General features: G+C 41.3%; 69 protein-coding genes and 2 other annotated features (1 of these 71 only partly in view). All 69 genes read right to left on the bottom strand.

Annotated elements, in window-relative coordinates:
* Positions 1-17 carry the 5' portion of an energy-coupling factor ABC transporter ATP-binding protein gene (locus GPDM_RS14570; protein WP_008432534.1) on the bottom strand. Its footprint begins 832 nt before the window's first position, so 17 of the gene's 849 nt are visible here — the first part of the coding sequence; it begins with the start codon at positions 15-17; its stop codon lies off the left edge, out of view.
* 283 nt (positions 18-300) lie between these two features.
* The gene (rplQ, locus tag GPDM_RS14565; protein ID WP_008432531.1) at positions 301-675 is read right to left on the bottom strand and encodes a 50S ribosomal protein L17; all 375 of its coding nucleotides are present in this window, start codon (positions 673-675) and stop codon (positions 301-303) included.
* A gap of 46 nt (positions 676-721) precedes the next feature.
* Positions 722-1,666: a DNA-directed RNA polymerase subunit alpha gene (locus GPDM_RS14560; protein WP_008432529.1), complete on the bottom strand. Its 945-nt coding sequence runs from the start codon at positions 1,664-1,666 to the stop codon at positions 722-724.
* 130 nt (positions 1,667-1,796) lie between these two features.
* A complete protein-coding gene (rpsK, locus tag GPDM_RS14555) occupies positions 1,797-2,186 on the bottom strand; it encodes a 30S ribosomal protein S11 (protein ID WP_006828953.1) in 390 nt (129 codons plus the stop codon).
* Positions 2,187-2,211: 25 nt separating this feature from the next.
* Complete coding sequence (gene rpsM / locus GPDM_RS14550) at positions 2,212-2,577, bottom strand: 30S ribosomal protein S13 (RefSeq protein ID WP_006828952.1); 366 nt, start codon at positions 2,575-2,577, stop codon at positions 2,212-2,214.
* 23 nt (positions 2,578-2,600) lie between these two features.
* On the bottom strand, positions 2,601-2,714 hold the full coding sequence (gene rpmJ / locus GPDM_RS14545; RefSeq protein WP_006828951.1) for a 50S ribosomal protein L36: 114 nt from the start codon (positions 2,712-2,714) through the stop codon (positions 2,601-2,603).
* Between the two features lie 37 nt (positions 2,715-2,751).
* Positions 2,752-2,970, bottom strand: coding sequence for a translation initiation factor IF-1 (infA, locus tag GPDM_RS14540; protein ID WP_006828950.1), 219 nt, complete (start codon positions 2,968-2,970; stop codon positions 2,752-2,754).
* Between the two features lie 398 nt (positions 2,971-3,368).
* The gene (locus tag GPDM_RS14535; protein ID WP_008432527.1) at positions 3,369-4,022 is read right to left on the bottom strand and encodes an adenylate kinase; all 654 of its coding nucleotides are present in this window, start codon (positions 4,020-4,022) and stop codon (positions 3,369-3,371) included.
* Between the two features lie 61 nt (positions 4,023-4,083).
* A complete protein-coding gene (secY, locus tag GPDM_RS14530) occupies positions 4,084-5,379 on the bottom strand; it encodes a preprotein translocase subunit SecY (RefSeq protein WP_008432525.1) in 1,296 nt (431 codons plus the stop codon).
* Positions 5,379-5,819 (bottom strand): 50S ribosomal protein L15, encoded by a 441-nt coding sequence (gene rplO, locus GPDM_RS14525; protein ID WP_008432523.1) that lies wholly within the window; start codon positions 5,817-5,819, stop codon positions 5,379-5,381. The genes secY and rplO overlap by 1 nt, the downstream gene beginning before the upstream one ends.
* A gap of 33 nt (positions 5,820-5,852) precedes the next feature.
* The gene (gene rpmD, locus GPDM_RS14520) at positions 5,853-6,035 is read right to left on the bottom strand and encodes a 50S ribosomal protein L30 (protein ID WP_008432521.1); all 183 of its coding nucleotides are present in this window, start codon (positions 6,033-6,035) and stop codon (positions 5,853-5,855) included.
* A 13-nt stretch (positions 6,036-6,048) separates the two neighbouring features.
* Positions 6,049-6,549, bottom strand: coding sequence for a 30S ribosomal protein S5 (gene rpsE, locus GPDM_RS14515; protein WP_008432520.1), 501 nt, complete (start codon positions 6,547-6,549; stop codon positions 6,049-6,051).
* 20 nt (positions 6,550-6,569) lie between these two features.
* Positions 6,570-6,932, bottom strand: a complete 363-nt coding sequence (rplR, locus tag GPDM_RS14510) for a 50S ribosomal protein L18 (RefSeq protein WP_008432519.1) — start codon at positions 6,930-6,932, stop codon at positions 6,570-6,572.
* Positions 6,933-6,965: 33 nt separating this feature from the next.
* Positions 6,966-7,505, bottom strand: coding sequence for a 50S ribosomal protein L6 (gene rplF, locus GPDM_RS14505; RefSeq protein WP_008432518.1), 540 nt, complete (start codon positions 7,503-7,505; stop codon positions 6,966-6,968).
* Positions 7,506-7,535: 30 nt separating this feature from the next.
* Positions 7,536-7,934 (bottom strand): 30S ribosomal protein S8, encoded by a 399-nt coding sequence (gene rpsH / locus GPDM_RS14500; protein ID WP_006828942.1) that lies wholly within the window; start codon positions 7,932-7,934, stop codon positions 7,536-7,538.
* 29 nt (positions 7,935-7,963) lie between these two features.
* Entirely contained in the window at positions 7,964-8,149 is a 186-nt protein-coding gene (rpsN, locus tag GPDM_RS14495) for a 30S ribosomal protein S14 (RefSeq protein WP_006828941.1), read from the bottom strand.
* Positions 8,150-8,168: 19 nt separating this feature from the next.
* Positions 8,169-8,708 (bottom strand): 50S ribosomal protein L5, encoded by a 540-nt coding sequence (gene rplE / locus GPDM_RS14490; RefSeq protein WP_008432516.1) that lies wholly within the window; start codon positions 8,706-8,708, stop codon positions 8,169-8,171.
* Between the two features lie 27 nt (positions 8,709-8,735).
* Positions 8,736-9,047 carry a 50S ribosomal protein L24 gene (gene rplX, locus GPDM_RS14485; protein WP_008432514.1) on the bottom strand — a complete coding sequence of 104 codons (312 nt, stop codon included), beginning with the start codon at positions 9,045-9,047 and terminating at the stop codon, positions 8,736-8,738.
* A gap of 35 nt (positions 9,048-9,082) precedes the next feature.
* Positions 9,083-9,451: a 50S ribosomal protein L14 gene (gene rplN, locus GPDM_RS14480; protein ID WP_006828938.1), complete on the bottom strand. Its 369-nt coding sequence runs from the start codon at positions 9,449-9,451 to the stop codon at positions 9,083-9,085.
* Between the two features lie 47 nt (positions 9,452-9,498).
* Positions 9,499-9,762, bottom strand: coding sequence for a 30S ribosomal protein S17 (gene rpsQ / locus GPDM_RS14475; RefSeq protein WP_008432511.1), 264 nt, complete (start codon positions 9,760-9,762; stop codon positions 9,499-9,501).
* A gap of 24 nt (positions 9,763-9,786) precedes the next feature.
* Positions 9,787-9,987: a 50S ribosomal protein L29 gene (gene rpmC / locus GPDM_RS14470; RefSeq protein WP_006828936.1), complete on the bottom strand. Its 201-nt coding sequence runs from the start codon at positions 9,985-9,987 to the stop codon at positions 9,787-9,789.
* Positions 9,977-10,411, bottom strand: coding sequence for a 50S ribosomal protein L16 (rplP, locus tag GPDM_RS14465; protein ID WP_008432510.1), 435 nt, complete (start codon positions 10,409-10,411; stop codon positions 9,977-9,979). The genes rpmC and rplP overlap by 11 nt, the downstream gene beginning before the upstream one ends.
* 1 nt (position 10,412) lies before the next feature.
* A complete protein-coding gene (gene rpsC / locus GPDM_RS14460; RefSeq protein ID WP_006828934.1) occupies positions 10,413-11,069 on the bottom strand; it encodes a 30S ribosomal protein S3 in 657 nt (218 codons plus the stop codon).
* 3 nt (positions 11,070-11,072) lie between these two features.
* Complete coding sequence (gene rplV, locus GPDM_RS14455; RefSeq protein WP_008432509.1) at positions 11,073-11,414, bottom strand: 50S ribosomal protein L22; 342 nt, start codon at positions 11,412-11,414, stop codon at positions 11,073-11,075.
* A 19-nt stretch (positions 11,415-11,433) separates the two neighbouring features.
* Entirely contained in the window at positions 11,434-11,712 is a 279-nt protein-coding gene (gene rpsS, locus GPDM_RS14450) for a 30S ribosomal protein S19 (RefSeq protein WP_006828932.1), read from the bottom strand.
* A gap of 60 nt (positions 11,713-11,772) precedes the next feature.
* On the bottom strand, positions 11,773-12,603 hold the full coding sequence (gene rplB / locus GPDM_RS14445) for a 50S ribosomal protein L2 (RefSeq protein ID WP_008432507.1): 831 nt from the start codon (positions 12,601-12,603) through the stop codon (positions 11,773-11,775).
* A gap of 46 nt (positions 12,604-12,649) precedes the next feature.
* A complete protein-coding gene (rplW, locus tag GPDM_RS14440) occupies positions 12,650-12,934 on the bottom strand; it encodes a 50S ribosomal protein L23 (RefSeq protein WP_006828930.1) in 285 nt (94 codons plus the stop codon).
* Complete coding sequence (gene rplD / locus GPDM_RS14435) at positions 12,934-13,557, bottom strand: 50S ribosomal protein L4 (RefSeq protein ID WP_008432506.1); 624 nt, start codon at positions 13,555-13,557, stop codon at positions 12,934-12,936. The genes rplW and rplD overlap by 1 nt, the downstream gene beginning before the upstream one ends.
* Positions 13,558-13,586: 29 nt before the next feature.
* Positions 13,587-14,216, bottom strand: a complete 630-nt coding sequence (gene rplC / locus GPDM_RS14430) for a 50S ribosomal protein L3 (protein ID WP_008432504.1) — start codon at positions 14,214-14,216, stop codon at positions 13,587-13,589.
* A gap of 48 nt (positions 14,217-14,264) precedes the next feature.
* Complete coding sequence (rpsJ, locus tag GPDM_RS14425) at positions 14,265-14,573, bottom strand: 30S ribosomal protein S10 (protein ID WP_006828927.1); 309 nt, start codon at positions 14,571-14,573, stop codon at positions 14,265-14,267.
* Between the two features lie 255 nt (positions 14,574-14,828).
* Positions 14,829-16,154, bottom strand: coding sequence for a Na+/H+ antiporter family protein (locus tag GPDM_RS14420; RefSeq protein ID WP_008432498.1), 1,326 nt, complete (start codon positions 16,152-16,154; stop codon positions 14,829-14,831).
* Positions 16,155-16,300: 146 nt separating this feature from the next.
* Positions 16,301-16,888 (bottom strand): 3-isopropylmalate dehydratase small subunit, encoded by a 588-nt coding sequence (gene leuD, locus GPDM_RS14415; protein ID WP_008432496.1) that lies wholly within the window; start codon positions 16,886-16,888, stop codon positions 16,301-16,303.
* Positions 16,889-16,913: 25 nt separating this feature from the next.
* The gene (leuC, locus tag GPDM_RS14410; protein ID WP_008432494.1) at positions 16,914-18,332 is read right to left on the bottom strand and encodes a 3-isopropylmalate dehydratase large subunit; all 1,419 of its coding nucleotides are present in this window, start codon (positions 18,330-18,332) and stop codon (positions 16,914-16,916) included.
* Positions 18,333-18,350: 18 nt separating this feature from the next.
* Positions 18,351-19,451, bottom strand: coding sequence for a 3-isopropylmalate dehydrogenase (leuB, locus tag GPDM_RS14405; protein ID WP_008432493.1), 1,101 nt, complete (start codon positions 19,449-19,451; stop codon positions 18,351-18,353).
* A gap of 30 nt (positions 19,452-19,481) precedes the next feature.
* Positions 19,482-21,023, bottom strand: a complete 1,542-nt coding sequence (locus GPDM_RS14400) for a 2-isopropylmalate synthase (RefSeq protein ID WP_008432491.1) — start codon at positions 21,021-21,023, stop codon at positions 19,482-19,484.
* Positions 21,010-22,044, bottom strand: a complete 1,035-nt coding sequence (ilvC, locus tag GPDM_RS14395) for a ketol-acid reductoisomerase (RefSeq protein WP_008432489.1) — start codon at positions 22,042-22,044, stop codon at positions 21,010-21,012. Before ilvC ends, GPDM_RS14400 begins: the two co-directional genes overlap by 14 nt.
* Before the next feature lie 29 nt (positions 22,045-22,073).
* Positions 22,074-22,586 carry an acetolactate synthase small subunit gene (gene ilvN, locus GPDM_RS14390; protein ID WP_008432488.1) on the bottom strand — a complete coding sequence of 171 codons (513 nt, stop codon included), beginning with the start codon at positions 22,584-22,586 and terminating at the stop codon, positions 22,074-22,076.
* Positions 22,583-24,310 (bottom strand): biosynthetic-type acetolactate synthase large subunit, encoded by a 1,728-nt coding sequence (gene ilvB / locus GPDM_RS14385; protein ID WP_008432486.1) that lies wholly within the window; start codon positions 24,308-24,310, stop codon positions 22,583-22,585. The genes ilvN and ilvB overlap by 4 nt, the downstream gene beginning before the upstream one ends.
* A 343-nt stretch (positions 24,311-24,653) precedes the next feature.
* A complete protein-coding gene (ilvE, locus tag GPDM_RS14380) occupies positions 24,654-25,553 on the bottom strand; it encodes a branched-chain-amino-acid transaminase (protein ID WP_008432485.1) in 900 nt (299 codons plus the stop codon).
* 328 nt (positions 25,554-25,881) lie between these two features.
* Entirely contained in the window at positions 25,882-27,069 is a 1,188-nt protein-coding gene (tuf, locus tag GPDM_RS14375; RefSeq protein ID WP_008432484.1) for an elongation factor Tu, read from the bottom strand.
* Between the two features lie 114 nt (positions 27,070-27,183).
* Entirely contained in the window at positions 27,184-29,262 is a 2,079-nt protein-coding gene (gene fusA, locus GPDM_RS14370) for an elongation factor G (protein WP_008432482.1), read from the bottom strand.
* Positions 29,263-29,313: 51 nt separating this feature from the next.
* Positions 29,314-29,784, bottom strand: coding sequence for a 30S ribosomal protein S7 (gene rpsG, locus GPDM_RS14365; protein WP_008432480.1), 471 nt, complete (start codon positions 29,782-29,784; stop codon positions 29,314-29,316).
* 44 nt (positions 29,785-29,828) lie between these two features.
* On the bottom strand, positions 29,829-30,248 hold the full coding sequence (gene rpsL / locus GPDM_RS14360) for a 30S ribosomal protein S12 (protein WP_008432479.1): 420 nt from the start codon (positions 30,246-30,248) through the stop codon (positions 29,829-29,831).
* A 97-nt stretch (positions 30,249-30,345) separates the two neighbouring features.
* Positions 30,346-30,594, bottom strand: a complete 249-nt coding sequence (locus tag GPDM_RS14355) for a ribosomal L7Ae/L30e/S12e/Gadd45 family protein (RefSeq protein WP_008432478.1) — start codon at positions 30,592-30,594, stop codon at positions 30,346-30,348.
* A gap of 136 nt (positions 30,595-30,730) precedes the next feature.
* A complete protein-coding gene (gene rpoC, locus GPDM_RS14350) occupies positions 30,731-34,336 on the bottom strand; it encodes a DNA-directed RNA polymerase subunit beta' (RefSeq protein ID WP_008432476.1) in 3,606 nt (1,201 codons plus the stop codon).
* 107 nt (positions 34,337-34,443) lie between these two features.
* The gene (gene rpoB, locus GPDM_RS14345) at positions 34,444-37,998 is read right to left on the bottom strand and encodes a DNA-directed RNA polymerase subunit beta (protein ID WP_008432475.1); all 3,555 of its coding nucleotides are present in this window, start codon (positions 37,996-37,998) and stop codon (positions 34,444-34,446) included.
* Between the two features lie 215 nt (positions 37,999-38,213).
* On the bottom strand, positions 38,214-38,816 hold the full coding sequence (locus GPDM_RS14340) for a class I SAM-dependent methyltransferase (RefSeq protein WP_008432474.1): 603 nt from the start codon (positions 38,814-38,816) through the stop codon (positions 38,214-38,216).
* Between the two features lie 124 nt (positions 38,817-38,940).
* Positions 38,941-39,300 (bottom strand): 50S ribosomal protein L7/L12, encoded by a 360-nt coding sequence (gene rplL / locus GPDM_RS14335; RefSeq protein WP_008432473.1) that lies wholly within the window; start codon positions 39,298-39,300, stop codon positions 38,941-38,943.
* A gap of 56 nt (positions 39,301-39,356) precedes the next feature.
* Complete coding sequence (gene rplJ, locus GPDM_RS14330; RefSeq protein ID WP_008432472.1) at positions 39,357-39,857, bottom strand: 50S ribosomal protein L10; 501 nt, start codon at positions 39,855-39,857, stop codon at positions 39,357-39,359.
* Positions 39,858-39,888: 31 nt separating this feature from the next.
* Positions 39,889-40,037, bottom strand: a sequence feature (ribosomal protein L10 leader region).
* 42 nt (positions 40,038-40,079) lie between these two features.
* Entirely contained in the window at positions 40,080-40,778 is a 699-nt protein-coding gene (gene rplA / locus GPDM_RS14325; RefSeq protein ID WP_008432471.1) for a 50S ribosomal protein L1, read from the bottom strand.
* A 105-nt stretch (positions 40,779-40,883) separates the two neighbouring features.
* Positions 40,884-41,309: a 50S ribosomal protein L11 gene (rplK, locus tag GPDM_RS14320; RefSeq protein WP_008432470.1), complete on the bottom strand. Its 426-nt coding sequence runs from the start codon at positions 41,307-41,309 to the stop codon at positions 40,884-40,886.
* A gap of 164 nt (positions 41,310-41,473) precedes the next feature.
* Positions 41,474-42,007, bottom strand: a complete 534-nt coding sequence (nusG, locus tag GPDM_RS14315; RefSeq protein ID WP_008432469.1) for a transcription termination/antitermination protein NusG — start codon at positions 42,005-42,007, stop codon at positions 41,474-41,476.
* Positions 42,008-42,107: 100 nt separating this feature from the next.
* Positions 42,108-42,293, bottom strand: coding sequence for a preprotein translocase subunit SecE (gene secE, locus GPDM_RS14310; RefSeq protein ID WP_008432468.1), 186 nt, complete (start codon positions 42,291-42,293; stop codon positions 42,108-42,110).
* Between the two features lie 59 nt (positions 42,294-42,352).
* The gene (rpmG, locus tag GPDM_RS16515) at positions 42,353-42,499 is read right to left on the bottom strand and encodes a 50S ribosomal protein L33 (protein WP_008432466.1); all 147 of its coding nucleotides are present in this window, start codon (positions 42,497-42,499) and stop codon (positions 42,353-42,355) included.
* A 69-nt stretch (positions 42,500-42,568) separates the two neighbouring features.
* A complete protein-coding gene (gene sigH / locus GPDM_RS14305; protein WP_008432464.1) occupies positions 42,569-43,219 on the bottom strand; it encodes an RNA polymerase sporulation sigma factor SigH in 651 nt (216 codons plus the stop codon).
* Between the two features lie 71 nt (positions 43,220-43,290).
* On the bottom strand, positions 43,291-43,800 hold the full coding sequence (locus GPDM_RS14300; protein ID WP_008432462.1) for an NYN domain-containing protein: 510 nt from the start codon (positions 43,798-43,800) through the stop codon (positions 43,291-43,293).
* Between the two features lie 4 nt (positions 43,801-43,804).
* Positions 43,805-44,560: a 23S rRNA (guanosine(2251)-2'-O)-methyltransferase RlmB gene (gene rlmB / locus GPDM_RS14295; protein ID WP_039863443.1), complete on the bottom strand. Its 756-nt coding sequence runs from the start codon at positions 44,558-44,560 to the stop codon at positions 43,805-43,807.
* Entirely contained in the window at positions 44,557-44,976 is a 420-nt protein-coding gene (locus GPDM_RS14290) for a Mini-ribonuclease 3 (RefSeq protein WP_008432458.1), read from the bottom strand. Before GPDM_RS14290 ends, rlmB begins: the two co-directional genes overlap by 4 nt.
* Before the next feature lies 1 nt (position 44,977).
* Complete coding sequence (gene cysS, locus GPDM_RS14285) at positions 44,978-46,381, bottom strand: cysteine--tRNA ligase (protein WP_008432456.1); 1,404 nt, start codon at positions 46,379-46,381, stop codon at positions 44,978-44,980.
* Positions 46,378-47,040, bottom strand: coding sequence for a serine O-acetyltransferase EpsC (gene epsC, locus GPDM_RS14280; RefSeq protein WP_008432454.1), 663 nt, complete (start codon positions 47,038-47,040; stop codon positions 46,378-46,380). The genes cysS and epsC overlap by 4 nt, the downstream gene beginning before the upstream one ends.
* A gap of 52 nt (positions 47,041-47,092) precedes the next feature.
* Positions 47,093-47,310 (bottom strand) — a binding site (T-box leader).
* Positions 47,311-47,352: 42 nt separating this feature from the next.
* Positions 47,353-48,816 (bottom strand): glutamate--tRNA ligase, encoded by a 1,464-nt coding sequence (gltX, locus tag GPDM_RS14275; RefSeq protein WP_008432453.1) that lies wholly within the window; start codon positions 48,814-48,816, stop codon positions 47,353-47,355.
* Positions 48,817-48,858: 42 nt separating this feature from the next.
* On the bottom strand, positions 48,859-49,359 hold the full coding sequence (ispF, locus tag GPDM_RS14270; RefSeq protein ID WP_008432451.1) for a 2-C-methyl-D-erythritol 2,4-cyclodiphosphate synthase: 501 nt from the start codon (positions 49,357-49,359) through the stop codon (positions 48,859-48,861).
* Positions 49,356-50,051, bottom strand: a complete 696-nt coding sequence (ispD, locus tag GPDM_RS14265) for a 2-C-methyl-D-erythritol 4-phosphate cytidylyltransferase (protein WP_008432449.1) — start codon at positions 50,049-50,051, stop codon at positions 49,356-49,358. The genes ispF and ispD overlap by 4 nt, the downstream gene beginning before the upstream one ends.
* Positions 50,052-50,081: 30 nt before the next feature.
* Entirely contained in the window at positions 50,082-51,161 is a 1,080-nt protein-coding gene (locus GPDM_RS14260) for a PIN/TRAM domain-containing protein (protein WP_008432447.1), read from the bottom strand.
* Positions 51,162-51,253: 92 nt separating this feature from the next.
* A complete protein-coding gene (gene radA, locus GPDM_RS14255; RefSeq protein WP_008432445.1) occupies positions 51,254-52,630 on the bottom strand; it encodes a DNA repair protein RadA in 1,377 nt (458 codons plus the stop codon).
* A 61-nt stretch (positions 52,631-52,691) separates the two neighbouring features.
* The gene (clpC, locus tag GPDM_RS14250; RefSeq protein ID WP_008432444.1) at positions 52,692-55,154 is read right to left on the bottom strand and encodes an ATP-dependent protease ATP-binding subunit ClpC; all 2,463 of its coding nucleotides are present in this window, start codon (positions 55,152-55,154) and stop codon (positions 52,692-52,694) included.
* Positions 55,151-56,242 carry a protein-arginine kinase McsB gene (locus GPDM_RS14245; protein ID WP_008432442.1) on the bottom strand — a complete coding sequence of 364 codons (1,092 nt, stop codon included), beginning with the start codon at positions 56,240-56,242 and terminating at the stop codon, positions 55,151-55,153. The genes clpC and GPDM_RS14245 overlap by 4 nt, the downstream gene beginning before the upstream one ends.
* Complete coding sequence (locus tag GPDM_RS14240; RefSeq protein ID WP_008432440.1) at positions 56,232-56,765, bottom strand: UvrB/UvrC motif-containing protein; 534 nt, start codon at positions 56,763-56,765, stop codon at positions 56,232-56,234. The genes GPDM_RS14245 and GPDM_RS14240 overlap by 11 nt, the downstream gene beginning before the upstream one ends.
* A 12-nt stretch (positions 56,766-56,777) precedes the next feature.
* A complete protein-coding gene (locus GPDM_RS14235; protein ID WP_008432439.1) occupies positions 56,778-57,248 on the bottom strand; it encodes a CtsR family transcriptional regulator in 471 nt (156 codons plus the stop codon).
* Positions 57,249-57,492 lie beyond the last annotated feature (244 nt).

Here is a 57,492-nt window from a genome sequence, read left to right as displayed (position 1 = left end):
ATAATAATCGAATTCATCTAACCTGACCTCCTCTAACACGTGCTTTGCTCTTCTCTACTCTACTGGTTTTTGTGCGCGTTTGTAAAACGGTAAATAAATAAAAAAAGCGCGCACCTCATTCAGAGAAATGCGCTTTTCTGTCTCTATGGCTTCCCCGGTTGCTTAAGCCAGGGTTGAATGAGGTGCGTAGAGCTAGACGAGACGCCGCCTTTCGGCTCGCTCATCATAACACTCAGCTTTTCATATTGTCGTATAAATCATAATGCTAAAAGAAGAGGGCTATTAACCCCCTTCGATTGATTAAACCAATTCGATAATAACGATAGGTGCGCCATCTCCGCGACGAGGCCCCATTTTCATAATGCGTGTGTAACCGCCTTGACGGTCAGCGTAACGTGGTGCAACATCATCAAACAATTTTTGCAATGCATAAGTTGTTGTTTCGTTGCCTTCAGCGTCTGCAGTTGTTACCAACTCACGGCGCATCCATGCTGCTGCTTTACGGCGAGCGTGAAGATCTCCACGTTTACCAAGTGTAATCATTTTTTCTACAGTCGAACGCACTTCTTTCGCACGAGCTTCAGTCGTTTGAATGCGTTCATGTACGATTAAGTCTGTTGTAAGGTCACGTAATAGTGCTTTACGTTGAGAACTTGTACGTTGAAGCTTTCTCATTGAAGTTTCCCTCCTTTGTTCAATAGTTCGGATCCGATCTTAACTCTCAGTCTTCTTTACGAAGGCCAAGGCCTAAATCTTCCAACTTCACTTTAACTTCTTCAAGTGATTTGCGTCCGAGGTTGCGTACTTTCATCATGTCGTCTTCCGACTTGCTTGCCAGTTCGTGTACCGTGTTGATACCCGCACGTTTTAAGCAGTTGTAAGATCGAACCGAAAGATCAAGTTCTTCGATAGTCATCTCTAATACTTTTTCTTTTTGGTCTTCTTCTTTTTCAACCATGATTTCAGCCGTTTGTGCCTCATCAGTTAATCCTACGAAGATATTTAAATGCTCAGTAAAAATCTTTGCTCCTAGTGCAATTGCCTCTTTTGGACCAATGCTTCCATCTGTCCAAACATCAAGAGATAATTTGTCAAAATGAGCTAGTTGACCCACACGAGTGTTTTCCACTTGGAAATTAACACGTGAAACTGGAGTGTAAATAGAGTCAATCGGGATAACGCCAATCGGAAGATCTTCACGTTTGTTCTGATCTGCACGAGCATATCCACGGCCTCTGTTCGCATACATACGCATACGTAAGTGACCATTTTTAGCGATTGTTGCAATATATAGATCCGGATTCAGAATTTCCACGTCACTATCGTGCGTGATATCTGCAGCCGTAACCGTTCCATCACCTTTTACGTCAATTTCAATGACTTTTTCTTCGTCAGAGTAAATTTTCAAAGCAAGCTTCTTGATATTCAAAATAATAGTTGCTACATCTTCTTCTACACCTTCAACAGTGGAGAATTCGTGTAGTACGCCATCAATTTGAATAGAAGTAACAGCTGCGCCAGGTAAAGATGAAAGTAAGATTCGACGTAAGGAGTTTCCTAAAGTGGTTCCATATCCACGCTCAAGAGGTTCAATAACAAATTTACCAAATTTGGCATTATTATCGATCTCAACCGTTTCAATCTTTGGTTTTTCTATTTCAAGCATTCATTTTACCCTCCTTCAAAACGTCGGTTTTTTTTCGTTTCATCAAGAATTCGATAGTCACAGACTTTCGCTACGATTCAGAACCCATCCAGTAAGTCGTGATGTTCAAAAATCCTATTCAGATTAACGATTATACGCGACGGCGTTTTGGCGGACGGCAACCGTTATGAGGTACTGGAGTTACATCTTTAATCGCTGTAACTTCTAGTCCAGCAGCTTGAAGCGCACGGATAGCAGCTTCACGACCTGAACCAGGACCTTTAACTGTAACTTCTAGAGTTTTAAGACCGTGTTCAATTGATGTTTTAGCAGCAGTTTCAGCAGCCATTTGCGCAGCGAAAGGAGTAGATTTACGTGAACCTCTAAATCCTAATGCACCTGCACTTGACCATGATACAGCGTTACCCTGCATATCAGTGATAGTAACAATTGTGTTATTGAATGTTGAGCGGATGTGAGCAATACCAGATTCGATATTCTTTTTCACACGACGCTTACGAGTTTGTTGTTTACGTGCCATGTTAAGAAGAAACCTCCTTTACTGATTATTTTTTCTTGTTAGCTACAGTTTTACGAGGACCTTTACGCGTACGCGCATTATTCTTCGTATTTTGACCGCGAACAGGTAGTCCACGACGATGGCGAATTCCTCGGAAGCTTGCAATTTCCATCAAGCGTTTGATGTTCATTGAAACTTCACGGCGAAGGTCACCTTCGATTTTGTATTGATCTAATTGTTCACGGATATTGTTTAACTCATCTTCTGTAAGATCACGAACTCGTGTTTCTTCAGAGATACCAGCAGCAGAAAGAACTTTCTGTGCAGTTGTTTTACCAACACCGAAAATATATGTTAATGAAATAACAACGCGTTTGTCGCGCGGAATGTCAACACCAGCAATACGTGCCATGTGTGCGATGCACCTCCTTCATATTAGCCTTGTCTTTGTTTGTGTTTCGGATTTTCACAGATTACCATTACTTTACCGTTTCTGCGAATAACTTTACATTTTTCACAGATCGGTTTTACAGATGGTCTCACTTTCATCTAACCCAACCTCCTTAGTAGTCCGGAGTGCAAAAGATTATTTAAAACGGTATGTGATACGACCGCGTGTTAAATCGTAAGGAGAAAGTTCCACTGTCACTTTATCTCCTGGCAGAATGCGGATGAAATGCATGCGAATCTTGCCAGATACGTGCGCAAGAATCGTATGACCGTTTTCCAATTCCACTTTAAACATCGCGTTAGGCAAAGTCTCAACGACAGTTCCTTCAATTTCGATTACATCGTCTTTCGCCATCGACCCAGTCTCCCTTCTGTATACAAATCAGGATCTCATCTTCAAACAGTATTTGCTGATTGAATAGTAGTAGTACATTCATTCACGAGAAATGCATGAGTGACATTTGAAAGACATTATCCGAGCTCCGCAGATTAGCGGGCCGGCGTTAATCCAGCAAAGCCAGTCTGTCTCATGTATCCTCGACTGCCCGGACTGCCTTGGATGAGTTCCAAACCCGTTACACAGATGCTTCCACGAAACCCATTATACTAGTTTCGATACATAATTGCACTAAAGTGCATTTACATCGACTTTCATATCCTGAGCCTTGTTTGCTTTTGCAGCTCTCGAAAATTCATATCTCCGGTGCTCCTTAAAGCCACATGGAGGCAACTAACTGCGCCCGGCGCCGGGGATTATCCTCGGTCGCCCTTTAGAAGAGCATCAATGTCAGCAAATACTTTTTTGATGTCCTGCTGTCCATCTATATTTTGCAGCACGTTTTTGCTTTCATAGAAATCAAGAAGCGGCTGTGTTTGTTGCATATTTACTTCTAGACGCTTAGTGACGGTTTCAGGCTTATCATCTTCGCGCTGGTAGAGTTCTCCGCCATCTTTGTCACACACGCCAGCTGTTGCTGGAGGGTTAAACACAGTATGGTAAGCAGTTCCACAAACTTTACAGATCCATCTGCCTGTTAAACGTGCAATCAATTCGTCTTGTTCGACTTGGATATTTACGACATGCTCGATTCGCTTATCAAGATCGGCCAGAAGAGATTCTAACGCTTCAGCTTGAGGGACAGTACGTGGAAAGCCATCTAATAAAAAGCCTTTCTCCGTGTCCTTTTCACTTAGTCGCTCTCGGACAATGCCGATAGTCACTTCATCAGGCACTAAAGCACCTTGATCCATGAATGATTTTGCTTTCAAGCCCAGTTCCGTTCCACCTTTTATAGCAGCGCGAAACATGTCACCTGTAGAAATATGAGGGATGTCGTACTTCTTAACAATTTCGTCTGCTTGAGTACCTTTTCCGGCACCCGGTAGACCCATTAATACGATATTCATACGTTTTCCCCCTCAAACAATTGGACAAGAGACGCTTTCACGTCCCTTTATATCCCACTGATTATTTCATAAAGCCTTTGTAATGACGTTTTACAAGTTGTGATTCTAATTGTTTCATCGTTTCTAGTGCTACACCTACAACAATCAAAAGACTTGTACCACCGATTTGCGCCGATTGCGGTAAATTAGCTACGTTAATGAAGAAAATCGGAAGAACAGCAATAATTGCCAGGAAGATAGCGCCAACGAATGTCAATCGATATAACACACTTGTTAAATAATCCTGCGTATTTTTACCCGGACGGATTCCCGGAATATATGCACCTTGCTTTTTCAAGTTATCCGACACGTTCTCAGGATTAACCTGAATGAAAGCGTAGAAATACGTAAATGCTACGATCAAAGCGACATAAATAATCATGCCGACTGGACGCGTATAATCAAACGTATTCTGAATCGCTTCTGTAAACGCGTTGGCACCAAAGAAAGAAGCAATAGTTTGTGGCGTTATAATAAACGCTACTGCAAAGATTACCGGTATAACTCCGGCCGCGTTCACTTTCAAAGGTAAATGCGTTTGTTGCCCACTTGTTGACTGACCACGGCCAGCAACTCGTTTAGCATACTGAATTGGTATTTTGCGCAACGCTTGTTGAACATAAATGACCAAAACGGTAATAGCAACAACAGCTAATGCAAGCAATGCCATGATGGCAAGATTGATCGGAAGCTGATCTCCAGCTCCTTGGATCTGCTGTGCATATAATTGGTTAATAGCACCTGGTATTGCAGCGACAATCCCTGCGAAGATGATAATCGAAATACCGTTCCCCACACCTTTTGCCGTAATCTGCTCGCCAAGCCACAGTAGAAACGCTGTACCCCCAGTCAATACAATAGCGATGACAACGTAAGTTGAAATCGTGTCATTCTGGATTAAAGAACCTCCGTACATTTGGTTAAACCCATAAGACATACCGATTGCTTGAATAAAGGCAAGAACGATTGTGAAGTAGCGAGTGAATTGAGCAAGTTTCCGTCTTCCGACTTCTCCTTGTTTCGCCCACTCTGCAAATTTCGGTACAACATCCATCTGCAATAATTGCACAATGATTGATGCTGTAATGTATGGCATAATTCCCATTGCTAAAATCGAAAAGTTAGCAAGGGCACCTCCACCGAAAGTATTTAAGAATCCAACCAGACCCATCTGGTCAGTAGCTTGCAAAACCGAAGCGTCAACATTCGGTACTGGAACAAAAGTTCCAATACGGAAAATGATGAGCATCAATAATGTAAAGAATATTTTATTTCGAATATCAGTCACGCGCATAAAATTAGAGATTGTCTGAAACATTAAACCACCTCGGTTTGTCCGCCGGCAGCTTCGATCGCTTCTTTAGCTGATCCAGAGAATTTGTGAGCTTTTACTGTCAATTTCTTTTCTAAGCTACCATTGCCGAGAATTTTGATTCCAGAACGTTCATTGCTCACAACACCTGTTTCGATCAACAATGCAGGTGTTACTTCTGTGCCTTCGTCGAAACGATTTAACACTTCAACATTCACTACTGCATAGTCTTTACGGTTAATGTTGGTAAATCCACGTTTTGGTAAACGACGGAATAATGGGTTTTGACCACCCTCAAATCCAGGACGAACACCGCCGCCTGAACGTGCGTTTTGACCTTTATGACCTTTACCTGCTGTTTTACCAGTACCTGAACCGATACCGCGTCCGATACGCTTTCTCGAGCTGCGTGAACCTTCTGCTGGTTTTAATTCATGAAGTTTCATTTGGTTGGCACCTCCTTCTATAGAAATCCGTAATTAAACTTCTTTAATAGTTACTAAGTGAGCTACTTTATCAAGCATTCCGCGAACGGCTGCATTGTCTTGGTGCTCAACAGTTTGATGCATTTTGCGCAATCCTAATGACTGAACAGTTTTACGTTGTGCCGGTTTAGCGCCGATCACAGATTTTGTGAGGGTAATTTCCAATTTAGTTGCCATGTGATTTTCCCTCCTATCCTAACAGTTCTTCTATTGATTTACCGCGAAGTTTTGCAACTTCATCAGCACTTTTCAATTGAGTTAAACCGTTAATAGTAGCACGTACCATGTTGATTGGTGTGCTTGAACCTAGAGATTTAGATAAGATATCTTGTACTCCAGCTAATTCAAGTACCGCACGAACAGGTCCGCCAGCAATTACACCAGTACCCGGAGAAGCAGGTTTGATAAGAATTTGGCCTGCACCAAAACGACCGATTACTAAGTGTGGAGTAGTACCCTTAACCATTGGTACTTCAATTAGGTTTTTCTTCGCATCTTCAATAGCTTTGCGGATAGCATCTGGAACTTCTTGAGCTTTACCAGTACCAAAACCAACATTACCATTTTTGTCGCCTACAACAACTAATGCGGAGAAACGGAAACGACGTCCACCTTTTACAACTTTCGCTACGCGGTTAATCGTAACTACGCGTTCTTCAAGTTCAAGTTTGTTTGGATCAATACGACGCATGAAATGTGTCCCTCCTTCTTTTAAAATTGTAAACCATTTTCACGTGCAGCTTCTGCTAATGCTTTTACACGTCCATGATATAAATAACCACCGCGGTCGAAAACAACCGATTTCAAGCCGTTTTCAGTAGCGCGTTTTGCGATTGTTTCGCCGACTTTAGTTGCTGCTTCCACGTTGCCAGTAGATTCTAAAGAAAAATCTTTCTCCATAGATGATGCACTTGCAAGTGTAACGCCATTCATATCGTCGATCAATTGAGCGTAAATGTATTTATTTGAACGGAATACGTTTAAACGTGGGCGTTGTGCTGTACCCGTAATTTTAGAACGTACGCGTGCATGACGTTTTTTACGAGATGCGTTTTTATCGAGTTTCGTAATCACTGAGGTCACTCCTTTCAGCCTGCCTAAGCAGCATTATTTACCTGTTTTACCTTCTTTACGACGAACTGCTTCTCCTTCGTAACGGATCCCTTTGCCTTTATATGGCTCTGGTGGACGTACTTGGCGAATGTTCGAAGCAAGAGCTCCAACACGTTCTTTATCGATACCTTTAACAACAACTTTAGTGTTAGCTGGAACTTCAACTGTAACTCCGTTTTCCGGTGTGAATTCAACCGGGTGAGAGTAACCTACGTTAAGAACCAATTTTTCACCTTGCAATTGAGCACGGTAACCTACACCTACTAATTCAAGTGTGCGTTCGAATCCTTTAGAAACTCCAGTGACCATGTTTGCAAGCAAAGCACGAGTTGTACCGTGGTTTGTGCGGTGATCTTTAGAATCTGAAGGACGTGTCAATGTTAGCACGTTATCTTCAAGAGCGATTGTAATATCTTTGTGGAATTCGCGAGTTAACTCGCCTTTAGGTCCTTTAACTGTTACAGCATTCTTGTCTCCAAGAGTGATTGTAACGTCTGCAGGAACCTCGATTGGTTTTTTACCTACACGTGACATTCTTTTGCACCTCCATTCGTTTGTTGCTTATTACCAAACGTATGCTATGATTTCTCCGCCGATTTGTTTCGCGCGGGCTTCTTTATCAGTTACTAAACCTTGTGATGTTGAGACTAAAGCGATTCCAAGACCGTTTAGTACACGTGGCACCTCGTTAGTTTTAGCGTAAACACGTAATCCTGGTTTTGAAATACGTTTCAATCCAGTAATAACGCGTTCGTTGTTAGCTCCGTATTTAAGGAAAATCCGGATCATGCCTTGTTTATCATCTTCAACATATTCTACGTCACGAACGAAACCTTCACGCTTAAGGATTTCAGCGATGTCTTTTTTCACATTAGAAGCCGGAAGCTCTAATTTTTCGTGACGAACCATGTTTGCATTACGAATGCGTGTCAGCATATCTGCAATCGGATCTGTCATTGTCATTACTTTTACCTCCTTCCCAAATTAGGGGATTACCAGCTGGCTTTTTTGACGCCAGGAATTTGTCCCACATATGCAAGTTCACGGAAACAAATACGGCAAAGTTTAAATTTGCGTAATACTGAATGCGGACGTCCGCATCGTTCACAGCGTGTGTACTCTTGTACTTTAAACTTTGGCGTGCGTTTTTGTTTTGCGATCATAGATTTTTTAGCCACGTTTACGCCTCCCTCACGTTTACTTTTGGAACGGCATTCCGAATTGTGTTAATAACTCACGAGCTTCTTCATCAGAGTTCGCAGTTGTTACAATCACGATGTCCATACCGCGTACTTTTGTAACTTTATCATAATCGATTTCAGGGAAGATCAATTGTTCTTTCACGCCAAGTGTGTAGTTACCGCGTCCGTCGAACGATTTGTTCGATACGCCACGGAAGTCACGAACACGTGGAAGTGAGATAGCAATTAATTTATCCAGGAAGTCGTACATACGCTCTCCGCGTAGTGTAACTTTACATCCGATTGGCATACCTTCACGAAGACGGAAGCCAGCGATAGATTTCTTAGCTTTAGTAATAACTGGTTTTTGACCAGTGATAGTTTGTAATTCTTCAACAGCTGAGTCAAGTGACTTAGTGTTTTGAACAGCTTCGCCCACACCCATGTTGATGACGATTTTGTTTACTGCAGGTGCCTGCATTACCGATTTATATTCAAACTTGCTCACTAGAGCAGGAGTGATTTCATTGACATATTTTTCTTTTAGGCGGTTCATGTGTGTACCTCCCTTCATTCAGGAATTTTATTTATCTAATTTTTCGCCGGATTTTTTTGCAACACGAACTTTTTTACCATCTTCAACCTTATAACCTACACGAGTCGGCTCGCCTGATTTAGGGTCAAGTAACATTACGTTAGAAACGTGAATTGCTGCTTCTTGGCTGACAATTCCACCTTGTGGATTTGCCTGGTTCGGTTTTGTATGCTTTTTCACGATGTTTACACCTTCAACAAGCACACGGTCTTTCTTAGGTAAAGCTGTCAAAACAACACCTGTTTTGCCTTTATCTTTACCTGAGATTACCTTAACTGTATCGCCTTTTTTAACATGCATTCTGTCGCACCTCCTTGGTATGGCACATTGATTTATTAAAGAACTTCAGGAGCAAGTGATACGATTTTCATGAAGCTGTTATCGCGAAGTTCGCGCGCAACAGGTCCGAAAATACGAGTTCCGCGTGGACCTTTGTCGTCACGGATAATGACACATGCATTTTCATCAAATTTGATATAAGTACCGTCTTTACGGCGAGCTCCGCTTTTCGTGCGAACGATGACAGCCTTAACGACTTCACCTTTCTTAACAACGCCACCTGGTGTTGCTTTTTTCACGGTACAAACGATTACGTCACCGATGTTTGCAGTCTTGCGACCAGAACCACCAAGCACTTTAATCGTTAGTACTTCACGAGCACCCGAGTTGTCTGCAACTTTTAAACGACTTTCCTGTTGGATCACTTAGGTAACCTCCCTTCGGAATTTCTTAGGTTCCGAAATTATTTAAATTAAATGATAACCGCTTTTTCTACAATTTCCAATACGCGGAAACGTTTAGTAGCTGATAGCGGACGAGTTTCCATGATGCGAACTACGTCGCCCATTTTCGCTTCGTTTAGCTCATCATGAGCTTTATATTTCTTAGAGTATTTTACACGTTTGCCATAGAATGCGTGCTTCTTTTGAGTTTCAACCATTACTGTAACGGTTTTGTCCATTTTGTCAGACACAACACGGCCTGTGTATACTTTGCGTTGGTTACGCTCAGTCATACTTGCAAACCTCCTCTCGATTTATCAGTTATTGCCACTGAGTACTCTTTCGTGAATCACAGTTTTCATACGGGCAATCGCTTTACGTACTTCGCGGATGCGAGCCGTATTTTCTAATTGACCAGTAGCCAATTGGAAGCGAAGGTTGAAAAGCTCTTCTTTCAGTGATTTCACTTTTTGTTCTATCTCAGCAGTGGTTAAGTCACGGATTTCATTAGCTTTCATTCGATTCACCACCAATTTCTTCTCGTTTTACGAACTTCGTTTTAACCGGAAGTTTGTGAGATGCAAGGCGTAATGCTTCGCGTGCCACTTCTTCAGATACTCCACCAAGTTCGAACATGATTTTACCAGTTTTGACAACGGCTACCCAGCCTTCAGGTGAACCTTTACCAGATCCCATACGAACCTCTAGAGGCTTTTTCGTATATGGTTTATGTGGGAAAATTTTAATCCAGACTTTACCGCCACGTTTCATGTAACGAGTCATGGAAATACGTGCTGCTTCGATTTGACGGTTAGTGATCCAAGATGATTCTAATGCTTGGAGACCAAATTCGCCGAATGCGATTTCTTTACCGCCTTTAGCTTCTCCGCGCATCTTGCCACGGTGCTCTCTACGATATTTAACGCGTTTAGGCATTAACATATTATTTGCCTCCTTCCTCAGATTTCTTCTTAGTTGGAAGGACTTCACCGCGGTAGATCCATACTTTTACGCCAAGCTTACCATAAGTTGTGTCTGCTTCAGCATGCGCATAATCGATATCAGCGCGGAGCGTATGGAGCGGAACAGTACCTTCACTGTAGTGTTCAGCACGCGCAATGTCAGCGCCGCCTAGACGTCCAGATACTTGAGTTTTGATTCCTTTAGCGCCAGAACGCATAGTGCGTTGGATCGCTTGTTTTTGTGCACGACGGAAAGACACTCGGTTTTCCAATTGACGTGCAACACTTTCAGCTACTAATCTTGCATCAAGATCAGCTCTTTTAATTTCAATAATGTTGATGTGTACACGCTTGCCAGTCATAGAGTTAAGCTGTTTGCGAAGTACTTCTACTTCAGATCCACCTTTACCAATTACCATACCTGGTTTCGCAGTATGAATAGTTACGTTAACACGGTTTGCAGCGCGCTCAATTTCAATTTTAGAAACTGATGCTTCTTTCAAACGTGCTTCAACATATTCACGGATTTTAATATCTTCGTGAAGAAGCGTAGCATAATCTTTCTCAGCGTACCATTTAGATTCCCAATCACGAATGATTCCGATACGCATCCCAATTGGATGTATTTTTTGTCCCACGAATTATCCCTCCTTCTGGTCAGATACCACTAGTGTGATGTGGCTTGTGCGTTTATTAATTGCGCTTGCGCGTCCCATTGCACGTGGACGGAAACGTTTAAGTGTTGGTCCTTCGTCAACGAATACTTCGCTGATGACTAAGTCATTCAGGTCCATTTCGTAGTTGTGTTCAGCGTTAGCAGCTGCAGATTTCAATAACTTCTCAACAACAACAGATGCTGCTTTTGGAGTATGGTTCAAAATCGCAACAGCTTCGCCAATTTGCTTGCCTCGAATTAAATCTACTACTAAACGGACTTTACGAGGAGCAATACGTACTGTTCTAGCGACAGCTTTTGCTTGCATAGGGAAATCCTCCTCTCAATTAACGTCTTGTTTTCTTATCGTCTGCACCATGACTAGCGTATTTACGCGTTGGAGCGAATTCGCCTAGTTTATGGCCCACCATGTCTTCAGTCACGTATACAGGAATGTGCTTGCGACCATCATATACTGCGATTGTTTGTCCGATGAATGTCGGGAAAATTGTAGAACGGCGAGACCAAGTTTTGATCACTTGTTTTTTCTCAGAGTCCTTTTGTGCTTCAACTTTTTTCATAAGATGATCATCAACAAAAGGTCCTTTTTTCAAGCTGCGGCCCATGTGGGATCCTCCCTTCGTGATTGCACCACGGTTCTTTTGGCGAACCGTAGCGGAATCAAATTATTTTTTACGACGACGCACGATAAATTTATCGGATTTATTCGTTTTCTTACGTGTCTTGTATCCAAGAGTTGGTTTGCCCCATGGAGACATTGGTGATTTACGTCCGATTGGCGAACGTCCTTCACCACCACCGTGTGGGTGATCGTTAGGGTTCATTACAGACCCACGTACAGTTGGGCGATTGCCCTTCCAACGGTTACGACCTGCTTTACCAATGTTGATTAATTCGTGTTGCTCATTTCCTACTGCGCCGATAGTTGCGCGGCAAGTAGCAAGGATCATGCGAACTTCGCCTGATTGCAAACGAACTGTTACGTATTTACCTTCTTTACCCAATACTTGAGCTGAAGTTCCTGCAGAACGAACTAGTTGTCCGCCGCCACCTGGCTTCAATTCAATGTTGTGGATTGTAGAACCCATTGGGATGTTTGATAACGGCAAAGCGTTACCTGCTTTAATGTCTGCTTCAATACCTGACATGATTTGAGTTCCAACTTCTACTCCTTTAGGAGCTAAGATGTAACGTTTTTCACCATCAGCATAATGAATCAATGCGATGTTCGCAGAACGGTTAGGATCGTACTCGATTGTAGCAACGCGTCCTGGAATGCCATCTTTGTTACGTTTGAAATCGATCACGCGGTATTGACGTTTATGTCCACCACCGTGATGGCGTACAGTAATTTTACCTTGGTTATTACGGCCGCCTTTGCGTTTTACAGGTTGTAAAAGCGATTTTTCAGGCTTGTTCGTAGTGATTTCAACGAAATCCGAACTCGTCATGTTACGACGACCGTTAGTGGTAGGTTTGTATTTTCTGATCCCCACGTTAGTTCCCTCCTTCTTTAATAGTCCTATAAGAACTTATAGAAAATTAAATTTCGAATAACTCGATGTCTTTAGATTCAGCAGTCAATTTAACAATCGCTTTACGGCGTTTGTTTGTGTATCCTGCGTGTTTGCCCATACGTTTAAATTTGCCTTTGTAGTTCATGATGTTGACTTTCTCAACCTTCACGCCAAAGATTTCTTGTACGGCTTGTTTTACTTGTGTTTTATTTGCGCGAGTGTCCACTTCGAAAGTGTACTTTTTCTCCGCCATTACTTCAGATGATTGCTCAGTAATGACCGGACGTTTAATTACATCACGTGCTTCCATTAACTAAGCACCTCCTCAATTTTCTCGACAGCTGCTTTAGTCATAACAATTTTGTCATGTCCAAGCAAGTCTAATACGTTAATTCCATCTGCTGCTACTACTGTCATACCTTTAAGGTTACGTGCAGATTTTGCAACGTTCTCATCAAGGTCAGCAGTTACGAACAAAGCTTTTTTGCCAATTGAAAGATCAGCGATCAACTGGTTGAAAGATTTTGTTTTTGGTGCATCAAATGTTAATCCTTCAAGTACCATCAAGTTTTCTCCAACTACTGCAGATGAAAGTGCAGAACGTAGAGCTAAACGACGTACTTTCTTAGGAAGTTTGTAGCTGTAGCTACGTGGAGTTGGTCCGAATACGATACCGCCTCCGCGCCATTGTGGTGAACGGATCGACCCTTGACGAGCACGTCCAGTTCCTTTTTGACGCCATGGCTTTTTACCACCACCAGCAACTTCAGAACGATTTTTTACTTTATGGTTACCTTGACGAAGTGAAGCGCGTTGAGACACTACTGCGTCGAATAACACTGATTCGTTTGGTTGGATACCGAATACATGATCGTTCAATTCGATTTCGCCAACTTGTGAACCTGTTTGATTTAATAAAGCTACTTTAGTCATTCTTGTTTCCTCCTTTCTCAAAAAATATATTATTTCGCTTTAGTTGCCGATTTAACACGGATCAACGCTTTGCGAGAACCAGGAACATTACCTTTAACAAGTAGTAAGTTACGCTCAAGATCCACTTTCACGATTGAAAGGTTTTGAATCGTAATTGTTGTTCCACCCATTTGACCAGGTAATTTCTTCTGTTTGAATACGCGGTTAGGAGCAACCGGACCCATTGAACCAGGACGACGGTGGTAACGTGAACCGTGTGTCATTGGTCCGCGAGATTGTCCGTGGCGTTTAATAACACCTTGGAAACCTTTACCTTTTGTTGTTCCTGTGACATCTACTACATCGCCTTCTGCGAATACATCTACTTTGACTTCTTGACCAATCTCGTAATCAGCTAAGTTTACATTGCGAAGTTCGCGAATGAAGCGCTTAGGAGCAGTGTTAGCTTTTGCTACGTGTCCTTTAGAAGGTTTGTTAGAAAGCTTATCGCGCTTGTCTTCAAAACCTAATTGGATAGCTTCGTAGCCGTCAACCTCAACTGTTTTCTTTTGAAGAACTACGTTTGGAGAAGCTTCAATAACAGTTACAGGGATTAAATCACCGTTCTCAGCAAAAACTTGCGTCATACCGATTTTTCTACCTAAGATTCCTTTGGTCATGTTGTCACACCTCCTGTGGTTATTTGTGTTTTTCTATTTCGTTGCCGATTAAAGTTTAATTTCAATGTCAACGCCTGACGGTAAATCAAGTTTCATTAACGCGTCAACAGTTTGTGGTGTTGGGTTAACGATATCGATTAGACGTTTGTGTGTGCGCATTTCAAATTGCTCACGAGCATCTTTGTATTTATGAACAGCACGCAAGATTGTGTAAACCGATCTTTCAGTTGGTAACGGTATCGGACCCGATACGCTTGCACCTGAACGTTTAGCAGTTTCAACAATTTTCTCAGCAGACTGATCAAGAATTCTATGATCATATGCTTTTAAACGGATACGAATTTTTTGTTTTGCCATTATTTTCCCTCCTTTTCGCCTATTTTTGATAGACATTCTCCACGAAAATTTTCCAATCACTCGCCATGGCAAAGCGGCCGGGTGTATCGGTAACCTCTCGCTTCATCGCAGTCAAAAGACCAACATTAGATATTATACACAATAAAAAAGAATTCCGCAAGTGGTTCCACGAAATTCTTTTTAATTCGCTTTTATTAGTATAACAGGATATTTTAGAACTTCAAGCCAGATGATAATAGTCGGAACACTTCAAGCTTATCCTAAGAACATAACAGCAACCCAACCGAAAATCACCAACGGAATATTGTAGTGAAGGAAGGTCGGAACACATGTATCCCAGATGTGATTGTGTTGTCCATCGACGTTCAGTCCAGCTGTTGGTCCGAGTGTTGAGTCTGATGCTGGTGAACCAGCATCACCTAATGCACCCGCAGTTCCTATCAAAGCAATGATCGCCATCGTCGAGAAGCCGAACTCAAGACTTAATGGAACAAAGATCGCAGCAATGATCGGAATCGTTGCAAATGATGATCCGATGCCCATCGTTACAAACAAACCGACAATTAACATTGCTAACGCAGCAATACCTTTATTGCCTGCAAATAAATCCGATACGCTGTCGACTAGTGGCGCAATTGCTCCTGTCGCTTGTATGACCGAAGCAAAACCATTCGCCGTGATCATAACAAAGCCGATGAACGCCATCATGCGCATTCCTTCTGTTAGGACCTCGTCAGCTTCACGCCATTTCATTGCACCAAAGATATACAGCACCAAGATACCAGCAAGTGCACCGATGATCATTGAATCTGTTTGTACTTGAGCAAACAGTGCCGCAACTAACGCAGCAATCGTCACGAGTACGTCTTTCGCGGAAGCTGTCTTTTTCAACGTTCCTTCTATAGAAGAAGAATGAATTGTTTTGTAGTCTCTTGGCTTACGGTAAGAAAAGAATACCGCAATGATTAGGCCCACTAATAAGCCCAATACTGGAATCGCCATTGCTTTTGGAATATCCGCCATGTCAATCGTCAATCCCGCTAGTTCCATTTGTATAAATACAATTTCGTGGAAAATCAATCCAAAGCCATATGGTAACAAAATATATGGCGCTGTCAAACCAAATGTTAAGACAGCAGCGGTCAAACGACGATCGATTCTTAGTTCATTTAGAATATGCAAAATCGGTGGAACTAATAAAGGAATAAACGCAATGTGAATCGGAATTAAGTTTTGCGAGAAGATAGCCATCGCTAACAAAGCTAAAACAATTAGAGCCTTCGCTAAATTTTGTCGCGTTGCTTTGCCATCTTTATTTACTAACTTCAGTACACCTGAGACAAGCAGCTCAGGAATTCCTGTACGTGATATGGCTACGGCAAATCCACCTAGCATGGCATAACTCAATGCGATGGTCGCCCCTGCTCCTAAACCATCTGTAAATGATGTAATAGTATCTGTAAACGATAACCCGCCACTTAGTCCACCTGCTAGCGCGCCAATCAATAAAGCAAAGACGACGTTCACACGCAACAAGCTCAATACGAGCATGACTAAGACAGCAATAATAACTGCATTCATAAATAAACTCTCCTTTAGTTTGCTAAAGCGTTAAAGTACCTTTTTTAAATTAACAAAATAAAAAATAGTTGTCAACAGCTGATGATTAATTTACTTAAAATGAAAAAAAGACCTTTTACGGTTAAGTAAAAGGTCTTTCTAAAATATTAAGCGCGTTGCTTTTCTTCATAAGCCGCAATGTATGAATCATACTGGAAGGTCAGCGCAATTTCATCCCAGCCTTTCAGCAGCATTTCTTTCCAATAAGGATCAATTTCAAATTCATAACGTGTACCATCTTGCCCGGTAACTGACTGGTCTTCCAAGTTAATCTCTAACTTAAAGTTTTGTTGTTGACCTTTGCTAATCAATTCATCTACTTCTTGGTCTTTTAAACGAATTGGCAAAATGCCGTTTTTAACACAGTTATTATAGAAGATGTCTGCATAGCTAGGCGCAATCACTACACGGAACCCATAATCTAAAATTGCCCACGGAGCATGTTCACGAGAAGAACCGCAACCGAAATTTTCTTGTGCGACTAGAATTTCGGAGTTTTCGAATCGAGGGTTATTCAAAACAAAGTCTTCTATTGGTGTACCATCTGCATGAAAGCGCCAATGATAAAATAAATATTTGCCGAATCCCGTTCGTTCAATACGCTTTAGAAATTCTTTCGAAATGATTTGGTCCGTATCTACGTTTTTTCGCTCTAGAGGCGTTAGAACGCTTGAAATTTTATTAATCGGTTTCATCGAAGGGTCTCCTCACTTTCGTTTGTCATACAGATGCTACAGGTTCTTCCATGTAGTTACGGACATCTGTTAAATGACCTTCAATCGCAGCTGCAGCTGCCATTACAGGGCTTACTAGGTGCGTCATAGAACCCGCTCCTTGTCGACCTTCGAAATTCCGGTTAGAAGTGGATGCACAACGTTCACCAGCCGGCACCGAGTCTTCGTTCATCGCTAGGCACATACTGCAACCCGTTTCGCGCCATTCAAAGCCCGCTTCAAGAAATACTTGATCTAGCCCTTCTTGTTCAGCAGCACGTTTTACCGTTTCAGATCCAGGAACAACAATTGCCGTTACAGACGGATGCACTTTCTTCCCTTTAATAATTTCACTCGCTGCACGCAAATCACTAAGACGCGCATTTGTGCAAGAACCGATAAAGACGTGTTGAATCGCAATCGATGAAAGCGGCATTCCTTCTTCTAAATGCATATAAGCCAATGCTTGTTTTAATGCGTCTTTATCTGACTGCTTATCATAATCCGCAGCAGACGGCACACGTTCAGCTATACCTGAGCCCATCGATGGGTTTGTACCCCATGTAACGAATGGAGAAATTTCATCTGCATGAATTGAAACGGTCGCATCATACTGCGCGCCTTCGTCTGTGGCAAGAGCTAGCCAACGATCAGCTTCCTGTTCAAACGCGTCGCCTTCTGGAACATGTCGACGTCCTCTCAAATACTCGATTGTTGTTTGATCCGGGCTAATCAAGCCTGCACGTGCACCAGCTTCAATGGACATATTGCAAATTGTCATACGTTCTTCCATTGTTAAGTTACGAACTGCTTCGCCCGTATACTCCATAACATATCCAGTTCCCATATCGATACCAAACTTCGAAATAATCGCAAGAATAACATCTTTAGCAGTTACGCCAAAGCCTAACTTGCCATCAATTCGAACTTCCATCGTTTTAGGCTTTGATTGCCACAGCGTTTGTGTTGAAAGAACGTGTTCGACTTCACTTGTCCCGATACCAAATGCTAAAGCACCAAATGCACCGTGCGTCGAAGTATGGCTATCGCCACAAACAATCGTTTTACCTGGTTGAGTTAACCCAAGTTCCGGTCCAATAACATGCACAATTCCTTGGTCCGGGTGGTTGATGCCCGCAAGCGGAACACCAAACTCATCGCAATTGTCTTGCAATGTTTTGATTTGCTTACGTGAAATCGGATCTGTAATCGTATTTCGGTTTCGTGTTGGCACGTTATGATCCATTGTCGCAAAACAAAGATCTGGTCGACGAACTTTGCGCCCGTTTAACCGCAGCCCTTCAAACGCTTGTGGAGATGTCACCTCATGCAATAAGTGGAGGTCAATATATAGCAGGTCCGGCTTCCCTTGCTCTTCGAAGACGACATGTTGTTCCCAAATTTTCTCTATGATTGTTTTTGCCATTCGAACCGCTCCTTTTACTTACACATAAGAATACATAATGTGTTCCGATACAAATTCTCTTTCAAGTTCTTCGATCACTTTTGTTACGTATTGCTCTGTTGAAACTACACGTTTCCCGCTACCAGCCAAATCTCCTGTACAATAACCATCTTCTAGAACACCCATTACGGCTTGTTCAATCGCAGCCGCTTCTGAATGCAGGCCAAATGAATGCTTCAACATCATCGCAGCTGACAAAATAGCAGCTGATGGATTCGCTTTGTTTTGTCCAGCGATGTCAGGAGCTGAACCATGTACCGGTTCATAAAGACCAAAGCCGTCTGAACGGACGCTAGCAGATGGCAGCATACCTAGTGAGCCGGTGATAACAGAAGCTTCATCACTCAAGATATCTCCAAACATATTCTCTGTTACGACAACATCGAAAGTGCGTGGGTCTGTGATCAACTTCATCGCAGCTGAATCAACCAACATATGCTCTACTTCGATATCTGGATATGCAGCTTTACGCTCTTCTACCACTTCACGCCATAGCTTACTCGTTTCCAATACATTGGCTTTATCAACCGAAGTTACTTTGCCTCTTCGAGTACGAGCGATTTCAAACGCTTGATTTACAATGCGTTCAATTTCTTCTCTTGTGTAAACTAACGTATCGACAGCTGATTTTTCAGAGCGACGTTTTGGTTCACCGAAATACAAACCACTTGTCAATTCGCGCACGATGACCATATCAACATCTTTCGCCACTTCTTCTTTTAACGGCGAAGATGCTAGCAATGCTGGGATTGCTTTTACTGGACGAATATTTGCAAACAAATCGAAATGCTTCCGGATGTTCAAAAGCCCTTTTTCAGGACGCAAATGAGCTGGGTTGTTATCCCATTTTGTTCCCCCGACCGCACCAAGGAGAATCGCGTCACTCGCTTCACAAACTTCAATGGTTTGCTGAGGAAGCGGATTCTCAAATTGATCCACCGCTTCTCCCCCGATTACCGCGTGCTTTAAATGAAAAGTATGTCCATAACGCATTGCAATGGATTGCAGCACTTTTACCGCTGCATCTGTTACTTCCGGTCCGATTCCGTCTCCTGGCAATACCGCTATTGTTTTTTTCATTTTAAATTCCTCCTCTTTCGATCTGTTCTCTTATATGGCTGGGATTCTAACCTTCTTACCTACTTGGACAATTTGGCGGTTGACTGCATTTAAGTACGCTTTTGCCGTGGCTTCTAATACATCTTGAGCAACGTCTCGACCTGTAACGGTTTCTCCGTTATAGCTCATATTGATAACCGCTTCGCCTAGTGCATCGCGACCTTTACCAATAGACGTTACACGATAATCCAATATATGAACTTCGCCTTCCACAATTCGTTCTAGCGTATTGAAAATCGCTTCAACTGAACCTGCTCCTGTTGCCGCTTCATTGATTAACTCACCATTTGGATGATAAGCAGAAGCTGTCGCCGTCGGAATATTCGCTGTCCCATATTGCACTTGAACACTTTCCAGTTTATAAATCGGTGTATCGTTATCATGAATTTGTTGATCTGTTAGCAATACATACAAATCAGCTTCTACAATTTCTTTTTTGCTGTCGGCTAGTTTCTTAAATTCAACAAATGCTTTATTCAACTTTTCTTCTGTCAAATCAAAGCCCATTTTCACAGCACGATCTTTAAAAGCATGACGCCCTGAATGTTTACCTAGTACCAATTCAGTGGCTGCGTCGCCAATCAAATCTGGTGTAATGATTTCGTATGTTAACGGATTTTTTAACATACCGTCTTGGTGAATACCCGATTCATGAGCAAAAGCATTTTTACCAACTACAGCTTTGTTCGGCTGAATCAAGCTACCTGTCAATTGACTCACCAATTGGCTAGTGCGTTTAATTTCGTTCAGTTTAATGCCCGTTTCAACATTAAATATTTGTTTTCGGATATGCAAGGCAACTGCAATTTCTTCAAGTGCTACGTTACCGGCACGTTCTCCGATTCCATTTATCGTTCCTTCAATTTGCGTTGCGCCATTTTCGATAGCTGCTAATGTATTAGCTGTCGCCATTCCCAAATCATTGTGGCAATGCGCAGATAGTTTTACTTTTTCAATTCCAGCTACGTTATCCGTCATGTATTTGAACATCGCACCGTATTCATGAGGTGTCGCATAACCAACCGTATCTGGAAGATTGATTGTCGTCGCGCCTGCTTCAATTACTTTGCGAATAATATGCGCAAGAAATTCAGGATCCGAACGAGAAGCATCTTCTGCTGACCATTGGACGAGCGGGAAAAACTTACGTGCATATTTTACCGATTCCACAGCCAGTTCAACCACTTGCTCGGGTGTTTTAAATAATTTTGTTTCCATATGAATAGGAGATGTTGCTAAAAAGATATGAATATGCGGTTGTTCGGCTCCTTTTAACGCTTCCCATGTTCTGTCAATGTCACTTTGGATCGAACGAGCAAGGCCCGTTACAATTGAATTTTTCACTGTACCTGCAATTCGTTGCACAGCGTCAAAATCTCCTGGAGATGAAGCAGGAAATCCTGATTCGATAATCGTCACTCCCAAACGTTCAAGCTGGCGGGCGATTTCGATTTTCTCTGCTGTATTCAAGTTGATCCCGGCCGACTGTTCTCCGTCTCGCAATGTCGTATCGAAAATATCAATTTGTGACATTAGCAGCCACCTCTTTTTGTTTTGTTTTTTTGCCTTCGTTAACGAATGGCATCATCGCACGCAATTCGCGTCCAACTTGTTCGATTTGATGTGATTCTTCTGCTTTTTCGATTGCTGTGAATTCTGGACGATTTAATTGGTTTTCAAGCAACCAACCTTTAGCGAATTTCCCTGTTTGGATATCCGTAAGAACATCTTTCATGCGTGCTTTTGTATCTGCATCGACAATGCGTGGTCCTGAGACAAAATCTCCCCACTGAGCTGTGTCTGAAATTGAGTAACGCATTCCTGACAAGCCACCTTCATACATTAGGTCAACGATTAGTTTTAATTCGTGCATACATTCGAAATAGGCAAGTTCAGGCTGATATCCAGCTTCTACAAGTGTTTCAAATCCAGCTTTTACTAGAGATGTTACGCCCCCGCAAAGAACCGCTTGTTCTCCGAATAGGTCGGTTTCAGTTTCTTCTTTAAATGTTGTCTCTAAAACGCCTGCACGTGTCGCGCCAATTCCTTTTGCATATGCAAGTGCTACTTCTTTCGCTTGACCTGACACATTTTGGTGGATAGCAATTAACCCAGGTACGCCAGCACCAGCTTCGTATGTGCGACGCACAAGGTGTCCCGGTCCTTTAGGAGCTACTAAGAATACATCTACATCTGCCGGTGCAACAATTTGATTAAAGTGAACATTAAAGCCGTGTGCAAAAACAAGTGACTTGCCTGCTTTTAATGAAGGTTTGATATCTGCATTATAGATTTGTGTTTGTTTTTCATCCGGTACTAAAAGCATGATTACGTCTGCCGCTTCTGCCGCTTCTTTAGCCGTCATTACTTTCATACCGTCATTTTCTGCTTGCTCGAATGATTTACCTGGACGTACGCCAACTACTACATCAAAGCCAGATTCCTTTAAATTTTGAGCATGTGCATGACCTTGTGAACCATATCCGATTACCGCGATTGTCTTTCCTTTAAGTACCTGTTCGTTTACGTCTTGGTTATAATACATTTTTGCCATTTTTAATTTCCTCCTCGAGTTTGGGTTTTTTATAGGATGTTTAATTGTGGTACTTGAGTTTTTTGTGTTTCTCTGACAAAAGCGGATACACCGGTTCGGGTCAGTTCTTTGACACCATAAGGTCTCATTAAATCAATGAATGCTTCAATTTTTTCTGGGTCGCCCGTAACTTGGAATGTTGTTACATTTTTGCTCATATCAACGACCGTTGCTCGGAACGGTTCAACAATGCTGAGAATTTCACTTCTGACTGCTGGTGGAACAACCACTTTGACCAACGCCAACTCTCTCATCACCATTGCTTTATCTGTAATATCATTTACTTTAATTACATCAATTTGCTTTTGCAGTTGCTTTAATAATTGTTCCAATTTGCCTTTATCTTCTACATTAACGACAAAAGTCATTTTCGACATGCCAGGCTGTTCTGTATGACCAACCGAGATGCTTTCGATGTTGAACTGTCGTTTCATCAGCAATCCGGTAACGCGGTTCAACACCCCGCTTTGGTTGATCACCGTTGTGGTAATAACTCGTTTCATTCGCCTTTCACTCCGATCATTTCATTCAAGCCTTTACCAGGTGCCACCATTGGATACACACACTCCAATTGCACTACGCGACAATCGATCAAAACCGGCTCGTTTGAATTAAATGCTTCTGTAAAAACAGCTTCTGCTTCTTCCATCGTTTCCACTTTATAACCTTTAACGTTATAAGCTTCTGCCAATTTAACAAAATCAGGTTGAACAGGCATTAACGACTGAGAATAACGCGACTCATAAAACGTCTCTTGCCATTGTCTTACCATTCCCAAACTTTGATTGTTCAAGATAACAATTTTTACCGGAAGGCGTAGCTCTTGAAGCAGTGACAATTCCTGCAACGTCATTTGGAAACCAGCGTCTCCTACGATGGAAATAACTTTTTCATCCGGTTTTGCCAATTGTGCACCGATTGCTGCTGGGAAACCAAATCCCATTGTGCCTAAGCCCCCTGAAGTTACCCAGTTATGTGGATTGTTAAATCGGTAATATTGCGCCGCCCACATTTGGTGCTGCCCGACATCCGTCGTTACAACAGCGTCTCCATTAGTCAATCGGTGAATCAATTCAACCGCTTGTTGAGGAAGAATGCCTTCTCGGCCCTTCACATGATACTGAAGTGGATATTCCGCTTTATTGCCGGATAATTTTGCTATCCACTCTGTTGTATTAGGGCTTTCAAATGGTTGTTTCAACAATTGAATCAATGCTTCTTTCGCATCTGCAACAATCGGAATTGCTGTTGGTACATTTTTGCCAATTTCTGCTGGATCGATATCGATATGAATTACTTGAGCATTTGGTGCAAAGTGAGCTAAATTTCCAGTTAACCGGTCATCAAACCGAGCACCGATATTTAGCAGCACATCGCAATCACAAATTGCGGTGTTTGCTGTGTAAGTTCCATGCATGCCGGCCATTCCTAGGAATAGTTCATGTTCGCCAGCGATGCTGCCCAATCCGAGTAGTGTATTGGTAATTGGAATTTGATGACGTTCAGAAAAGGCTTTAAGCTCTTCAGTTGCTTTGGCTGCTAGCACACCTGCACCTGCTAAAATTAACGGCTTTTTCGATTGTGATAATAGCTGTGCTGCTTTTTGGATTTGCAGGAAGTTCGGGCTAGTAGTTGGTTGATAACCCGGCAAGTTAACTCCCTCTTCTTCTTTAGTAGATAAGAATAGTTCTGTCGCAATATTTTTAGGAATATCTACTAGAACTGGTCCGGGACGCCCGGTAGAAGCGATGTAAAATGCCTCCTTCACAATTCTTGGCAGATCCGAAACTTTTTTCACTTGGTAATTATGCTTTGTAATCGGCTGAGTAATTCCGACAATATCCGCTTCTTGAAAAGCATCGGTTCCAATTACTGAAGTTGCAACTTGTCCGGTAAAGATTACTAATGGCAAGGAATCCAACATGGCATCCGCTATACCTGTTACCAAATTCGTTGCTCCTGGACCTGATGTAGCAAGTACAACACCGGTTTTCCCGGACACTCTTGCATAGCCTTCAGCTGCATGAATTGCACCTTGTTCATGTCGCGCCAATATGTGTCGTATCGGATTTTGGTGCAAGGCATCGTAAATTGGTAGCACCGCGCCTCCAGGATATCCGAAAATGATTTCTACTCCTTGATTTTTCAAAGATTGAATTAGCACATCCGCCCCATTGCCTGTTAATTCCTGTTTAACTTCTTCTCTAACTTTTACGTCTACTCCCAATCTTTCCGCCTCCTTTTCTAAAGCTCTTATGAAACAAAAAAACTTTTTCATCCCTACACAAAGAAACTTGTTCTTTGCATAGGGATGAAAAAGTTTCATGGTACCACCCTACTTTACTGCGCAACCGCAGCCTTATAGATAAGCATTGCTTATCTGCTGATAACGATAACTTTTAACTTACAAGTCACCGGGACTACCTAAACGGCCAAAGCCTTTCAGCAATCCACTCAGAGGGGATGTCGTAAATGGTTGTATTACCGGCTTCCACCTATACCGGTTCTCTGTGAATACAGCTTCCATTTACTTTAACCTCGTCATTGAGTTGAACTAATATTCGGTTTTTTTAAACTACATTTAACTGATCTGAATAAACTTTTACACCATCGTTTTGAACAAGCTCTCTAAATGATACAAGTAAATCATTCGTAACTGGTCCCGGCTTTCCTTCGCCTATCACTCGACCATCTACTTTCACTACCGAAATGACTTCAGCAGCAGTTCCTGTTAAGAAAACTTCATCAGCTACGTATACATCATGTCTAGTGAAAACACCTTCTTGAATGTCATAACCTTTTTTAGTTGCTATATCTATAATGGCATTACGCGTAATTCCTTCGAGAGCTCCTACATACCCTGGAGGTGTTAATATTTTATTTTTACGAACAATAAAAATGTTGTCTGCTGAACCTTCAGCCACGTAGCCTTGATCGTTAAGCATAAGCGCTTCAGAAACACCTGCTAGATTAGCTTCAAGCTTTACTAGAATGTTGTTCATATAATTCAAAGATTTAACTTTCGGGCTTAATACATCCGATCTGCTTCGTCGTGTAGCTACAGAAACAATCTCTAACCCTGTTTCATACATAGACTTCGGAAACAATGATAAAGGTTCGGCTATTACAATAACACTTGGATGTGAACAACTATAAGGATCTAACCCAAGGTTCCCTACTCCTCTTGAAACGATAAGACGGATATAAGCATCTTTAAACTTGTTTTCTCTAAGTGTGCGGACAACAATCTCAATCATTTCATCAAAAGAATGTGGAATCTCGAGCATCACAGATTTTGCTGAATCGTAAAGTCGCTCAAGGTGTTCTTCCAGTCGAAAGACATTACCGTTATAAGAACGTATCCCTTCAAACACTCCATCACCGTATAAAAAACCGTGATCATAAACTGAAATCTTAGCGTCTTCCTTTTTCACGAATTCACCATTCATATAAATTACTTGTTCACTCATGATGTCCACTTCTTTCTCGAAAGTTTTATAATATGCAATATATCGAATTCTGTATTTGTTTTGTAAATTGTTGCTATCATATCGCCTATTGCGACCCGTGTCAATCGGCTTTCACTAAGTTTTTTGTTAATTTTGAACATTCAAGAATCATGTATCCGTTTTCATTGTTGCTATTGCTAGGTTTAAAACAATTTTAAAAAAGTTTGAATATTTTATGAACAAGTTCCTTTTTCGGTCTAACTTCCTCTTTATCACTAAAAATCACGCAAAAAAAGACCCTGTCTCATTGTTTAATGAGACAGGGTCTTTAATTAACACTTAGCAATTCTTACTTCGTGATTGAAGCAACAACGCCAGCGCCTACAGTACGTCCACCCTCACGGATAGAGAACTTAGTTCCTTCTTCAAGTGCGATAGGAGAGATTAGAGAAACGATCATTTCGATGTTATCTCCAGGCATAACCATTTCTACACCTTCAGGAAGGTTACAAACACCAGTTACGTCAGTTGTACGGAAGTAGAACTGCGGACGGTAGTTTGTGAAGAATGGAGTGTGACGTCCACCCTCTTCTTTTGAAAGAACATAAACTTCAGCTTTGAACTCAGTGTGTGGAGTAATTGTGCCTGGTTTAGCCAATACTTGTCCACGTTGTACGTCATCACGAGAAACTCCGCGTAGAAGTGCGCCAATATTGTCGCCAGCTTCAGCATAGTCAAGTAATTTACGGAACATTTCTACACCAGTTACAGTTGTAGATTTTGGTTCTTCAGTAAGACCAATGATATCAACGTTATCACCGATTTTGATTTGTCCACGCTCAACACGACCAGTAGCAACTGTTCCACGGCCAGTGATTGAGAATACATCCTCAACAGGCATCATGAATGGCTTGTCAGTGTCACGTGGTGGAGTAGGGATATACTCATCAACAGCGTTCATTAATTCAACGATTTTCTCTTCCCACTCAGCTTCTCCTTCAAGAGCTTTAAGAGCAGAACCTTTGATAACAGGAATGTCATCGCCAGGGAAATCGTATTCAGAAAGAAGGTCGCGAACTTCCATTTCAACTAGTTCAAGAAGTTCTTCGTCATCTACCATATCGCATTTGTTCATGAATACAACTAGGTAAGGAACACCAACTTGACGTGAAAGAAGGATGTGCTCACGAGTTTGTGGCATTGGGCCATCAGCAGCAGATACTACTAAGATCCCGCCGTCCATTTGAGCAGCACCAGTGATCATGTTTTTAACATAATCGGCGTGTCCAGGGCAATCTACGTGTGCGTAGTGACGAGTTGCAGTTTCATATTCAACGTGTGAAGTGTTGATAGTGATTCCGCGTTCTTTTTCTTCAGGAGCGTTGTCGATTTGTGCATACGAACGAGCTTCCCCACCTGATTGTTTTGCAAGAACTGTAGCGATTGCTGCAGTTAAAGTTGTTTTACCGTGATCGACGTGACCAATTGTACCAATGTTTGCGTGTGTTTTAGAGCGATCAAATTTAGCTTTACCCATTAGAAAAATCCTCCTCGAAATATAAGTGATTGTTCATTTGAAGCGCCGGAATAATAGGGCCCTATTATTCCAGGCATACAAACTATTTATACTTGATTAAAGATCAAAATTCAATTATTGACCTTTATTTTTTTTGATAATTTCTTCAGAAATTGATTTCGGTACTTCTTCATAGTGATCAAAGTGCATTGAGAACACACCACGACCTTGCGTATTAGAACGCAATGAAGTTGCATAACCGAACATTTGTGCAAGTGGTACCATAGCACGGACAACTTGCGCGTTTCCACGAGCTTCCATACCTTCTACACGGCCGCGGCGTGACGTAATGTCACCCATGATATCTCCAAGGTATTCCTCAGGGATAACAACCTCAACACGCATAAGCGGCTCAAGAAGAACCGGATTTACTTTAGAGATTGCATTTTTAAGAGCCATAGAAGCAGCTACTTTAAATGCCATTTCATTCGAGTCAACATCATGGTAAGATCCGTCGAATAAACGAGCTTTGATATCAATTAAAGGATATCCGGCGATAACACCGTTGTCTAGAGAGTCGCGTAGACCCGCTTCAACTGCTGGAATGTATTCACGCGGAACAACACCACCAACGATACCATTTTCAAATTCAAAACCTGCTCCTTCTTCGTTTGGAGAGAATTCAATCCAAACGTGTCCGAATTGTCCACGTCCACCAGATTGACGTACGAATTTACCTTCAACTTTAGCAGACTGACGGAATGTCTCACGGTAAGATACCTGAGGTTCACCCACATTAGCTTCTACGTTGAATTCACGACGCATACGGTCAACTAGGATATCAAGGTGAAGTTCACCCATACCTGCGATGATTGTTTGGCCAGTTTCCTGGTCAGTATGCGCACGGAAAGTTGGATCTTCTTCTTGTAATTTACCAAGTGCTTGACCCATTTTATCTTGGTCAGCTTTAGACTTAGGTTCTACAGAAAGAGAAATAACTGGCTCTGGGAATACCATACGCTCTAGAATAACCTGATGTTTCTCGTCACTTAAAGTATCACCTGTTGATGTATCTTTAAGACCGATAGCAGCAGCGATATCACCGCAGTATACTTCAGCAATTTCTTCACGAGAGTTTGCGTGCATTTGTAGGATACGTCCAACGCGCTCACGCTTACCTTTAGAAGAGTTCTGAACATATGATCCAGATTTAAGTGATCCAGAATATACACGGAAGAAAGTTAATTTCCCTACGTATGGATCTGTCATTACTTTAAACGCTAACGCAGAGAATGGTTCGCTTTCGTCAGGCTTACGTAATACTTCTTCGTCCGAGTCTGGAAGAACACCAGTCATCGGTGGTACATCCAATGGAGATGGTAGGTAATCAATTACTGCATCAAGCATTAATTGAACCCCTTTGTTTTTAAATGCAGTTCCACAAACTACTGGATAAAACTCAACATCTAGTGTTCCTTTACGGATACCAGCTTTAAGTTCTTCAACAGTAATTTCTTCACCGCTAAGGTATTTCTCCATTAGCTCTTCATCAAGCTCAGCAACAGCTTCCACTAATTTAGTGTGCCATTCCTCAGCAAGTTCTTTATATTCTTCAGGAATTTCACCTTCAGTAATTTCAGTTCCCAAATCGTTTGCATAGAAACGTGCGTTCATTTCAACTAAATCGATAATAGCTGAGAACTCATCTTCTGCACCGATTGGCAATTGGATCGGGTGAGCATTTGCTTGTAGACGTTCGTGCAATGTGCCTACAGAGTAAAGGAAATCAGCACCGATTTTATCCATTTTGTTTATAAATACGATACGTGGAACACCGTAAGTTGTAGCTTGACGCCAAACTGTTTCAGTCTGAGGTTCAACACCTGATTGAGCATCAAGAACTGTTACTGCACCATCAAGTACGCGTAGTGAACGTTCAACTTCTACCGTGAAATCTACGTGTCCTGGCGTATCGATAATGTTAACGCGATGTTCTCTCCATGAAGCGGTAGTTGCAGCAGAAGTGATCGTGATTCCACGCTCTTGCTCTTGCTCCATCCAGTCCATTTGAGAAGCACCTTCATGTGTTTCCCCAATTTTGTGGATTCTACCTGTGTAGTATAAAATACGCTCCGTAGTAGTCGTTTTACCAGCATCAATGTGTGCCATGATCCCGATATTACGTGTTTTGTCTAAGGAGAACTCTCTAGCCATGTTGTTTTTCTCCTTCCATTTCGGATTAAGATGTAAACATCTCGAAAGAAATTACCAGCGGTAATGTGCAAACGCTTTGTTTGCTTCCGCCATTTTATGAATATCTTCACGTTTCTTAACAGCTGCACCAGTGTTGTTAGCAGCATCTAAAATTTCATTAGCCAAACGCTCTTCCATTGTTTTCTCTCCACGAAGACGTGAATAGTTTACAAGGTAGCGAAGACCTAAAGTTGTACGGCGTTCAGGACGAACTTCAACCGGTACTTGGTAGTTAGCTCCACCAACACGGCGAGCGCGTACTTCAAGAACTGGCATAACGTTAGTCAATGCTTGTTCGTATACTTCAATTGGATCTTTACCGCTGCGTTCTTTAACTAACTCAAACGCTCCGTATAGGATCTTTTGTGAAGTACCTCTTTTTCCGTCAACCATCATTTTATTAATTAAGCGTGTCACCAATTTTGAATTATAAATTGGATCTGGCAACACGTCACGTTTAGCTACAGGACCTTTACGAGGCATGTATGTTCCTCCTTTCAACGAAGTCACTTCGTTAATTTAAAATATTATTTTTTAACTTTAGGGCGTTTAGTTCCGTATTTAGAACGGCTTTGCATACGACCAGTAACTCCAGCTGTATCAAGTGCTCCACGTACGATATGGTAACGTACACCCGGTAAATCTTTTACGCGTCCGCCGCGAAGAAGAACTACACTGTGCTCTTGAAGGTTGTGACCTTCGCCGCCGATGTAAGCATTAACCTCAATTTGGTTAGTCAAACGTACACGCGCATATTTACGCAATGCCGAGTTTGGCTTTTTAGGTGTCATTGTACCAACACGAGTACATACTCCACGTTTTTGTGGTGATGTCACGTTAGTTTGAGACTTTTTAAAGCTGTTGTACCCTTTGTTTAGGGCTGGTGAATCAGATTTAGTGCTCTTTGGTTTACGAGGCTTGTTAACTAATTGGTTAATTGTAGGCATCGATTTTTCCTCCTCTCAAAAGGTGTTCTAATACCACATATCCAGGTGGTTCATTTTTGGGTAAAAAACAAAGTCTTTGTGATTTACACAAAAACTGTTATCCAGTAATAGCTACTGCAGCTGCACCGACATTAATGCCATATGCTTTGCCAAGCTTTAATCGTGAATCTGCAAATTCGATCCGAATACCTTTTTCTAAAGCTAGATGGACGATCTGTTCGGTCATTCGATCGTTCGCGTCTTTTGCCACTATTACTTCTTGGACAATACCGCTTTTTAATGCTTTTACTGTCTGCTTTGTACCGATGATTATTTCACTTGTCTGTTTTACTTTTTCATTAGACATTTGCATATCCTCCAAAGCATCAAACCGTTAACCATCAACCCTTAACATGTTATCATCCTATGTTAGTGCTGTCAACAAAGTTCTTGAAAAATCCCGAGGAGATTTTTCAACCTCCCCGGAATCCAAGAAATCTATTTTATGATTCTGTACCGACAATTTCTTGCTGCGCTGCTTTTTCGCTTTGAGCAATTTTGATTTGACGGTAACGTTGCATTCCTGTTCCAGCTGGAACAAGTTTGCCGATAATAACGTTCTCTTTCAATCCTAGTAGCTCATCACGTTTTCCTTTGATCGCTGCATCTGTTAAGACACGAGTCGTTTCTTGGAAGGATGCGGCTGATAAGAATGATTCTGTTTCAAGAGAAGCTTTTGTAATCCCTAGAATTACAGGACGGCTTGTCGCTGGTAAGTTACCTTCTAGAACCGCTTTTACGTTCGCTTCAGTGAATTGGTGAATATCCAATAGTGAACCTGGTAGCAATTCAGTATCTCCGGCTTCAATTACGCGAACTTTACGGAACATTTGACGAACCATAACTTCTACGTGCTTATCGCCGATTTCTACACCCTGCATACGGTATACTTTTTGAACTTCTTTCAATAGATACACTTGAACAGCTTGAACGTCTTTTACTTGAAGCAATTGTTTCGGATCAATTGAACCATCCGTTAATACTTCGCCTCGTACAATAGCGTCATCTACTTGAACTTTGATGCGCGCATTATAAGGAGCTAAATACTTACGAGTTTCAACGTCACCTTGAATCGTTACTTCCTTCTGACCTTCACGAATTTCTTCAACTTCAGTAACTGTACCTGTAATTTCAGAAATAACTGCTTGACCTTTAGGATTACGCGACTCAAATATTTCTTGGATACGCGGAAGACCTTGAGTAATATCGTCTCCTGCAACCCCACCTGTATGGAATGTACGCATTGTAAGCTGAGTTCCTGGCTCACCGATTGACTGAGCTGCAATAATACCTACTGCTTCGCCCACTTCAACTTCGTCTCCAGTTGCTAAGTTCGTGCCGTAACATTTCTTACAAATACCGTGTTTTGTATTACATGTAAATGCAGAACGGATTGTAACTTCTTTAATGCCCGCTTCTACAATAAGACGAGTTAAATCTTGAGTAATCAATTCGTCTTTTGCTACAATAATTTCTTTTGTTTCAGGATGGCGAATTGTTTTCTTAGCATGACGACCAACGATACGCTCATCAAGCTCTTCAATTACTTCTGTACCTTCCATCAACGCTCCAACCAACAATCCTCTATCTGTTCCACAGTCATTTTCGCGAACGATTGCATCTTGGGCAACGTCTACTAAACGACGAGTTAAGTAACCAGAATCGGCTGTTTTCAGTGCTGTATCGGCAAGACCTTTACGAGCACCGTGGGTAGAGATGAAGTACTCAAGTACTGTCAATCCTTCACGGAAAGAAGATTTAATCGGAAGTTCGATAATACGTCCAGCCGGGTTGGCCATCAATCCGCGCATACCAGCAAGCTGTGTAAAGTTGGAAGCATTACCACGAGCTCCGGAATCACTCATCATAAAGATCGGGTTTAAGTTATCAAGAGATGCCATCAATTTACCTTGAATGATATCTTTTGCATTACTCCAATATGAAATGACACGTGCATATCGTTCTTCTTCTGTAATCAATCCGCGACGGAATTGTTTCATTACTTTATCTACATTTTCTTGTGCACTGATTAAAATTTCTCCCTTATCTGGAAGAACTACGATATCTGACACACCAACAGTGATGCCGGCTTGTGTCGAATATTTAAATCCAAGGCTCTTCATGCGATCAAGCATTTTCGAAGTTTCCGTAATATGGAAACGTTTGAATACTTCTGCAATGATTTCACCAAGAATTTTCTTTTTAAACGGTGTTACAAGTTCCGCTTCTTCAATATGCTTACGAATATCAGTCGTTGTTGGAACGAAATATTTCGCTGGTGTCTCTACCTGCAAGTTGAAATCAGTCGGTTCGTTAATATACGGGAATGACTTCGGCAGAATTTCATTGAAAATAATTTTACCAACTGTAGTTAGTAAAAGCATTTTGTTTTGTTCTTCTGTGAACGTCGGGTTGTTTACAGCTCCAGCTTGAATCGCAATACGTGTATGCAAATGCACATGGCCTGTTTGATAAGCGATCATAACTTCTTCAGGTCCTGAGAAAGTAGCGCCTTCTCCTGTAGCACCTTTGCGCTCAAGTGTTAAGTAATAGTTTCCTAAAACCATATCCTGAGATGGTGTTACAACAGGTTTTCCGTCTTTTGGATTCAAAATGTTTTGAGCTGCAAGCATTAATAATCTCGCTTCAGCTTGTGCTTCAGAAGATAAAGGTACGTGAACAGCCATTTGGTCACCATCAAAATCGGCATTGTATGCAGTACATACAAGTGGATGTAGACGGATTGCTTTACCTTCAACTAGTGTCGGTTCAAATGCCTGGATACCTAATCTGTGAAGAGTTGGTGCTCGGTTCAATAGAACCGGATGCTCCTTGATTACATCTTCTAATACATCCCAAACTTCAGAATGAAGACGTTCAATTTTGCGTTTTGCACTCTTAATGTTATGAGCCAATCCGCGTTCAACCAATTCCTTCATAACGAAAGGTTTGAACAATTCGATTGCCATTCCTTTCGGCAAACCACACTGATACATTTTCAGGTTAGGTCCAACTACAATTACTGAACGGCCTGAGTAATCAACTCGTTTACCAAGAAGGTTTTGACGGAAACGTCCTTGTTTACCTTTTAACATATGAGAAAGAGATTTCAATGGACGGTTCCCTGGTCCCGTAACCGGACGACCACGACGACCGTTATCGATCAAAGCATCAACAGCTTCTTGAAGCATGCGTTTTTCGTTTTGAACGATAATGCTTGGCGCACCAAGATCCAAAAGACGTTTCAAACGATTATTCCGGTTGATTACACGACGATACAAGTCATTTAAATCAGAAGTCGCAAAGCGACCGCCATCTAATTGAACCATCGGACGTAGTTCAGGTGGAATAACAGGTAAAACATCTAAAATCATCCAATCAGGGTTGTTCCCTGAGTTACGGAATGATTCTACGACTTCAAGGCGTTTAATCGCACGAGTGCGGCGTTGGCCTTGAGCTGTTTTCAACTCTTCTTTTAAAGAATCCGTTTCGCGCTCAAGGTCAATTTCTTGTAATAGACGTTTGATTGCTTCCGCTCCCATAGCAGCTTGGAATTTCTTGCCAAACTTATCACGGTAAGCGCGGTATTCTTTTTCAGATAGAAGCTGTTTCTTTTCAAGTGGTGTATCCGCAGGATCGATTACTACATAAGAAGCAAAGTAAATAACTTCTTCAAGTGAACGTGGAGACATGTCTAAGATAAGTCCCATGCGGCTCGGAATTCCTTTGAAATACCAAATGTGTGAAACAGGAGCTGCTAATTCAATGTGTCCCATGCGCTCACGGCGAACTTTTGAACGTGTAACTTCAACGCCACAACGATCACAGACAACACCTTTATAACGAACGCGTTTGTATTTACCACAATGACATTCCCAATCCTTTGTAGGACCGAAAATACGTTCGCAGAACAAACCATCTTTTTCAGGTTTTAATGTACGGTAATTGATTGTTTCTGGCTTTTTGACTTCTCCATAAGACCATGAGCGAATTTTATCGGGTGACGCTAATCCGATTTTCATATACTCAAAATTATTAACATCTATCAAGGAGCCTACCTCCCTTTTGTCTCGAGTTTCTGTACGGCTCTTCCTCGGTAATGGCTGAATGAATAACTGGAGAACGGCCGGTTAAAGCCGCTCGATTCCAGTAATTATTAATCAATTGTTCCAACCGGTGCTTCTGCATCTGCAATTGGTAAGATATTTAATGAGTCAGCTGGTTGAAGATCTTCTTCTTCATCCAAATCACGCAACTCAATTTCTTCATCATCAATAGTTAACATTTTAACGTCCATACCTAAACTTTGAAGCTCTTTAATTAATACTTTAAATGATTCCGGCACACTTGGTTCCGGTACACTTTCACCTTTAACAATTGCTTCATAAGTTTTCACACGACCTACAACATCATCCGATTTAACCGTTAAGATTTCTTGTAATGTATGAGCTGCACCATATGCTTCAAGTGCCCATACTTCCATCTCACCAAAACGCTGTCCGCCGAATTGTGCTTTACCACCCAATGGTTGTTGTGTAACCAATGAGTAAGGTCCAGTTGAACGTGCGTGCAATTTGTCGTCGACCATGTGGGCAAGTTTAATCATATACATAATCCCTACAGACACACGGTTATCGAACGCTTCACCAGAACGGCCATCATAAAGAATCGTTTTGCCATCGCGCGGCATACCTGACTCTTCCATTGTCTCCAACACATCTTCTTCATTTGCTCCATCAAATACAGACGAAGCCATATGAATTCCAAGTGAACGAGAAGCCATTCCAAGGTGTAATTCAAGTACCTGACCGATATTCATACGAGAAGGTACACCAAGTGGGTTCAACATAATGTCAACTGGCGTGCCATCAGGCATAAACGGCATATCTTCTTCAGGTAAAATTCTTGAAATAACACCTTTGTTTCCGTGACGTCCGGCCATTTTATCACCAACAGAAATTTTACGTTTCTGAACGATGTATGCACGGACTAACTGATTAACACCCGGTGGTAGTTCGTCTCCATCTTCACGATTGAAGATTTTAACATCCAATACAATACCGCCAGCACCGTGAGGCACTCGCAATGAAGTATCGCGAACTTCGCGTGCTTTTTCGCCAAATATAGCATGTAAAAGACGTTCTTCAGCAGTTAGTTCCGTAACCCCTTTAGGTGTTACTTTACCAACAAGAATATCTCCATCTTTTACTTCAGCTCCGACACGGATAATTCCACGGTCATCCAAGTTACGTAATGCGTCTTCCCCAACGTTCGGAATATCGCGCGTAATTTCTTCCGGCCCTAGTTTTGTATCACGTGAATCAGATTCGTACTCTTCAATATGAACAGATGTATAAACATCGTCTTTAACTAAACGTTCACTCATGATAATCGCATCTTCGTAGTTAAAACCATCCCATGTCATGAAGGCAACCAATACGTTTCTTCCTAATGCCATCTCTCCGCGTTCCATTGAAGGTCCATCGGCTAGAATATCGCGTTTAGAAACTCGGTCTCCAACTTTAACAATTGGGCGTTGGTTATAACTTGTTCCTTGGTTAGAACGAACGAATTTCTGCAATTTGTAAGTATCAAGGTCGCCTCTAACTTCATTACCATCCACAACTTCAATGCGGCGGACTGCAATTTCTTTAGCTTCCACAAACTCTACAATACCATCATTTTTTGCTACAACAGCTGCACCAGAATCACGCGCTGCCAAATGTTCCATTCCAGTTCCTACAAAAGGAGCTTCCGGATTTAATAACGGAACTGCTTGACGTTGCATGTTCGCTCCCATTAATGCTCGGTTGGAGTCATCGTTTTCAAGGAACGGAATACACGCTGTTGCTACAGAAACAACCTGTTTTGGAGAAACATCCATGTAGTCAATGCTGCCGCGTTTGTAAATCGTGTTTTCTCCGCGGAAACGTGCCACAATGCCTTCTTCAACGAATGAACCATCGTCATTCAATTTAGAATTGGCTTGAGCCACTACATAGTTATCTTCTTCATCAGCAGTTAAGTAATCGATATGTTTTGTAACAACACCTGTTTCAGCATCTACACGGCGATAAGGGGTTTCAATGAAACCAAACTTGTTCACTTTCGCAAATGTTGACAATGTGTTAATCAATCCAATGTTCGGGCCCTCAGGCGTTTCAATTGGACACATGCGACCATAATGAGAATAGTGAACATCACGTACTTCAAAGCCCGCACGTTCACGTGTTAAACCACCGGGTCCAAGCGCCGATAGACGACGTTTGTGTGTCAATTCAGCAAGTGGATTGGTTTGATCCATAAACTGAGAAAGCTGAGAACTACCGAAGAACTCTTTAATCGATGCAATAACCGGACGGATATTAATCAATTGCTGAGGCACGATTGCTTGTGTATCGTTGATCGACATACGCTCACGCACTACGCGCTCCATACGTGATAAACCGATACGGAATTGGTTTTGTAAAAGCTCACCTACTGAACGTAGACGGCGGTTACCAAGATGATCAATATCATCTGTGTTTCCGACACCATAAAGAAGGTTAAAGAAGTAACTAATAGAAGAAATAATATCAGCCGGTGTTACATGCTTAATCTTATCTTCTATATAAGCATTACTAATAACAGTAATTTCTTTTTGGTCTTCGTTGTTTGGCGCATAAATTTTGATTGACTGTAAAGTAACTTCGCCTTCTAGAACGCCACCTACTTGAGAAACAGTATGGAAACCAACACCATTTTCTAAGTTCGGAATTAAGCGATCCAATACACGACGATCAATCAATGTACCAGCTTCAACTAAAATTTCGCCTGTTTCAGGATCTGCCAATGTTTCTGCAATTGTCTGATTGAAAAGACGGTTTTTAATATGAAGCTTTTTGTTCATTTTATAACGACCAACATTTGCTAAATCATAGCGTTTTGGGTCAAAGAAGCGTGAATATAGTAAGCTCTTCGCACTTTCAACTGTTGGTGGCTCACCAGGGCGCAGGCGTTCATAAATTTCAAGAAGCGCTTTGTCTGTGCTCTCTGTGTTATCTTTTTCAAGTGTATTTTGAAGATATTCGTTATCTCCAAGTAAATCGATGATTTCTTGATCAGATCCGAAACCAAGCGCTCTTAAAAGAACCGTTACCGGTAATTTACGCGTGCGATCAATTCTGACATACACAACATCTTTTGCATCTGTTTCGTATTCTAACCATGCTCCACGGTTCGGAATAACAGTTGCCCCAAAGCCTTTTTTACCATTTTTATCTGTCTTGTCATGGAAATAAACACTCGGCGAACGAACCAACTGAGAAACGATAACGCGTTCTGCGCCGTTGATTACAAAAGTACCTGTTTCTGTCATTAACGGGAAATCACCCATGAAGACATCTTGCTCTTTTACTTCATCTGTTTCTTTGTTGTGCAGACGTACTTTCACACGCAAAGGTGCCGCATAAGTTACGTCGCGCTCTTTCGATTCATCGACTGGATACTTCGGTTCCGCGAGACTGTAATCAACAAACTCGAGCGATAGATTTCCTGTGAAATCTTCAATCGGCGAGATATCTCGGAACATTTCACGAAGTCCTTCTTCGAGAAACCATTCATAAGATGATGATTGAATTTCAATCAAGTTCGGAAGATCCAGCACTTCACTGATTCTCGAAAAACTTCTGCGTTGACGATGTTGACCGTACTGAACTAGTTGACCTACCAACTTATTCACCCCTCAATAAAACGATTATAGGTCTTTGCGATTTATACAAAATAGTGTATGATATCGAAAAGACAAAAAGAAAACGAGACTAAAATCAGCTCATTTTCGGTTTACACTTGATTAGCTATGTCGTCATGCGTAGCCCGAAAAAGGGCAAACGACCTCAAAATAATAAATTTTGCATTTTATTATAATAACACAGCCGTTTTGTCAAGTCAAACTTTTCGAGCTTCAAAAATAAAGTAACCTTTTTTCTTATCGACCACTTTTACTTCACCGAAAAGTTCTTCTAATTTCACCTGTGTAGAAGGAGCACCCTGCTTTTTCTGGATGACTACCCACAACGATCCACCATCCGCTAATTTCTCAGCAGCTTCTTCGTAAAAACGAAATATTGTTTCTTTACCTGCCCGAATCGGCGGGTTTGTTAAAATTGCAGAAAAACCACTAGCTTCCACCGTACTCAATCCATCACTTTCATAGATTCGAACGTTGGAAATATCATTTTTCTCTGCGTTTGTTTTGGCTAATTCAATAGCCCGTGTATTAACATCTACCATATGAACTTGTTTTTGAGGAGATATTTTTGCGACCGTCATTCCAATCGGTCCATAACCGCAGCCGACATCCAGCACCGGTCCATCTATAGCGGAATTTTGGAATGTCTCGATTAATAACCGCGACCCAAAATCGACTTCACTTTTGCTAAAAACTCCTGCATCAGTCTGGAATCGGAATTTCTCGCCTCGTAGTATGTCTGTCCATTCTCGAGGATTGCTTTTTGTTTGAGGATTTTTGGAATAATAATGTTGAGACATAGTTAGTCCTCCTTGCATTCACCTTATTATAGACCGTTGCTCGTCTTCTTAATAAATTAAAAAGAAGAAAAGCCCGCCGGTATACACTGACGAACTTTCCTCCTTTTTTTATAAAGTCATGAAATTACTTAACTTCTACTGACGCGCCAACTTCTTCAAGTTTGCCTTTGATTTCTTCAGCGTCTTCTTTAGAAACGCCTTCTTTGATTGCTTTAGGAGCTTCGTCTACAAGAGCTTTCGCTTCTTTAAGACCAAGACCAGTTACTTCGCGTACTGCTTTGATTACTTTGATTTTTGAATCGCCTGCAGAAGCAAGAACTACGTCAAATTCAGTTTGCTCTGCTTCAGCAGCGCCACCAGCTGCAGCTGCAGCAACAGGAGCAGCAGCAGTTACGCCGAACTCTTCTTCGATTGCTTTTACTAGGTCGTTAAGTTGAAGAACTGTCATTTCTTTGATTGATTCTAAGATTTGTTCTTGTGTCATTATAGTTTCCTCCTATTGATAGGTAATTTTTTTGTCGTGCTTAGCCGGCTAACTTATTAAGCGCCTTGTTCTTCTTTTTGATCTGCAACTGCTTTTGTTGTAGCTGCAAAGTTGCGCATTGGAGCTTGTAGAACGCTGAGTAGCATAGATAGCAAGCCTTCGCGTGATGGAAGTTCTGCCAATGCTTTCATGTCTTCAGCAGATGCGACTGCACCTTCGATAACACCCGCTTTAATTTCAAGCGCTTCGTTCGCTTTCGCGAAGTTGTTGATGATACGTGCTGGTGCTACTACATCTTCGTTAGAAAATGCAATTGCGTTTGGTCCTGTAAAGTGTTCGTTGATCGCTTCAAGTCCGTGCATTTCAGTCGCACGACGAGTCATTGAGTTTTTGTAAACTTTAAACTCAACGCCTGCTTCACGAAGCTGTTTACGAAGTTCTGTTAATTGTGCAACGTTCAATCCACGGTAATCAACAACTACAACTGACGCTGCAGCATTGAATTTATCAGCGATTGTTTGCACGACAACTTTTTTCGTTTCAACTGCTTTGCTCATTTTGGCACCTCCTATAGATTTTTCATTTATACCGTCCATAAGAAAAGCCTCTGGTCCATTACAGACACAGAGGCATAAAATCAGCATCAAAAAGATGTTTACTGAATTCATCATGTCCTCGGCAGGGATAAATTAAGCGACTAGCGCCCCTACTGTCTGCGGTACAAATGGGTATTTCACAACTCCGCTAGTATAGCAGAGCGGAAATACGATGTCAATATTTTATTTAGCAACTACTTTAGATGGATCTACTTTAACAGCAGGTCCCATTGTAGTTGTAACGTTCAATGATTTGATGTAAGTACCTTTAGCAGAAGATGGCTTCGCTTTTAATACTACGTCATAGATTGCTTCTAAGTTTTCAGCAAGTTTGCTGTCATCAAAAGAAACTTTCCCGATTGGCGCATGGATGATACCTGTTTTGTCTGCACGGTATTCCACTTTACCAGCTTTGATTTCTTGAACAGCTTTTGTTACATCAAATGTAACTGTGCCTGTTTTAGGGTTTGGCATTAAGCCTTTTGGTCCTAAAACGCGTCCAAGTTTACCAACTTCACCCATCATATCAGGAGTTGCAACGATCACGTCGAAGTCAAACCATCCTTGTTGGATTTTTTGGATATATTCAGCGTCGCCTACGAAATCTGCGCCTGCCGCTTCAGCTTCTTTTAGTTTTTCGCCTTTAGCGAAAACTAAAACGCTTTGAGTTTTACCAGTTCCGTTTGGAAGTACTACTGCTCCACGGATTTGCTGGTCGTTCTTACGCGTGTCAATTCCTAGACGGAAAGCCACTTCTACTGTAGCGTCGAAGTTTACTGTGCTTGCTTTTTTAGCAAGTTCGATAGCTTCTTTCGCTTCGTATAGTTTAGAACGGTCGATTAATTTTGCTGCGTCTTGCAATTTTTTGCCTGTTTTAGCCATTTTAAACGTCCTCCTTGTTGTGGTATAACGGAATGAACCTCCCACGATTAAAGGCTGCGCGGCTCATGATGAACTGCGCAACCCATCCAAAAACAACTGCTCGAATTAGTCTTCGATTACGATTCCCATACTGCGAGCAGTACCTTCAACCATCAACATTGCAGCTTCAACTGAAGCAGCATTTAGATCTGGCATTTTAGTTTCTGCGATTTCGCGAACTTTGTCGCGTTTCACAGTCGCTACTTTATTGCGGTTCGGTTCGCCTGAACCTGATTCAATACCGGCTGCTACTTTTAATAGAACAGCTGCGGGTGGAGTTTTCGTAATGAATGTAAATGAACGATCTTCAAATACTGAAATCTCAACTGGAATGATCAGTCCTGCTTGATCTGCCGTACGCGCGTTGAACTCTTTACAGAAGCCCATGATGTTAACACCTGCTTGACCCAATGCTGGACCAACTGGTGGCGCTGGATTAGCTTTTGCTGCAGGAATCTGCAACTTTACAACTTTAACAACTTTTTTAGCCACGAAACACACCTCCTTAAGTCCGTGATGTGGTAATAGGGTTTCCCCTCCCACTCAATATCTGTCTGTCAACGATGTTGATAGAATTAGCTAAATTGTACAGAGTGTCCTATGACAGTCTGACCTATGAAATAATACCATTAATAATTTAGAATAGCAAGTGGCTTTTATACTTTTTGAACTTGCTCGAAATCCAGTTCCATTTTGGTTTCGCGTCCGAAGATGTCAATCGACACTTTAACTTTGCCTTTTGTATCATCAATTTCTTCTACTTTCCCTTGGAAGTTAGCGAACGGCCCTTCCATAACTTCAACTGTATCCGCAACAGCAAAGTCGATATCTACTTTGCGTTCCGTCATTCCCATTTGTTTCAAGATGAATTCAACTTCTTCATCTAACAATGGTGTTGGTTTTGCGCCTCCACCTGATGAACCGATAAATCCGGTAACACCTGGTGTATTTCGAACAACATACCAAGATTCATCTGTCATGATTAATTCAACCAAGACATATCCAGGGAAAGTTTTACGCATTACTGTACGTTTCTTGCCGTCTTTAAAATCTGTTTCTTGTTCTTCAGGAATGATGACACGGAAGATCAAATCTTCCATCCCCATAGTTTCCACTCGCTTTTCCAAGTTTGCTTTAACTTTGTTTTCATATCCTGAATAGGTGTGGACTACATACCAATTTTTCTCCATAATCGTGCGGACTAAACGTCCATCCCTCCTTTTTTACCAAATGAAAAAACCCGTTCTCATAGAATGACGGGCTATTTTTTATGCATTATTCTTATCGATCTTATAGTGCGATGAACCAACGGAATAATTTAGAAATACCTGCATCGACTACTGTGAAAAAGAGAGCCATGAAAATACAAGTAGCAAGAACAACGATTGTATAACGTGTAAGTTCTTTTCGTTTTGGCCAGCTAACTTTCCGCATTTCCGAAACGACGTTTTTAAAGAAACTGCCAATGTTACCCATTATTTAAAAAACCTCCGAATTTCAAAATCACTCTATATCGTCCGGCATTCAGTTAAAATTCATATCGTTTGTTTATGCACGGTATGCTCATTACAATGAGCACAGAATTTTTTGAGTTCCAAACGTGTGCTAGATTCTGCTTTCGCAGGAACCGTATAATTACGAGTTGCACATTTTGAGCAGCTTAATGCAATTTTTTTAGCCATTTTATCACCTTATTCAAGTTTACAGCTTTTTCAAGGTTATCACCTTAAAACAGACATGTCAACCGCGCATCAAGAGCTAGGCATCTCATTAATCTGCAAGTGGCGTTCTAATTTTCGCTTGACTCGTTGCAAGGCGTTATCAATCGATTTCACGTGACGCTCAAGCTTTTCTGAGATTTCTTGATAAGATTGACCATCAAGATAAAGTGCTAGCACTTCTCGTTCTAATTCGCTAAGTACTTCGCCCATTTTCTCTTCCATATACTGAAATTCTTCATTATGAATAATCAAATCTTCCGGATCGTCTACACCGTTTCCGGTTAATACATCCATTAACGTGCGGTCAGACTCTTCATCGTAAATCGGTTTGTCCAAGGAAATATATGAATTCAGCGGAATATGTTTTTGACGCGTTGCCGTTTTAATGGCGGTAATGATTTGACGGATAATGCATAGTTCTGCAAATGCACGGAAAGAAGATAATTTATCGCTCTTAAAATCCCGAATCGCCTTGTATAAACCAATCATACCTTCTTGAATAATGTCTTCTTTATCAGCACCAATCAGGAAATACGACCGCGCTTTCATTCGAACAAAAGGCCGGAACTTCGTTATTAAAAAATCCAATGCCTCCGTGTTTCCACTGTGGACTAAACTGACAAGTTCTTCATCTGTCATGTCGGTGAATCGTTGAAGCTGAACTTGCTCATGATTTTCCACGGGTGATCCCTCCGATTGCGTGAGCCTCGATATCCTCAGTATACATGAAGGAAAAAATGAGCGTCAACCGTTCATTTCAAGCCTCTTCGCCATTTTTCGAAAATTTCCGCTACTTCTCCAGACAGTGGTATTTTAGAAATTCCGCGCTGCTCTTGGATTTCTTTTACTTTTTTAGTGATGTTCTCCTGGATTTCAACCATTTCAATTTCCAATTCGCGTGCTGAAATTCGCAACGCGCCTTTGCCAAAAATGACCCATTGTTCGGTTAAATCCGATGTTGCCACATAAATTTGGTCGCGGCGCGTATGTAGACTTGCTACTAACTTTTCAATCCGCTCATCCGCTGTTTCACTTTCTTTTGTGTAAATGACTTCCACATCATGATGAAGATTTTTGGCTTCAATGCCCGGAACCAGATGGGCGTCAAACACAATAATTACGCGCCATCCTTTGTAGCTCCGGTATTCTGCCATTCGCTCAATCAAACGATCTCTGGCATTTGCCAATTTATCTTTTTTTAGTTCTTGCAGTTCTACCCAGTCTCCAATGATGTTATATCCATCAACTAGCAGAATATTCATCGCATCAACCTAATGGATTGCGCTTTCTGTAAACTTCGTACATCAATAAGCTTGCTGCTACTGAAGCATTGAGCGATGTCACATGTCCAATCATCGGCAATTGATACAAGAAATCACATTTCTCACGCAAAATTCGACTCATGCCTTTGCCTTCGCTGCCAATAATAACGGCAAGTGGTAAAGCTGCATCCATTCTTCGGTAATCCACCGATTCTTTGGCATCAGTACCTGCAATCCATACCCCACGCTTTTTTAATTCATCTACAGTTTGCGACAAGTTATTAATGCGCACGACTGGCACATGTTCAATCGCGCCTGTTGAAGCTTTTGCAACAACACCCGTTAAGCCAACTGCTCGGCGCTTTGGAATGATCAATCCGTGAACGCCAATTGCATCGGCCGTTCTCATAATAGATCCTAAATTATGCGGATCTTCTAACTCATCTAAGATCAAGAAAAACGGATCTTCATTTTTCGCTGTTGCTGCGTCAAACAAATCGTCCAAGCTTGCGTAGTTATAAGCAGCTACAGCTGCTGCAATGCCTTGGTGATTGGTATCTGTTAAGCCATCGATTTTTTTCTTCGGAACAGATTGAACAATAACACCTTTGTCTTTCGCTAATTGCAACAATTCGGTGATACCTTTTTTCTGTACGCCTTCAGCAATCCAGATTTTATTGATATCACGGTCTGCTCTTAATGCTTCGAGTACTGGGTTTTTCCCACCAATAATCTCTGGTGCCAACTCTTCTTCCGTCATTTCAATACGCCTCCCAGCTCTTCAATTATTTCAATCGCATAGGAAATGATTTCGTCCACACGCGCTTGCTCTTCCTTTAAATACAACCATCCCAGTACCGCTTCAAAAGCTGTACTGAAATTATAAGTTTGTACGTCGGTATTTTTAGGAACCGATCCGGACTTAGCGTTGCGTCCGCGTCTCATGACCGCTAGTTCCGCTTCTGTTAAAAAATCTTCTTCTGTTAGCCGCTTCAGCACCACTGCTTGCGCTTTAGCCGAAACAAACGTCGTGGATTGACGATGCAAAATATTCGGTTTCGAGCGACCCGAACGCAATAAATGCTCACGTACCGCTTGTTCGTAAACCGCATCTCCCATATAAGCAAGAGCCAGTGCATTTAATTGATCTACATCATTTTTACGTAAAACATTCACTTTATTGCCCTCGCTTCCAGCGTGTCCCTTGTGCTGTATCTTCTAGTATGATGTTTTTTTCTTTGAATAAATCACGAATCTCATCTGCACGAGCAAAGTCACGGTTTTTCCGCGCTTCAATACGTTCTGCCATTAAGGCCTCAACTTCTTCGTCCAGTAATTCTTCTTGTTGGTTGAATGGCAATCCTAAGATACCCGCCAACTCATCAAACACCGCAATAAATGTTTCTAAAACGGATGTTGCTGTTTGTTTTTCGAGTAAATACGTATTTGACAAACGAGACAAATCGAACAAGCTTGAAATCGCATTTGCTGTATTAAAGTCATCGTCCATAGTTTCAATAAACGCAGTTTTAATCTCTTCAATTTTATGAACCCACGTATCCGAATGATCGCCTAAGTCAGCAGATGCACTCAAACGGTGTTTCAAGTTTGCATAAGCTGTACGTAAACGCTCGAGCCCTGCCACTGCATCTTCCACCAATTGCTGTGAGTAATTGATTGGGTGCCGATAATGAACCGATAGCATGAAGAAGCGCAGCACTTGTGGGTCTAGTTCTTTCAATATGTCATTCACTAATACAAAGTTATTTAATGACTTCGACATTTTCTCGTTATCAATATTAATATACCCGTTATGCATCCAATAATGCGCAAATGGTTTTCCTGTGAATGCTTCGGATTGGGCAATTTCATTTTCGTGATGCGGGAACGTTAAATCTTGTCCGCCTGCGTGAATATCAATCGTATCACCTAAATGCTCACGTGCCATCACCGAGCATTCAATGTGCCAGCCTGGACGTCCTTTGCCCCATGGGCTATCCCATGAAATTTCTTTCGGTTTGGCAGCTTTCCATAAAACGAAATCTAGCTCATCTTCTTTTTTATCGCCTGTTTCAACTCGGGCGCCTATTTTTAATTCGTCGACAGATTGATGAGATAATTTGCCGTACCCATCAAATTTACGCGTTCTGTAATACACATCACCTTGCGACTCATATGCATAGCCTTTTTCAATCAATGCCACGATAAATTCAATAATTTGCGCCATATGATCGGTTACTAACGGATGAACGTCCGCTTCTGCGCAGCCAAGCGCTTTTGTATTTTCAAAATAAGCAGCGATAAAACGTTCTGCAATTTCAGGAACTTCTTGACCAAGTTCATTCGCTGCTTTAATTAATTTATCGTCAACATCTGTGAAGTTTGATACATATTTCACATCGTAACCGCGGTATTGTAAATGGCGACGCACCGTATCATACACGATAACCGGGCGAGCATTGCCAATATGAATGTAATTGTAAACCGTTGGACCGCAGACATACATTTTTACTTTGCCTTCTTCTAAAGGAATAAACTCTTCTTTTTGTCGTGACAACGAATTAAAAATTTGGATACTCATAAACCTCGCCCTTCTCTCTGCGTTGATGTTTTTAGCTGTTCTATTTCATGTTGTAATTGAGCAATTTTCGCTTCCATGCCATCACATTTATCCATGACAGGATCGGGCATATTTTGGTGATTTAAATCTTGCTTTACTTTCACACCATTTTGCATAACCACTTTCCCCGGAATTCCTACTACTGTGGAATTCACTGGGACATTTTTTAAAACAACCGAACCCGCTCCAACTTTAGAATTCGCGCCGATGACGATAGACCCTAAAACTTTAGCGCCAGTCGCAACCAATACATTGTCTTCTAATGTGGGATGGCGTTTGCCACGTTCTTTCCCCGTACCGCCTAATGTCACGCCTTGGTATAGCGTCACATTATCGCCGATTTCACATGTTTCGCCAATCACAACACCCATGCCGTGGTCAATAAAGAATCGACTGCCAATTACAGCGCCTGGATGAATTTCGATTCCGGTAAAAAACCGACTTATCTGGGAAATAACACGAGCAATAAAGAATAATTTATTCTTAAAGAAAAAATGTGCCAGCCGGTGCGACCAAATGGCATGAAGACCGGAATACGTAAGAATAACTTCCCAATAATTACGCGCTGCTGGATCTTGTTCAAAAATGACATCGACATCGTCTTTTAATAACTTAAACATTCTTCTCGCTTCCTTTCTGTTCCAAAATAAAAAGCGCCCCTGTCATATAAATGACAGAGACGCATAATTGCGCGGTTCCACTCTGATTAAAAGAACAAAACGTCCTTTTCTCTCGAAAGCCTATAACGCAGGCAAAACGTCTGGTCTACTTGTTTCGACTCAGCACTCGGAGAGGCATTTCCATGCAGCAGTGGCACAGATCCTTTTCAGCCGGTGAGGATCTTCTCTAGAGAGCTTGCTACATGTACTTCTTCTCGTCAACGTTTTAATGATAGTAAATTCATTTTACACCGTCAGCCGAATAAGTCAACGTTACGCACTTGCATATTGTGCTACGCGCGCGATTGCTTTGTCTTTTCCTAATAAAGAAATCGCATCTGGCAATTCAGGACCGTGCATTTGGCCAGTAATAACCACACGAATTGGCATAAACAAGTTTTTGCCTTTATGACCTGTTGCTTTTTGAACAGCTTTTATTGCCGCTTTAATTTCAGCGGGTTCAAAGTTTTCTAAGCTAGCCAATTGCTCTTTAAATGCTGCCATTACTTCCGGCACTTGTTCTCCAGCCAACACTTCTTTTTCAGCTTCGCCATATGTTAAATCGTCAGTGAAAAATTGTTCTGATAGCTCAGTAATTTCAGCACCATAGCTCATTTGATCGTGATACAAAGCAACAAGCTTGTTAGCCCAATCTGTTTGTTCTGGTGTCATTTCTTCTGGTAATTTCCCTGCTTTTTGCAAATGCGGAAGTGCTAATTTCACAACTTCTTCAAGCGGCAATTGTTTAATATATTGGTTGTTCATCCACATCAACTTTTGCTTATCGAACATCGATGGCGATTTAGACAAACGTTCTACATCAAAAATGCGAATAAATTCTTCTTTCGAGAAGATTTCTTCTTCTCCTTCTGGAGACCAGCCTAGAAGTGCAAAGAAGTTAAATAACGCTTCAGGAATATAGCCTAATTCTTTATATTGTGAAATAAACTGTAAGATCGACTCGTCGCGTTTCGATAATTTCTTACGATCTTCGTTAATGATTAACGTCATGTGACCATAGCTCGGATAATCCCAACCAAATGCATCGTATATCATCATTTGTCTTGGTGTGTTCGACAAATGCTCTTCTCCGCGGAAAACATGAGAAATCTTCATCAAATAATCATCAATAACAACGGCAAAGTTATACGTCGGAATCCCTGTCGTTTTAACCATCACCCAGTCGCCAATATCTTTTGATTCAAATGAAATCGGACCGCGTACTAAATCGTTAAATTCATAAGTTACGTTTGTAGGAACTTTTGCACGAATGCTAAACGTCTTACCTGACTCTTCTCTTTCAGCCACTTCTTCCGCCGTTAAGTTACGGCAAGTTCCGCTGTATTGAGGAGCTGCAATACCCGCTGCTTTTTGTGCATCGCGTTCTACTTCTAACTCTTCAGGAGTACAGAAACATTTAAAAGCCAATCCTTTTTCGAGCATTTGATCTGAATGATTTTTGTACGTATCCAAACGTTCCATTTGACGATAAGGACCGTATTCTCCGCCAACATCAATAGACTCGTCGTGTTCAATGCCTAACCATTTTAAGTTATCCAACTGAGACATAATCCCTGTTTCGATATTACGAGCCGTATCTGTATCTTCAATGCGAACAATGAATTTTCCGTTGTTATGACGTGCAAATAAATAATTAAATAAAGCTGTACGAGCGCCCCCGATATGCAAATGGCCTGTCGGGCTTGGTGCGTAACGTACGCGAACTTCTTGTGTCATTTTATTTCCTCCTAAAATATCGTTTATTCTTTTACTATTCTATCACTCTGGCACATCAAGAGAAACTGGGTGTTTTGTTAGTAGGATCACTGCAAGCGCAGCAATTCCTTCTTCACGTCCAACAAACCCAAGGTGTTCTGAAGTTGTAGCTTTGACACTAACTTGCGAAATATCTGCTTCAAGTAAGTTAGCAATTGATTCGCGCATTTGTTCAATATAAGGCGCCAATTTCGGTTTTTGCGCAATTACAGTGCAATCCACATTGCCAAGCTCATAGCCTTGTTCTTTTACATATTGCCAAATGTGCGTCAATAATTTACGAGAATCCGCGTTTTTAAATTCCGGATCTGTGTCTGGAAAATGTTTACCGATATCGCCTCCACCAATTGCGCCAAGTGCCGCATCTGTGATGGTATGCAATAATACGTCTGCATCTGAATGACCAAGAAGTCCTCGGTCGTGTTCGATTTCAACGCCACCTAAAATAAATGGGCGTCCTTCTGCTAATTGATGCACATCATAACCTTGTCCAATTCGAATCATTTCTGTTCCTCCTGTAAGCGACTTTCCAGAATAGCTCTTCCATAAATCAAATCATCTGGCGTCGTCATTTTTATATTTTCGTATGTACTCTCAACAATCGCGACAGGGTAATTTAACCGTTCAACAAGCATCGCTTCATCTGTTCCCATAAAGCCATCGTTGTGAGCTTTTTGAGCTGCTTCTAACATTAATGAATAACGAAATGCTTGTGGCGTTTGAATCATCCATAATTGATTGCGGTCTACTGTTTCTGAAATAATGCCATTTTCTGCTTTTTTAATGGTATCTTTTACCGGAACAGCGGCTATTGCTGCACCAGACGTGTGAGCTGTTTCCACTAAATTCGCAATGACTTCTTTGTCGATAAATGGCCTTGCTGCATCATGAACCAAAACAACGCCACAAGGTGGAATTGCTTCGAGGCAAGCTCTCACACTATCTTGCCGTTCTGTTCCCCCTGTAGCGTAACCTTGTACTTTTGTTAAGTTATAGCGTTTTACATAGTTTTCAATTAGTTCCCGCTCTTGCTCTTTTACCGCCAACCAAATCGCATCACAGTTTGGGTCTTGTTGAAAAACTTCTAATGTATATAGAAAAATAGGCTTACCGAAAAGTTCAAGTAATAATTTATTTTTGTCAGCTTTCATTCGTTTCCCACTGCCAGCAGCAGGCAAGACGACTGTATAATTCATAATAAACATCCTTTATCCATATGTTGCACGTTATTTGCCTTCACGCGGTTTCGCAAAAATCATTCGGCCTGCAGAAGTCTGCAACACACTCGTAACGGTAACATTGATCGCTTGGCCAATAAACCCTTTACCGCCTTCAATGACAATCATCGTCCCATCGTCTAAATAAGCGACACCTTGATTTTGCTCTTTGCCGTCTTTAATGACTACGACATGCATATCTTCTCCTGGAATAACCACAGGTTTTACAGCATTCGCCAAATCATTAATATTCAATACCGGAACATTGTGCAGTTCACACACTTTATTGAGGTTAAAATCGTTGGTCACGACTTTGCCGCCCATTTTTTTCGCAGCGCGCATTAGTTTCAAATCGACTTCGCTTACTTCATCGAAACTTTCTTCCGTAATCATGATAGCATCTACACGCTCGCTTTGAAGACGTTTTAAAATGTCCAATCCTCGCCTACCGCGAGTTCGTTTCAATGTATCTGACGAATCCGCAATATGTTGCAGTTCAGACAAAACAAATTGCGGCACGACAAATGTCCCTTCCATAAACCCAGTTGCAGAAATATCCGCAATTCGGCCATCAATAATCACGCTCGTATCGAGCAATTTATAAGATGTTTTTTCAATCGGCTCTTCGATTTCTTGCTTTTTCACCGGTACAAATTTAGCAGGCGTTAACATCGTTAACATTTCCTCGCGCTTTTGGAATCCGACTTGAAACCCTAAATAACCTAGCACTACTGAAAGTACTAGCGGCGCTACTGTCGCCACAAGTGGAATATCAACCGTGCTTAACGCAAATCCTACTAAAAACGCCACTACAAGTCCAATAACCATCCCGACCGTTCCGAATAAAAGGTCCGGGGTTGGGGCACGCAATAACTTCTCTTCCATCCATTTCATAAAATGAATCAATGAATCGACAAATAATAAAGATAAGATGAAAAAGATAAGAGCACCAACAATTGCTGCTACATATGGATTACTGATCCACGGACTGTCGAGAAGGGGAATAAGTTCAAATGCAGATGGTAATAATAAAATTCCGATCGTCGCACCAATAAGTAAAAACATTATTTGAATAATAGGTCTTAACACGAGCTCCACCTCCTTTTTTAATTATACACATTATAAAACAAGAACGCCCCAAAGATACATACCTAGAAATAAAAGGAGGCAATATTGCCTCCTTACTGTGGAAAAATCTCTTTTAATGCATCGTTAACACTTTCTACACCTACTACGCGAATTCCTTCCGGAAAATCCCAGCCACCTAAATTAGATGCGGGAATAATCGCACGTTTAAAGCCTAGTTTTGCCGCTTCTTGAACACGCTGCTCAATACGCGATACGCGTCTAACTTCACCGGTCAACCCGACTTCGCCGATTATACAATCATAAACATTTGGTGCTTTATCACGGAAACTCGAAACAATACTGGCTAACACAGCCAAATCAATCGCTGGTTCGTCAAGCTTTACGCCACCCGCAACTTTAATGTACGCGTCTTGCGCTTGCAAAAGCATACCTACACGCTTTTCTAGCACCGCCATCAACAAGGTCACGCGATTGACATCAATTCCCGTCGCCATCCGTTTTGGATAATTAAAACTCGAAGGCGTCACCAATGCTTGGATTTCAACCAAGATGGGCCTTGTTCCTTCCATTGAAGCTACAACAGTTGAGCCTGCCGAACCACTCGACCGCTCTTGTAAAAATAACTCTGATGGATTTAGCACTTCTTTTAATCCACTTTGAAGCATTTCAAAAATCGCGATTTCATTCGTAGAACCAAAACGGTTTTTAACACTGCGTAAAATGCGATATGTGTGATGGCGTTCGCCTTCAAAATATAACACCGTATCAACCATATGCTCTAAAATACGCGGTCCTGCAATTTGACCTTCTTTTGTTACGTGTCCAACGAGGAAAATCGCAATATTCTTTGTTTTAGCGATTCGCATCAACTCTGCCGTACTTTCTCTTACTTGTGTCACACTACCTGGTGCAGATGTGACTTCCGGATGATGAACAGTTTGAATTGAATCGACAATAACAAAGTCAGGTGCCACCTCTTCAATGGTATGGTGAATCAGTTCAAGATTCGTTTCAGCATAGATAAACAACTCTGAAGACGTTGCATCTAAACGCTCTGCACGCAATTTAGTTTGGCGAATTGATTCTTCTCCGGAAATATATAATACCCGGTTTCCACCGTTTGCAAGCATCGCTGAAACTTGTAATAGCAATGTTGATTTCCCTATACCCGGGTCTCCCCCAATAAGTACTAATGACCCTGGCACAATGCCTCCACCAAGTACACGGTTTAATTCGCTTAGTTCTGTTTCTACCCGTGGTTCGTCTTGTGTTTCAATCGCATTGATAGGCGTCGCTTTTTGCGGAACTGACGCACTATGTTGAAAAGAACCGCGTGTTCCTTTAGGAGCTTGGACTTCTACTTCTTCTGTCATCGTATTCCATGATGCGCACCCTGGACATTTCCCCATCCATCTGGCCGATTCATAGCCACACGACTGACAAATGAATTTCGTCTTTTTCTTAGCCATGTGTACCTCCTTAAATAGAAAAACCGCTCGCCGGAAAGTAACTCCGGAGAGCGGAAGATTCTTATTGTTTTTCTATTGCTATTTCTTTTGTTTTTTCTGGTTTGTTTGTTCGAACGACAAATTCATCGCCTTCAACATCAAAGATCATTTTTTGTCCTGACAGAGCTGTACCTTTTAATAACTCTTCTGACAAACGGTCTTCTACGTGTTTTTGAAGTGAACGACGTAATGGACGCGCCCCGTATTCCGGATCATATCCTTCATTCGCTACTTTTTCAAGCGCTGCATCTGTTAACTCCAAATCGATATCCTGCTCTTTCAAGCGATCTACCAATTGTTTTGTCATCAAGTTCACAATTTCTCTTAAGTTTTCTTTTTCAAGAGAATGGAAGACGATCATGTCATCGACACGGTTCAAGAACTCTGGGCGGAATGCTTTTTTCAACTCAGCAAGCATTTTCCCTTTCATGTCTTTATAATCCGTTTTTGCATCTTCCAAATTAAAGCCAACATATTTATTGTATTTCAACTCTTCTGCCCCTACGTTCGAAGTCATGATAATAACCGTATTACGGAAATCGACTCTGCGACCTTTTGAATCCGTTAAACGACCATCTTCAAGAACTTGCAACAGAATGTTGAAAACATCCGGGTGAGCTTTCTCAATTTCATCAAGAAGTACTACAGAATAAGGTTTTCTACGAACTTTTTCTGTTAACTGTCCGCCTTCTTCATATCCAACATAACCTGGAGGTGATCCAACCAAACGCGAAGTTGAATGTCTTTCCATATACTCGGACATGTCGATGCGAATCATCGCTTCTTCATCGCCAAACATAGACTCTGCTAAGGCACGTGCTAATTCCGTTTTACCAACACCTGTTGGACCAAGGAAAATAAACGATCCAATTGGACGTTTTGGATCTTTCAACCCTGCACGCGCACGTCGAATAGCTTTAGAAATTGAAGTTACTGCTTCATTTTGCCCAATAACACGGTTATGCAAGATAGACTCCAAATTCAACAACTTATCTGATTCTGTTTGTGCCAGTTTCGAAACTGGAATACCCGTCCACATAGAAACGACTTTCGCAATATCTTCTACTGTCACTTCAGACTCTTCTTTGCCTTGTTTTTCTTTCCATTCTTTCTTCGTTTTATCTAATTGGTTTTGCAGTTTTTGTTCAGCATCACGAAGCGAAGCGGCTTTTTCAAACTCTTGGCTTTGAACAGCTTCATTTTTCTCAGAACGTGCCGCTTCTAAACGAGATTCCAACTCTTTTAAATCTGGTGGAGTTGTATAAGAACGAAGTCTTACTTTCGATCCGGCCTCATCAATCAAATCAATTGCTTTATCTGGTAAGAATCGATCCGAAATATAGCGGTCTGACATTTTAGCCGCTGCTTCAATTGCTTCATCCGTAATTTTCACACGGTGATGCGCCTCATAACGATCGCGCAAGCCACGAATAATTTGAATCGATTCTTCAACTGAAGGCTCATCTACTTGAATTGGTTGGAAACGACGCTCAAGAGCTGCATCTTTTTCAATATACTTACGGTACTCATCTAACGTTGTCGCACCAATACATTGAAGTTCTCCACGTGATAGTGATGGTTTCAAAATATTAGAAGCATCAATCGCCCCTTCTGCACCGCCAGCACCAATTAATGTATGAAGCTCATCGATAAACAGAATAACGTTACCTGCTTGACGAATTTCATCCATCACTTTTTTCAAGCGATCTTCAAATTCTCCGCGGTATTTTGTTCCAGCCACCACTGTACCCATATCTAAAACCATAACGCGTTTATCACGTAATGTTTCAGGAATTTCATTGTTAACGATTTGCTGAGCCAATCCTTCAGCAATCGCTGTTTTACCAACACCAGGTTCACCAATTAAAACCGGGTTATTTTTTGTTCTACGGCTCAACACTTCAATCACACGTGTAATTTCATCGCTTCTGCCGATTACAGGATCTAATCCCCCTTCACGAGCGACTTGTGTTAAATCACGAGCTAACCCATCTAATGTTGGTGTATTCGCCGACGCATTCGGGCTCGTCCCTGTAGACGTCTGCTCATTGCTGCCTAGAAGCTGTAACACTTGCTGGCGCGCTTTATTCAAGCTAACACCGGCATTTCCTAACACACGAGCTGCAACGCCTTCTCCTTCACGAATAAGTGCTAATAGTAAATGTTCTGTTCCTATATAAGAGTGACCCAATTTACGGGACTCATCAACTGACAATTCAATAACTTTTTTAGCTCTCGGTGTGTAATGCACAATTGGACCAACTTCTTTTTCGCCGACTCCAACCAATTCTTTAACACCTTCTTCGATCAACTGAGTATTCACTTCAATCGCTTCAAGAGCTTTAGCAGCAATTCCGCCACCTTCACGAATTAAACCGAGAAGAATATGCTCTGTACCGATTGATTCATGTTTCATACGAATTGCCTCTTCTTGAGCTAACTGAAGAACTTTTTGTGCGCGTTGTGTAAATCGATTAAACATCATGCAAGATCCTCTCCTTCACTATTTATACCGTTTTTATTCAACCTTTCTCGGAACAACTTCGCCCGAGCAAAATCGCGTTCTTTCGGTTGCAGTGGCTTGTCTGCATATTGCTGCAGAAATGCCGGCTGCATAAAAATCATTAATTCATTTAAAATCGACATATCTACATCTTGAATCATTTTTAAATCTATACCCAAACGAACATCTGACAGACACGTTGCAGCTTCTTCTGTCGTCAGCAGTCTCGAATGGGTAAGGGTGCCAAGTGAACGGTATATCCTGTCTTCCAATACTATCGGTGAATTTAACGCAATCGCTTCACGCGCCTTACGTTCTTGTTGAATAATTTGCTCTGTCATGTTTTCTAGGTCTTGAAGAATCTCGTATTCTGATTTTCCAAGAGTCAATTGGTTAGATATTTGATAAACATTTCCTAAAGCCTCACTACCTTCACCATATATGCCTCGAACCACCATTCCAAGTCTTGAAATAGCTGGAATGATTCGTTGGATTTGATGCGACATAGTTAAAGCAGGTAAATGAAGCATAACGGATGCCCGCATCCCAGTTCCTACGTTTGTTGGACAACTAGTTAAATACCCATGTTTTTCATGAAAAGCATAAGATAAGTTTTTTTCTAAAAGAGAATCTAGTTCATTTGCTATTTTATAAGCTTGTTGAAGTTGAAATCCTGATTGAAGACTTTGAATTCGCAAATGATCTTCTTCATTCACCATAATACTCAGCTCTTCGTTATCAGACAACAAAACAGAACCTGAGTGATGACTATTTATAAGATAAGGACTAATTAAATGTTTTTCTACCAGTATCTCTTTTTGCAACTCAGCTAGCTCTTCAATACTGATATGGCTAAAAGTATAGTCTAATTCATTTCCTTTATCTAATAATACAGCCGAGATTTCTTTGTCTACTTTGAGTGCTTCGTCTTCTGTAAAAGCATACGGGAATTTAAAGTTGTTCAAATTTCTGGCCAATCTAATTCTTGTACTCATTGCAATATCTACATTTTCACCATCGTTAGCCATCCAGCTACTTGCATGGGGTTGAAGAAAACGCTCAACTGCCATCCTGGATACCTCCTTCAAGCTTTGCACTTAAAACTTTTACTTCATCTCTTAATCTAGCAGCTTCTTCAAAATGCTCTCCTTGAATGGATATTTGCATTTGTTTTCGAAGTTCTTCAATTTCTTTTTTTATTTTCAAAGTTGTGCCGTAAGAAGCAGGTATTTTACCCGTATGCTCTATATTTCCGTTATGGAAACGTTTAAAGATCTCGTTAAGCTGAGGTGAAAACGCATCATAACAAGAAGCACATCCAAATTTCCCGATTCGTAAAAATTTAGAGAAAGTAAAACCACAGGAAGGACATGTTGCTATTTCCTTTCTGACTGGGTTAATGGATGCTTGCGCATTAGGGAACCAATTTGATAATAACTGATGAATAGCTAAAGGATCCTGTTCAAAAGCAATATTAATACTATGGTTTTCAGCAGCACAGATATGACATAAATTCCTTTCAACTATCTGTCCTTGTTGCTGTTGTTTAACTATAACTGATGCAGAACGTTCTCCGCATTGATCGCAAATCATCTTTTCACCTCTTTATGTGTTCGTTTGATATTTAATTGTGAAGAGCATTGCTATAAGAATACGCGCGCGAATTTCATCACGTGTCGGAAGAGGGAGAAGCAAAGTACCTCGATCAATGGCACTAAGAATTAGTTTAGCTTCTCGCTTAGAAATAATTTCTTCATCAAGTAATCTAAATACGATGTCTTCTGCCATTATCTGCGTAGCCCCATGTTCCAATCGCTCAATAACTTCTGCTATAACATCTGACTTTTGATGTAGCCTGATTCTTTTAATGCGAATATACCCACCACCACCGCGTTTACTTTCTACCAAGTATCCACGATCAACCGTAAATCGAGTATTTATAACATAATTTATTTGAGAAGGGACACACTGAAATTTTTCAGCCACTTCACTGCGTTTAATTTCAATATGGTCTCTCTCGCTTAATTCGATAACTTGTCTCAAATAACCTTCAATTACATCCGAAATGTTCCGCATTGCTTTCACCTCTTCGTACATAATATGAAAAAGTTGACTTTGACTATATTTGACTTAATTATACAACAAGCTTTTTACACATATCAAATAGTAAGTATCAAAATTATAAATCAAACAAAAAAGCCTTTGATTTTAAGCGTTTAAAGGTTCGACTATTATATTAGTAATTTAGTTCAATTGCTTTTTTGACCTCACCAAATTCTAATTTGTCGTTATTTTAGAATTTATTTTAAAACTGTTTCAT

The sequence above is a fragment of the Planococcus donghaensis MPA1U2 genome, assembly GCF_000189395.1.
Taxonomy (GTDB): Bacteria; Bacillota; Bacilli; order Bacillales_A; family Planococcaceae; genus Planococcus; species Planococcus donghaensis_B.
The sequence above is the reverse complement of the archived record's forward strand: the minus strand, read 5'-3'. Positions and strand labels throughout refer to the sequence as shown.

Excerpts from the sequence above, each read along its gene's own strand:
- rplQ (WP_008432531.1), bottom strand. The coding sequence starts at position 675 with ATGAGAAAGCTTCAACGTACAAGTTCTCAACGTAAAGCACTATTACGT.
- GPDM_RS14560 (WP_008432529.1), bottom strand. The coding sequence starts at position 1,666 with ATGCTTGAAATAGAAAAACCAAAGATTGAAACGGTTGAGATCGATAAT.
- rpsK (WP_006828953.1), bottom strand. The coding sequence starts at position 2,186 with ATGGCACGTAAACAACAAACTCGTAAGCGTCGTGTGAAAAAGAATATC.
- rpsM (WP_006828952.1), bottom strand. The coding sequence starts at position 2,577 with ATGGCACGTATTGCTGGTGTTGACATTCCGCGCGACAAACGCGTTGTT.
- rpmJ (WP_006828951.1), bottom strand. The coding sequence starts at position 2,714 with ATGAAAGTGAGACCATCTGTAAAACCGATCTGTGAAAAATGTAAAGTT.
- infA (WP_006828950.1), bottom strand. The coding sequence starts at position 2,970 with ATGGCGAAAGACGATGTAATCGAAATTGAAGGAACTGTCGTTGAGACT.
- GPDM_RS14535 (WP_008432527.1), bottom strand. The coding sequence starts at position 4,022 with ATGAATATCGTATTAATGGGTCTACCGGGTGCCGGAAAAGGTACTCAA.
- secY (WP_008432525.1), bottom strand. The coding sequence starts at position 5,379 with ATGTTTCAGACAATCTCTAATTTTATGCGCGTGACTGATATTCGAAAT.
- rplO (WP_008432523.1), bottom strand. The coding sequence starts at position 5,819 with ATGAAACTTCATGAATTAAAACCAGCAGAAGGTTCACGCAGCTCGAGA.
- rpmD (WP_008432521.1), bottom strand. The coding sequence starts at position 6,035 with ATGGCAACTAAATTGGAAATTACCCTCACAAAATCTGTGATCGGCGCT.
- rpsE (WP_008432520.1), bottom strand. The coding sequence starts at position 6,549 with ATGCGTCGTATTGATCCAAACAAACTTGAACTTGAAGAACGCGTAGTT.
- rplF (WP_008432518.1), bottom strand. The coding sequence starts at position 7,505 with ATGTCACGTGTAGGTAAAAAACCAATCGAGGTTCCTGCAGACGTTACA.
- rpsH (WP_006828942.1), bottom strand. The coding sequence starts at position 7,934 with ATGACAATGACAGATCCGATTGCAGATATGCTGACACGCATTCGTAAT.
- rplE (WP_008432516.1), bottom strand. The coding sequence starts at position 8,708 with ATGAACCGCCTAAAAGAAAAATATGTCAATGAAATCACTCCTGCTCTA.
- rplX (WP_008432514.1), bottom strand. The coding sequence starts at position 9,047 with ATGCATGTTAAAAAAGGCGATACAGTTAAGGTAATCTCAGGTAAAGAT.
- rpsQ (WP_008432511.1), bottom strand. The coding sequence starts at position 9,762 with ATGACTGAGCGTAACCAACGCAAAGTATACACAGGCCGTGTTGTGTCT.
- rpmC (WP_006828936.1), bottom strand. The coding sequence starts at position 9,987 with ATGAAAGCTAATGAAATCCGTGACTTAACCACTGCTGAGATAGAACAA.
- rplP (WP_008432510.1), bottom strand. The coding sequence starts at position 10,411 with ATGTTAATGCCTAAACGCGTTAAATATCGTAGAGAGCACCGTGGCAAG.
- rplV (WP_008432509.1), bottom strand. The coding sequence starts at position 11,414 with ATGCAAGCAAAAGCTGTCGCTAGAACAGTACGTATTGCTCCTCGTAAA.
- rpsS (WP_006828932.1), bottom strand. The coding sequence starts at position 11,712 with ATGGGCCGCAGCTTGAAAAAAGGACCTTTTGTTGATGATCATCTTATG.
- rplW (WP_006828930.1), bottom strand. The coding sequence starts at position 12,934 with ATGGAAGCACGTGATGTAATTAAACGTCCGGTCATTACTGAGCAATCA.
- rplD (WP_008432506.1), bottom strand. The coding sequence starts at position 13,557 with ATGACTAAAGTAGCTTTATTAAATCAAACAGGTTCACAAGTTGGCGAA.
- rplC (WP_008432504.1), bottom strand. The coding sequence starts at position 14,216 with ATGACCAAAGGAATCTTAGGTAGAAAAATCGGTATGACGCAAGTTTTT.
- rpsJ (WP_006828927.1), bottom strand. The coding sequence starts at position 14,573 with ATGGCAAAACAAAAAATTCGTATCCGTTTAAAAGCATATGATCATAGA.
- GPDM_RS14420 (WP_008432498.1), bottom strand. The coding sequence starts at position 16,154 with ATGAATGCAGTTATTATTGCTGTCTTAGTCATGCTCGTATTGAGCTTG.
- leuD (WP_008432496.1), bottom strand. The coding sequence starts at position 16,888 with ATGAAACCGATTAATAAAATTTCAAGCGTTCTAACGCCTCTAGAGCGA.
- leuC (WP_008432494.1), bottom strand. The coding sequence starts at position 18,332 with ATGGCAAAAACAATCATAGAGAAAATTTGGGAACAACATGTCGTCTTC.
- leuB (WP_008432493.1), bottom strand. The coding sequence starts at position 19,451 with ATGAAAAAAACAATAGCGGTATTGCCAGGAGACGGAATCGGACCGGAA.
- GPDM_RS14400 (WP_008432491.1), bottom strand. The coding sequence starts at position 21,023 with ATGTCACAAATTGATATTTTCGATACGACATTGCGAGACGGAGAACAG.
- ilvC (WP_008432489.1), bottom strand. The coding sequence starts at position 22,044 with ATGGCAAAAATGTATTATAACCAAGACGTAAACGAACAGGTACTTAAA.
- ilvN (WP_008432488.1), bottom strand. The coding sequence starts at position 22,586 with ATGAAACGAGTTATTACCACAACGGTGATCAACCAAAGCGGGGTGTTG.
- ilvE (WP_008432485.1), bottom strand. The coding sequence starts at position 25,553 with ATGAGTGAACAAGTAATTTATATGAATGGTGAATTCGTGAAAAAGGAA.
- tuf (WP_008432484.1), bottom strand. The coding sequence starts at position 27,069 with ATGGGTAAAGCTAAATTTGATCGCTCTAAAACACACGCAAACATTGGT.
- fusA (WP_008432482.1), bottom strand. The coding sequence starts at position 29,262 with ATGGCTAGAGAGTTCTCCTTAGACAAAACACGTAATATCGGGATCATG.
- rpsG (WP_008432480.1), bottom strand. The coding sequence starts at position 29,784 with ATGCCTCGTAAAGGTCCTGTAGCTAAACGTGACGTGTTGCCAGATCCA.
- rpsL (WP_008432479.1), bottom strand. The coding sequence starts at position 30,248 with ATGCCTACAATTAACCAATTAGTTAACAAGCCTCGTAAACCAAAGAGC.
- GPDM_RS14355 (WP_008432478.1), bottom strand. The coding sequence starts at position 30,594 with ATGTCTAATGAAAAAGTAAAACAGACAAGTGAAATAATCATCGGTACA.
- GPDM_RS14340 (WP_008432474.1), bottom strand. The coding sequence starts at position 38,816 with ATGTCTCAACATTATTATTCCAAAAATCCTCAAACAAAAAGCAATCCT.
- rplL (WP_008432473.1), bottom strand. The coding sequence starts at position 39,300 with ATGACACAAGAACAAATCTTAGAATCAATCAAAGAAATGACAGTTCTT.
- rplJ (WP_008432472.1), bottom strand. The coding sequence starts at position 39,857 with ATGAGCAAAGCAGTTGAAACGAAAAAAGTTGTCGTGCAAACAATCGCT.
- rplA (WP_008432471.1), bottom strand. The coding sequence starts at position 40,778 with ATGGCTAAAACAGGCAAAAAATTGCAAGACGCAGCAAAATTAATCGAC.
- nusG (WP_008432469.1), bottom strand. The coding sequence starts at position 42,007 with ATGGAGAAAAATTGGTATGTAGTCCACACCTATTCAGGATATGAAAAC.
- secE (WP_008432468.1), bottom strand. The coding sequence starts at position 42,293 with ATGGGTAACATTGGCAGTTTCTTTAAAAACGTCGTTTCGGAAATGCGG.
- rpmG (WP_008432466.1), bottom strand. The coding sequence starts at position 42,499 with ATGGCTAAAAAAATTGCATTAAGCTGCTCAAAATGTGCAACTCGTAAT.
- GPDM_RS14300 (WP_008432462.1), bottom strand. The coding sequence starts at position 43,800 with ATGAATATTCTGCTAGTTGATGGATATAACATCATTGGAGACTGGGTA.
- rlmB (WP_039863443.1), bottom strand. The coding sequence starts at position 44,560 with ATGACGGAAGAAGAGTTGGCACCAGAGATTATTGGTGGGAAAAACCCA.
- cysS (WP_008432456.1), bottom strand. The coding sequence starts at position 46,381 with ATGAGTATCCAAATTTTTAATTCGTTGTCACGACAAAAAGAAGAGTTT.
- epsC (WP_008432454.1), bottom strand. The coding sequence starts at position 47,040 with ATGTTTAAGTTATTAAAAGACGATGTCGATGTCATTTTTGAACAAGAT.
- gltX (WP_008432453.1), bottom strand. The coding sequence starts at position 48,816 with ATGACACAAGAAGTTCGCGTACGTTACGCACCAAGCCCGACAGGCCAT.
- ispF (WP_008432451.1), bottom strand. The coding sequence starts at position 49,359 with ATGATTCGAATTGGACAAGGTTATGATGTGCATCAATTAGCAGAAGGA.
- ispD (WP_008432449.1), bottom strand. The coding sequence starts at position 50,051 with ATGAATTATACAGTCGTCTTGCCTGCTGCTGGCAGTGGGAAACGAATG.
- radA (WP_008432445.1), bottom strand. The coding sequence starts at position 52,630 with ATGGCTAAGAAAAAGACGAAATTCATTTGTCAGTCGTGTGGCTATGAA.
- clpC (WP_008432444.1), bottom strand. The coding sequence starts at position 55,154 with ATGATGTTTAATCGATTTACACAACGCGCACAAAAAGTTCTTCAGTTA.
- GPDM_RS14245 (WP_008432442.1), bottom strand. The coding sequence starts at position 56,242 with ATGGCAGTTGAGCGTTTTCTTCAACCCCATGCAAGTAGCTGGATGGCT.
- GPDM_RS14240 (WP_008432440.1), bottom strand. The coding sequence starts at position 56,765 with ATGATTTGCGATCAATGCGGAGAACGTTCTGCATCAGTTATAGTTAAA.
- GPDM_RS14235 (WP_008432439.1), bottom strand. The coding sequence starts at position 57,248 with ATGCGGAACATTTCGGATGTAATTGAAGGTTATTTGAGACAAGTTATC.